At 74.6% G+C, this 57,671-nt stretch carries 43 protein-coding genes (2 of these 43 cut by a window edge); 23 read left to right on the top strand and 20 right to left on the bottom strand.

What is annotated here, in order from left to right:
- A protein-coding gene (locus tag RNC47_RS04635) for an SDR family oxidoreductase (RefSeq protein ID WP_394814716.1) crosses the window boundary here: on the bottom strand, window positions 1-3,471 show its 5' portion. Its footprint begins 3,435 nt before the window's first position; 3,471 of the gene's 6,906 nt are visible here — the first part of the coding sequence; it begins with the start codon at window positions 3,469-3,471; the stop codon falls past the left edge of the window.
- 545 nt (window positions 3,472-4,016) lie between these two features.
- Here RNC47_RS04635 and dgoD point away from each other — a divergent pair.
- Window positions 4,017-5,162, top strand: coding sequence for a galactonate dehydratase (gene dgoD, locus RNC47_RS04630; protein WP_311595733.1), 1,146 nt, complete (start codon window positions 4,017-4,019; stop codon window positions 5,160-5,162).
- Window positions 5,163-5,444: 282 nt separating this feature from the next.
- On the opposite strand, the gene RNC47_RS04625 is transcribed toward dgoD, so the two are convergent.
- The 3 genes from RNC47_RS04625 to RNC47_RS04615 all read right to left on the bottom strand — a co-directional run bounded on the left by RNC47_RS04625 (window position 5,445) and on the right by RNC47_RS04615 (window position 9,496).
- The gene (locus RNC47_RS04625; protein ID WP_311595731.1) at window positions 5,445-6,221 is read right to left on the bottom strand and encodes an SAM-dependent methyltransferase; all 777 of its coding nucleotides are present in this window, start codon (window positions 6,219-6,221) and stop codon (window positions 5,445-5,447) included.
- A 154-nt stretch (window positions 6,222-6,375) separates the two neighbouring features.
- Entirely contained in the window at window positions 6,376-8,520 is a 2,145-nt protein-coding gene (locus tag RNC47_RS04620) for a catalase (RefSeq protein WP_311595729.1), read from the bottom strand.
- Window positions 8,521-8,596: 76 nt separating this feature from the next.
- Complete coding sequence (locus RNC47_RS04615) at window positions 8,597-9,496, bottom strand: polysaccharide pyruvyl transferase family protein (protein WP_311595727.1); 900 nt, start codon at window positions 9,494-9,496, stop codon at window positions 8,597-8,599.
- A gap of 113 nt (window positions 9,497-9,609) precedes the next feature.
- On the opposite strand from RNC47_RS04615, the gene RNC47_RS04610 reads away from it, so the two are divergent.
- From RNC47_RS04610 to RNC47_RS04600, 3 genes are all read left to right on the top strand, one after another.
- Complete coding sequence (locus RNC47_RS04610) at window positions 9,610-9,996, top strand: DUF2267 domain-containing protein (RefSeq protein ID WP_311595725.1); 387 nt, start codon at window positions 9,610-9,612, stop codon at window positions 9,994-9,996.
- A gap of 46 nt (window positions 9,997-10,042) precedes the next feature.
- On the top strand, window positions 10,043-11,218 hold the full coding sequence (locus RNC47_RS04605; protein ID WP_311595724.1) for a zinc-dependent alcohol dehydrogenase: 1,176 nt from the start codon (window positions 10,043-10,045) through the stop codon (window positions 11,216-11,218).
- A 319-nt stretch (window positions 11,219-11,537) separates the two neighbouring features.
- The gene (locus RNC47_RS04600; RefSeq protein WP_394814715.1) at window positions 11,538-12,818 is read left to right on the top strand and encodes an MFS transporter; all 1,281 of its coding nucleotides are present in this window, start codon (window positions 11,538-11,540) and stop codon (window positions 12,816-12,818) included.
- Between the two features lie 75 nt (window positions 12,819-12,893).
- Here RNC47_RS04600 and RNC47_RS04595 read toward each other — a convergent pair whose 3' ends face one another.
- Window positions 12,894-13,085: a DUF2795 domain-containing protein gene (locus RNC47_RS04595; RefSeq protein ID WP_311595721.1), complete on the bottom strand. Its 192-nt coding sequence runs from the start codon at window positions 13,083-13,085 to the stop codon at window positions 12,894-12,896.
- A gap of 95 nt (window positions 13,086-13,180) precedes the next feature.
- Window positions 13,181-14,548: a glycosyltransferase gene (locus tag RNC47_RS04590; protein WP_311595719.1), complete on the bottom strand. Its 1,368-nt coding sequence runs from the start codon at window positions 14,546-14,548 to the stop codon at window positions 13,181-13,183.
- A gap of 83 nt (window positions 14,549-14,631) precedes the next feature.
- Here RNC47_RS04590 and RNC47_RS04585 point away from each other — a divergent pair, with 83 nt between their 5' ends.
- The 4 genes from RNC47_RS04585 to RNC47_RS04570 all read left to right on the top strand — a co-directional run bounded on the left by RNC47_RS04585 (window position 14,632) and on the right by RNC47_RS04570 (window position 24,985).
- Window positions 14,632-16,206, top strand: coding sequence for an FAD-dependent monooxygenase (locus RNC47_RS04585; protein WP_311595718.1), 1,575 nt, complete (start codon window positions 14,632-14,634; stop codon window positions 16,204-16,206).
- Between the two features lie 99 nt (window positions 16,207-16,305).
- Window positions 16,306-19,158 carry a hypothetical protein gene (locus RNC47_RS04580; protein ID WP_311595717.1) on the top strand — a complete coding sequence of 951 codons (2,853 nt, stop codon included), beginning with the start codon at window positions 16,306-16,308 and terminating at the stop codon, window positions 19,156-19,158.
- 10 nt (window positions 19,159-19,168) lie between these two features.
- Window positions 19,169-23,575 (top strand): hypothetical protein, encoded by a 4,407-nt coding sequence (locus tag RNC47_RS04575; protein WP_311595716.1) that lies wholly within the window; start codon window positions 19,169-19,171, stop codon window positions 23,573-23,575.
- 144 nt (window positions 23,576-23,719) lie between these two features.
- Complete coding sequence (locus RNC47_RS04570) at window positions 23,720-24,985, top strand: exo-alpha-sialidase (RefSeq protein WP_311595715.1); 1,266 nt, start codon at window positions 23,720-23,722, stop codon at window positions 24,983-24,985.
- A 30-nt stretch (window positions 24,986-25,015) separates the two neighbouring features.
- On the opposite strand, the gene RNC47_RS04565 is transcribed toward RNC47_RS04570, so the two are convergent.
- The gene (locus RNC47_RS04565) at window positions 25,016-25,480 is read right to left on the bottom strand and encodes an SPW repeat domain-containing protein (protein WP_311595714.1); all 465 of its coding nucleotides are present in this window, start codon (window positions 25,478-25,480) and stop codon (window positions 25,016-25,018) included.
- Between the two features lie 127 nt (window positions 25,481-25,607).
- On the opposite strand from RNC47_RS04565, the gene RNC47_RS04560 reads away from it, so the two are divergent.
- A complete protein-coding gene (locus RNC47_RS04560) occupies window positions 25,608-27,608 on the top strand; it encodes a glycosyltransferase family 4 protein (protein ID WP_311595713.1) in 2,001 nt (666 codons plus the stop codon).
- A 29-nt stretch (window positions 27,609-27,637) separates the two neighbouring features.
- Here the strand turns inward: RNC47_RS04560 and RNC47_RS04555 are convergent, their stop codons facing one another.
- Window positions 27,638-28,165 carry a MarR family winged helix-turn-helix transcriptional regulator gene (locus tag RNC47_RS04555; protein WP_311595712.1) on the bottom strand — a complete coding sequence of 176 codons (528 nt, stop codon included), beginning with the start codon at window positions 28,163-28,165 and terminating at the stop codon, window positions 27,638-27,640.
- A 70-nt stretch (window positions 28,166-28,235) separates the two neighbouring features.
- Window positions 28,236-29,432 carry a silent information regulator protein Sir2 gene (locus tag RNC47_RS04550; RefSeq protein ID WP_394814703.1) on the bottom strand — a complete coding sequence of 399 codons (1,197 nt, stop codon included), beginning with the start codon at window positions 29,430-29,432 and terminating at the stop codon, window positions 28,236-28,238.
- 148 nt (window positions 29,433-29,580) lie between these two features.
- Between RNC47_RS04550 and RNC47_RS04545 the strand changes: the two genes are divergently transcribed.
- Window positions 29,581-30,564, top strand: coding sequence for an aldo/keto reductase (locus tag RNC47_RS04545; RefSeq protein ID WP_311595711.1), 984 nt, complete (start codon window positions 29,581-29,583; stop codon window positions 30,562-30,564).
- 683 nt (window positions 30,565-31,247) lie between these two features.
- Here the strand turns inward: RNC47_RS04545 and RNC47_RS04540 are convergent.
- A complete protein-coding gene (locus RNC47_RS04540) occupies window positions 31,248-32,534 on the bottom strand; it encodes a cellulase-like family protein (RefSeq protein ID WP_311595710.1) in 1,287 nt (428 codons plus the stop codon).
- Between the two features lie 177 nt (window positions 32,535-32,711).
- Between RNC47_RS04540 and RNC47_RS04535 the strand changes: the two genes are divergently transcribed.
- The 10 genes from RNC47_RS04535 to rbsK all read left to right on the top strand — a co-directional run bounded on the left by RNC47_RS04535 (window position 32,712) and on the right by rbsK (window position 43,698).
- The gene (locus tag RNC47_RS04535) at window positions 32,712-33,416 is read left to right on the top strand and encodes a FadR/GntR family transcriptional regulator (RefSeq protein ID WP_311595709.1); all 705 of its coding nucleotides are present in this window, start codon (window positions 32,712-32,714) and stop codon (window positions 33,414-33,416) included.
- Between the two features lie 163 nt (window positions 33,417-33,579).
- The gene (locus RNC47_RS04530; protein WP_311595708.1) at window positions 33,580-34,614 is read left to right on the top strand and encodes a LacI family DNA-binding transcriptional regulator; all 1,035 of its coding nucleotides are present in this window, start codon (window positions 33,580-33,582) and stop codon (window positions 34,612-34,614) included.
- 2 nt (window positions 34,615-34,616) lie between these two features.
- Window positions 34,617-35,579, top strand: a complete 963-nt coding sequence (locus tag RNC47_RS04525; RefSeq protein ID WP_311595707.1) for a carbohydrate ABC transporter permease — start codon at window positions 34,617-34,619, stop codon at window positions 35,577-35,579.
- Window positions 35,572-36,453, top strand: a complete 882-nt coding sequence (locus RNC47_RS04520) for a carbohydrate ABC transporter permease (RefSeq protein ID WP_311595706.1) — start codon at window positions 35,572-35,574, stop codon at window positions 36,451-36,453. The genes RNC47_RS04525 and RNC47_RS04520 overlap by 8 nt, the downstream gene beginning before the upstream one ends.
- Window positions 36,453-37,769, top strand: coding sequence for an ABC transporter substrate-binding protein (locus tag RNC47_RS04515; RefSeq protein ID WP_311595705.1), 1,317 nt, complete (start codon window positions 36,453-36,455; stop codon window positions 37,767-37,769). The genes RNC47_RS04520 and RNC47_RS04515 overlap by 1 nt, the downstream gene beginning before the upstream one ends.
- Window positions 37,770-37,828: 59 nt before the next feature.
- On the top strand, window positions 37,829-38,947 hold the full coding sequence (locus tag RNC47_RS04510) for an ADP-ribosylglycohydrolase family protein (protein ID WP_394814702.1): 1,119 nt from the start codon (window positions 37,829-37,831) through the stop codon (window positions 38,945-38,947).
- A complete protein-coding gene (locus RNC47_RS04505; protein WP_311595704.1) occupies window positions 38,944-40,212 on the top strand; it encodes an ADP-ribosylglycohydrolase family protein in 1,269 nt (422 codons plus the stop codon). The genes RNC47_RS04510 and RNC47_RS04505 overlap by 4 nt, the downstream gene beginning before the upstream one ends.
- Window positions 40,209-41,408 carry an ADP-ribosylglycohydrolase family protein gene (locus RNC47_RS04500; RefSeq protein ID WP_311595703.1) on the top strand — a complete coding sequence of 400 codons (1,200 nt, stop codon included), beginning with the start codon at window positions 40,209-40,211 and terminating at the stop codon, window positions 41,406-41,408. Before RNC47_RS04505 ends, RNC47_RS04500 begins: the two co-directional genes overlap by 4 nt.
- The gene (locus tag RNC47_RS04495; protein WP_311595702.1) at window positions 41,405-42,787 is read left to right on the top strand and encodes an ADP-ribosylglycohydrolase family protein; all 1,383 of its coding nucleotides are present in this window, start codon (window positions 41,405-41,407) and stop codon (window positions 42,785-42,787) included. Before RNC47_RS04500 ends, RNC47_RS04495 begins: the two co-directional genes overlap by 4 nt.
- Entirely contained in the window at window positions 42,784-43,698 is a 915-nt protein-coding gene (gene rbsK, locus RNC47_RS04490) for a ribokinase (protein WP_311595701.1), read from the top strand. The genes RNC47_RS04495 and rbsK overlap by 4 nt, the downstream gene beginning before the upstream one ends.
- A 16-nt stretch (window positions 43,699-43,714) precedes the next feature.
- Here the strand turns inward: rbsK and RNC47_RS04485 are convergent, their stop codons facing one another.
- From RNC47_RS04485 to RNC47_RS04465, 5 genes are read right to left on the bottom strand one after another with little or no spacing between them, the layout of a single operon-like run.
- Window positions 43,715-45,025, bottom strand: coding sequence for an ABC transporter substrate-binding protein (locus RNC47_RS04485; protein ID WP_311595700.1), 1,311 nt, complete (start codon window positions 45,023-45,025; stop codon window positions 43,715-43,717).
- Window positions 45,022-46,005, bottom strand: a complete 984-nt coding sequence (locus RNC47_RS04480) for a hypothetical protein (protein ID WP_311595699.1) — start codon at window positions 46,003-46,005, stop codon at window positions 45,022-45,024. Before RNC47_RS04480 ends, RNC47_RS04485 begins: the two co-directional genes overlap by 4 nt.
- On the bottom strand, window positions 46,002-47,468 hold the full coding sequence (locus RNC47_RS04475) for a vWA domain-containing protein (protein WP_311595698.1): 1,467 nt from the start codon (window positions 47,466-47,468) through the stop codon (window positions 46,002-46,004). Before RNC47_RS04475 ends, RNC47_RS04480 begins: the two co-directional genes overlap by 4 nt.
- Before the next feature lie 46 nt (window positions 47,469-47,514).
- Entirely contained in the window at window positions 47,515-49,731 is a 2,217-nt protein-coding gene (locus RNC47_RS04470; RefSeq protein WP_311595697.1) for a serine/threonine-protein kinase, read from the bottom strand.
- Entirely contained in the window at window positions 49,728-51,428 is a 1,701-nt protein-coding gene (locus RNC47_RS04465; protein WP_311595696.1) for a S1 family peptidase, read from the bottom strand. The genes RNC47_RS04470 and RNC47_RS04465 overlap by 4 nt, the downstream gene beginning before the upstream one ends.
- Window positions 51,429-51,502: 74 nt before the next feature.
- Here RNC47_RS04465 and RNC47_RS04460 point away from each other — a divergent pair, with 74 nt between their 5' ends.
- Window positions 51,503-51,832 (top strand): trypco2 family protein, encoded by a 330-nt coding sequence (locus RNC47_RS04460; protein WP_311595695.1) that lies wholly within the window; start codon window positions 51,503-51,505, stop codon window positions 51,830-51,832.
- A gap of 6 nt (window positions 51,833-51,838) precedes the next feature.
- Here the strand turns inward: RNC47_RS04460 and RNC47_RS04455 are convergent, their stop codons facing one another.
- The 5 genes from RNC47_RS04455 to RNC47_RS04435 all read right to left on the bottom strand — a co-directional run bounded on the left by RNC47_RS04455 (window position 51,839) and on the right by RNC47_RS04435 (window position 56,994).
- Window positions 51,839-52,795 (bottom strand): UbiA family prenyltransferase, encoded by a 957-nt coding sequence (locus RNC47_RS04455; RefSeq protein ID WP_311595694.1) that lies wholly within the window; start codon window positions 52,793-52,795, stop codon window positions 51,839-51,841.
- Window positions 52,796-52,805: 10 nt separating this feature from the next.
- Window positions 52,806-53,396, bottom strand: coding sequence for a hypothetical protein (locus RNC47_RS04450; RefSeq protein WP_311595693.1), 591 nt, complete (start codon window positions 53,394-53,396; stop codon window positions 52,806-52,808).
- A complete protein-coding gene (locus RNC47_RS04445; RefSeq protein WP_311595692.1) occupies window positions 53,393-54,487 on the bottom strand; it encodes a polyprenyl synthetase family protein in 1,095 nt (364 codons plus the stop codon). The genes RNC47_RS04450 and RNC47_RS04445 overlap by 4 nt, the downstream gene beginning before the upstream one ends.
- Window positions 54,488-54,578: 91 nt before the next feature.
- On the bottom strand, window positions 54,579-55,601 hold the full coding sequence (locus RNC47_RS04440; RefSeq protein WP_311595691.1) for an SGNH/GDSL hydrolase family protein: 1,023 nt from the start codon (window positions 55,599-55,601) through the stop codon (window positions 54,579-54,581).
- Between the two features lie 172 nt (window positions 55,602-55,773).
- The gene (locus RNC47_RS04435; protein ID WP_311595690.1) at window positions 55,774-56,994 is read right to left on the bottom strand and encodes an MFS transporter; all 1,221 of its coding nucleotides are present in this window, start codon (window positions 56,992-56,994) and stop codon (window positions 55,774-55,776) included.
- 116 nt (window positions 56,995-57,110) lie between these two features.
- Between RNC47_RS04435 and RNC47_RS04430 the strand changes: the two genes are divergently transcribed.
- Entirely contained in the window at window positions 57,111-57,491 is a 381-nt protein-coding gene (locus RNC47_RS04430) for an ArsR/SmtB family transcription factor (protein WP_311595689.1), read from the top strand.
- 81 nt (window positions 57,492-57,572) lie between these two features.
- Window positions 57,573-57,671 carry the 5' portion of an aldo/keto reductase gene (locus tag RNC47_RS04425; RefSeq protein WP_311595688.1) on the top strand. The gene runs 918 nt beyond the window's last position, so 99 of the gene's 1,017 nt are visible here — the first part of the coding sequence; the start codon lies at window positions 57,573-57,575; its stop codon lies beyond the right edge, outside the window.

Below are 57,671 nucleotides of genomic sequence, written 5' to 3'. Positions count from 1 at the left end.
CAGGCTGAGCAGCGACGCGGCGGCGGCGCGGGCGGCCGCGGCGTCGCGGCCGCGGAAGAGCAGCAGCTCGGCCGGCCACTCGTCGAGGGCGTGCGCGGCGGGCGGCTGCTGGTACGCGCGTAGCACGACGTGGAAGTTGGTGCCGCCGAAGCCGAAGGCGCTGACCCCGGCGATCCGCCGGTCGGGGGCGGCGGCCCAGGGCAGTGCCTCGGTGTGGAAGGCGAACGGGCTGCTCGCCGCGGACCATGCCTCGTTGGGCCGGGTGAGGTGCAGGGTCGGTGGCCGCACACCGTGGTACAGGGCGAGGGTGGCCTTGATCAGGCCGGCGAGCCCCGCGGCGCACTTGGTGTGCCCGATCTGGGACTTGACCGAGCCGATGACGCAACTCCCGGGCGCGGCCCCCGCCTCCTCGAACACCTCGGTGAGGGTGGTGAGTTCGGTGCGGTCGCCGACCACGGTGCCGGTGCCGTGGGCCTCGATCAGGCCGACGTCGGCCGGCGAGACGCGGGCGTTGGCGTAGGCGCGGCTGAGCGCGGCGCGCTGGCCCTCGGGGCGGGGCGCGGTGAGGCCGAGGGCTCGGCCGTCGCTGGCGCTGCCGACGCCGTCGATGACGGCGTAGATCCGGTCGCCGTCGCGCTCGGCGTCGGCGAGCCGTTTGAGCACCACGCAGGCCACCCCCTCGCCCAGCGCGATGCCGTCCGCGGACTGGTCGAAGGTGGCGGAGCGGCCGCTGGGCGAGAGCGCGTGCACGGAGGAGAAGAGGAGGTAGTCGTTGATGCCGTTGTGCAGGTCGGCGCCGCCGCAGAGCACCAGGTCGCTGGTGCCGGCGAGCAGTTCCTTGCAGGCGGCGTCGACGGCGGTGAGCGAGGAGGCGCAGGCGGCGTCCACCGTGTAGTTGGCCCCGCCGAGGTCGAGCCGGTTGGCGATCCGGCCGGCGATGACGTTGGCGAGCATCCCGGGGAAGGAGTCCTCGGTGAGCCGGGGCAGCTGCTCGTCGAGCGCGGCCGGGACGGTGCCGAGGTAGCCGGGCAGCACGCTGCGCAGGGCGCTGGCGTTGGAGAGGTCGCTGCCCGCCTCGGTGCCGAAGATCACCGAGGTACGGCGGTGGTCGGTGTCGGGACCGGCGTAGCCGGCGTCGGCCAGGGCGCGGCTGGCGGCCTCCAGGGCCAGCAGTTGGACGGGCTCGATGGCGGCGAGCGAGGCGGGCGGGATGCCGTAGCGCAGCGGGTCGAAGGGGACGGGGGGCAGGAAGCCGCCCCACCTGGACGGGGTGCGTTCGCCGTCCCCGTCCGGGTCGTAGTAGAGCTCGGGGTCCCAGCGGTCGGGTGGCACCTCGGTGACGCAGTCCCGGCCGGCCAGGACGTTGGCCCAGAAGGTCGACAGGTCCTGGGCGCCGGGGAACATCCCGGCCATGCCGACGACGGCCACCCGCAGCGGCTCGGGCGCGGGCTCCGGCGCGTCCCGCTCCGCCCGCCCCGGCGCGGGCAGCCCGAGGCGGTCGCGCAGCTGGGCGGCGCGGGCGCGCAGCCAGCGTTCCGCGCCCTCGGAGACCGACGCGTGGAGCTCGGCGAGGGTGGTGACCCGGTCCCGCAGCGCGACGGCCTCGCCGGCCATGAACATGCCCTCGGCGGCCTGGCGGCGTTCGTCGACGGCGCGCAGCTCGGCGCCGACCCGCTCGACGCCCTTGCTGGCGAGCCGGAGCCGGCCCACGTTGAACCGCTCGAGCCGCTCCCAGATCTCGCGCTCGGGGACACCCTCGGCCCGCAGCTCGGCGCGCAGCCGTTCGAAGTCGGCGCCGAAGGCGCTGCGGGCGCAGCGGGTGGCGTGTCCCGGCGCGGTCTCCAGCAGCTCGGTGTCCTCGGCGGCGACGACGTGGCGCTGGAACAGCGGCTTGATGGCGCCGGCGGCCACGGCCTCCTCGGTGAACAGGTAGGCGGTGCCCATGAGCACGCCGGTGGCGACGCCGGCGCGGGTGAGCGGGGCGGCGAGGGCGGCGGTCATGGCGGCCGACCGCGCGTCGTGCACGCCGCCGGCGAAGAGCACGGAGAGCCGGGCGCCGTCGGGCTCGCCGGCGAGGTGGTCGAGCAGCACCTCCAGCTGCGCCTCCCAGAGCGGGAAGCTGTTGCGCGGCCCGACGTGGCCGCCGCACTCGGCGCCCTCGAACACGAACCGGCGGGCGCCGGCGGCGAGGAACTGCCGCAGCAGCCCGGGCGACGGCACGTGCAGGAAGGTGGCGATGCCCTCGGCCTCCAGGGCGGCGGCCTGGGCCGGGCGACCGCCGGCGACGATGGCGTGGGTGGGGCGAACCCGCCGCACGACGTCGAGTTGGGCGGTCCTCACGGCCTCGTCGGCGAAGCCGAGGATGCCGACGCCCCAGGGCGCGTCGCCGAGGGCGGCGCTGGTGCGCTCCAGCATGTCGCGGGTCCGCTCGGCGTCGGAGAGGGCCAGGGCGAGGAACGGCAGGCCGCCGTGGGCGGCGACCTCGGCGGCGAACTCGGGCTGGTCGCTGACCCGGGTCATGGGCCCCTGCACGACCGGGAGGCGGGTGCCGAGGACGCGGGTGGCGGGGGCGTCCGCGCCGAGCGCGGTGGCCGGCCGCTCGTCGCGCACCGCGTCGGCGACGGCCCGGCGCACGCCGCGCACGGCCTCGGTGACGGTGGACCAGCGGCGGGCGAAGGCGGCGGCCAGCGGCGCGTCCTGACCGACCGGCAGCAGTCCGGTGCGCGGGTCGGCGCCCACTCGGGCGAGGAACTCGGCCGGGTCGTCCGGCAGTTCCGGCGCCCCGGGGCCGCGCCGCCGGAGCACCCGGACGCCGTGCCGGCGGACGGTCTCGGTGCCGTCGAGGGTGGCCAGGGTCTCGGCGACGTCCAGCGGCAGGGCGGCCTCGTCGAAGAGGGCGAGCTGGGTGTCGAGCACGACGCCGGCCGCGCCGCCGACGACCGCGGCGGCGGCCGTGTGCGGTCCGATCCCGCCGGCGGCCCAGACGGGCAGGGCGTCGCCGAGGCCGGCCAGCACCCGTTGGAGCAGCACGAAGGTGCTGGAGCCGCCGGACCGGCCGCCGCACTCCGAGCCCCGGACGATCAGCCCGGCGGCGCCGGCGGCGGCCGCGGCGCGGGCCTCGTCGAGGTGGGTGACCTCGACGAGCACCCGACGCCCGGGGAACTCGGCCGGGGCGCGCCCGGGGTCGGCGAGCAGCACGGTGGCGGCGGCCGCCGGCAGCGCGGCCGGGGCGAGGGGGCAGCCGGGCCGCACCCGGACGCCGAAGGGCGCGCTCGACCAGCCGGCGGTGCGGTCCAGCGCCTCGACGGCGCCGCGCGCGTCGCCGTCGGGCAGTTCGAGGACGCCGAGCGCCCCGGCTCGCGCGGCGGCGACGGTGAGCCGCGGCGAGGGGCGGTGCAGGGGGTTGACCACGACGACGAGACACGACTGCGGGGGCTGGGGCGGGGATGGGTGCGGGGGTTGGGGGGACATGCCGGGCTCCGGCATCCGCATGGACTCTCCCGACTCACGATCATGAGACAAGCAGACGTCCGCATTACACGCAGCCCGTTTCGCCCAGTCAACCGCCCGCCCAGGGGGGAACGTGACGGTGTGTGAGCGAACGATCAGGGCGCGGAGGGCCCCGCCGGCGGGCCGTCGGAGCGCGAGCTGGCGCTTCTCATCGCCTTCACTCTGAGCCAACACCGATGACACAGCGCTGCCACGGCCAGGAAATCTACGCGGATCACCGATCCGTCGCCGCTGTGGGCCATGTCACAACCTTGCACGCGGCACTCCCACGGCGCTGAACGCATCCAGCGGCGCACACATCCGGCGCGCGCGCCGCCTCCAGGGGCGCACCCGAAATCCGAACGCCCCATCGAGGGGCTTGGCAACCCTCAATAATTAACATTTAATATCATCGAGCTCAGGTCATGTGCCCGGGACGGCACCCGAGGAAGACACCGGAGGACGACGTGCCCGCTCCCGGCTGGAGCGTGCTGAAGAACAGTTCCCAGGAGTACCGGAGTAACGCCTTGAAGATCACCCGCGTCGAGACCTTCGCCGTCCCGCCCCGCTGGCTGCTGTGCCGCGTCGAGACCGACGACGGCGTCGTCGGCTGGGGCGAGCCGGTCGTCGAGGGGCGTGCCGCCACGGTGCGCACCGCCGTCCACGAACTCGCCGAACTCCTCGTCGGCAAGGACCCGTCCCGCATCGAGGACCACTGGCAGCTGATGACCAAGGGCTCGTTCTACCGCGGCGGCCCGGTGCTCTCCAGCGCGGTCGCCGGCCTCGACCAGGCCCTGTGGGACATCGCGGGCAAGACGCTCGGCGTGCCGGTGCACGTGCTGCTCGGCGGCCCCGTCCGGGACCGGGTGCGGGCCTACAGCTGGGTCGGCGGGGACGACCCGGCCGAGGTGGCGGACTCGGTGACGGCCCAGGTCGAGGCGGGCTTCACCGCCGTCAAGATGAACGCCAGCGGGCGGATGAACCGCCTCGCCACCGTCACCGACCTGAACCGGATCGTGGGGCGCGCCGAGGCCGCGCGGGAGGCGCTCGGCCCCGACCGGGACTTCGCCATCGACTTCCACGGCCGCTTCAGCGCGGCCAACGCCCGCAAGGTGCTGCCGCGCCTCGCCCACACCAACCCGCTCTTCGCCGAGGAGCCGGTGCTGCCCGAGTACACCCACCTGCTGGGCGACCTGGTGGCCGCCTCGCCGGTGCCGATCGCCACCGGCGAGCGGCTCTACTCACGCACCGACGCGCTGCCGGCCGTCCAGGCCGGGGTGGCGGTCCTCCAGCCCGACCTCTCGCACGCCGGCGGCATCTCGGAGGTCCGCCGCATCGCCGCGCTCGCCGAGACCTTCGACGTCCAGATCGCCCCGCACTGCCCGCTCGGCCCGGTCTCGCTGGCGGCCAGCCTGCAGATCGCCTTCGCCACGCCGAACTTCCTGATCCAGGAGCAGAGCATCGGCATCCACTACAACACCGGCGCCGAGGTGCTGGACTACGTGGTGGACCGGGAGGTGTTCCGCTTCCACGAGGGCCACTTCAACCGCCCCACCGCGCCCGGCCTCGGCATCGAGGTCGACGAGGCCGCCGTCCGCGCCGCGAACGACACCCAGCCGTCCTGGCACAGCCCGATCTGGCGCCACCAGGACGGCTCCCACGCGGAGTGGTGAGACCACGCCCTGGCGGGCTGATGGCCCTCGAAGGGACAGGTTGCCCCCAGGCCGCGGAGTGACTCGACGAGCGGCGGACGGCTCCCCGGCCGGCGCGGCGCCCTACGCGGCGCGGCTCGAACGCCGCCGTCATCGCACGCGGCGTGGGGCCAACGCGGCCAGCCCACCGGAATCCGGCGGATCGCCCCGGCCGACGCGGCCAGGGCCGGCGGTACCCGCCAGCCGGCCTCGGCTTCGCCTCGTCCGCCGCGCCCCACGCAACCCGCACAGCCCCCGGCAGGGTCAGCGCTTGATGGCGAGGCCGCACACGGCGTCCACCGGCTGTTCGTCCTCGAAGACGGGGTGCTCGGGGCGCCAGCGTTCGATGGTGACGACACCCGGTTCGAGAAGGGTCAGGCCGTCGAAGAAGGCGGTGACCTCCTCGGGGCCGCGCAGCGTGTAGTCGCCGGCCAGGCGGGCGTTGTAGTTGGTGGTGGCCTCGTTGAGCGTGGCGTTGGTGTTGGTGCCGTCGCTGATGGCCAGGTAGCTGCCCGCGGGCAGCGGGGCCAGCAGGCGCCGCACGATGTCCGCGGGCGCGTCCTCGTCGGGGATGTGTCCGAGGATGCCGAGCATGGTGACGGCGATGGGTCGGGAGAAGTCCAGAACCTCGGCGGCCCGCTCCAGGATCGCCTCCGGGGAGCGCACGTCCGCGTCGATGTACGCGGTCTGGCCCGCCGGGGTGCTGGTGAGCAGCGCGCGGGCGTGGGCGAGCACCAGCGGGTCGTTGTCGACGTACACGATCCTGGACTCGGGGGCCACGCGCTGCGCCACCTCGTGGGTGTTGTCCACCGTCGGCAGCCCGGTGCCCAGGTCGAGGAACTGCCGTATGCCCGCCTCCCCGGCGAGGAAGCGGACGGCTCTGGAGAGGAACATCCGCTGGTACTGCGCGGTGCGCACGATGCCCGGGTACACGCGGGTGATCTGCTCGCCCGCGTCCTTGTCCGTCGCGTACCAGTCCTTGCCGCCCAGCCAGAAGTTCCACACCCGGGCCGAGTGCGCCTTCGAGGTGTCGATCTCCATCCGCTTCCTCCGCTCGCCGTGCCGTGGTGTCGGCTGAAGCCTAGGCCCCCGACCGCCCTTGGCGGAGCCGGCCGGGCAGTCGGGGGTGACCGCCCGGCCGGCGGAGCCGTATCGCGGAGCCGAATCGCGGAGCCGTGTCGCGGAGTGGGGGACGTCAGGCCGGCGTCGCGTCCTGGTCGCGGGTCCAGACGCGGTGTTCGGCGATGATGTCGGCCAACGTGGCGGTGACGGCGTCGAGGTCGGCGCCGTCCGCCGCGGTGACCACGCCGTGGTCGTCGACGACGCCGTCGCCGTCGGCGGACAGCCGCAGTCCCGGGAGGTTCAGGGCGCCCAGCAGGCTGATCCCGCTGCCGACCGCCGCGATGCCCTTGCCGTGCTTGAAGGCCTCGGCCACGTAGTGCAGGGCGAGGCCGTCGCCGGCCAGGGCGCGCGCGCTGTCGGGGCCGCCCGGCACGCAGACCGCGTCGTACATCGTGGAGGCCATGGTGGACATCGCCCGGTCCACCGTGACGGTGCCGCCGTCCGTGGTGCGCAGCTCGCCGGCGTGCGGGGCGAGCACCTCGGGCACCGCGCCGCCGCGCGCCATCGCCTCGCGCAGGGCGAGCACGTCGCCGGCGGCCACCCCGTCGGCGGCCAGGATGGCGATCCGGCGGGTGGCGATGGACGCCTCCTCGCCGGCGGCCTCGGCCACGCCGGCCACGGGGTTGGCCAGCGACAGCGCGGGGGACGAGCGGCCGTGGTTGGGGATGGCGGCCTGCTCGGGTGCCGGCAGGCCGAGGCCCTCGGCGACCTGGCGCGCCAGGTCGTTGTCGACGTGGTTGAGCTGCTCGACGGTGCGTTCCCTGATCTCCCGCCTGGTCACCTTCCCGAGTTCGAACCGGTAGGCGGCGACGATGTGTTCCTTCTCCCAGTCGGCCATCGAGTTCCAGAAGAGGGTGGCCTGGCTGTAGTGGTCGGAGAAGCTGGGGCTGCGCCGGCGGATCTTGGCGCCGTCGACGCGCTCCTGGTAGTGCACGTAGGCGCCGGCGTCCGGGGAGGCGAGCACGGGGCAGCCGCCGCTGATCGAGTTGGGCGCGTAGCTGGTGTGGTCGGGGTGGATGCGGTGCTGGCCGTAGCCGTCGCGCTGGTTGTTGCGGACGGTGGCGACCGGGCGGTTGACCGGCAGCTGCTCGAAGTTGGGCCCGCCGAGCCGGATCAACTGGGTGTCCAGGTAGGAGAAGTTGCGGCCCTGGAGCAGCGGGTCGTTGGTGAAGTCGATGCCGGGCACCACGTGCGCGGTGTGGAAGGCGACCTGCTCGGTCTCGGCGAAGAAGTTGTCCGGGTTGCGGTCGAGCACCATGCGACCGATGGGCCGGACCGGGACGAGCTCCTCAGGGATGATCTTGGTGGCGTCGAGCAGGTCGAAGTCGAAGGCGAACTCGTCGTCCTCCGAGACCAGTTGGACGCCGAGCTCGTACTCGGGGAAGTCGCCGCGCTCGATGGCGTCCCACAGGTCGCGGCGGTTGTAGTCCGGGTCCTGGCCGGCGAGCTTCTGGCACTCGTCCCAGACCAGACAGTGGGTGCCGAGCAGGGGCTTCCAGTGGAACTTGACGAAGGTGCCGCGTCCCTCGGCGTTGACGAAGCGGAAGGTGTGCACGCCGAAGCCCTGCATCATGCGGTAGCTGCGCGGCAGCGCCCGGTCGGACATCAGCCACATCAGCATGTGGGTGGACTCGGGTTGGAGCGAGACGAAGTCCCAGAAGGTGTCGTGCGCCGACTGGGCCTGCGGGATCTCGTTGTGCGGCTCGGGCTTCACCGCGTGCACGAAGTCGGGGAACTTGATGGCGTCCTGGATGAAGAACACCGGGAAGTTGTTGCCGACCAGGTCGTAGTTGCCCTCGCGGGTGTAGAACTTGGTGGCGAAGCCCCGCACGTCGCGCACCGTGTCGGCGGAGCCGCGGGAGCCGGCCACGGTGGAGAAGCGGACGAAGACCGGGGTGCTGCGGTTCGGGTCCTGGAGGAAGTCGGCCCTGGTGTACTCGGCCAGCGACGCGTAGGGCCGGAAGTGACCGTAGGCGCCGGCTCCCCTGGCGTGCACCACCCGCTCGGGGATGCGCTCGTGGTCGAAGTGGGTGATCTTCTCCCGGAAGTGGAAGTCCTCCAGCAGGGTCGGGCCGCGCTCGCCCACGCGGAGCGAGTTGTCGGTGTCGTCCACCCGGGTGCCGAAGTTGGTGGTCAGCGGGCCGTCCTCACCGCGGTCGCGCAGCGGCTCCAGTTGTTCCTGCTTCTCCGGCACGGCGTCGTCGGCGCGGTCTGGCATCTGCCCTCCTGGACGGTCGTCTGCGGCGTGTGACGGCCGTCCGGTACCCACGACCATCCGGATCTACCCTGCTATCTCAGGATGAGTGCCACAAATCGGCCAGGGCGTTCGCGGGATCGCGGGCGGTGGCGAGCAGCACGCGGCGGCGCAGCGCCTCGCGCCGGCCGGGGCCGAGCGCCCAGGCCAGCCAGTGGTCGAGCGCGGTCCTGTCGAGGCGTTCCGCCGACAGCAGCGCCGGCCAGTCGCACGCCCTGGCCTGCGCCGTGACCTTGGCGCCGCCGGCCACCGGGTCGACGGCGATGGGCGGGACGCCGACCCGCAGGCCGAGCACCAGGCCGTGCAGCCGGTCGGTGACGACGGCGTCGAGGCGTTCCAGGGCGGAGAGCAGCTGTCCCGGGCTGCGGCAGAGCCGCCCGTCCGCCGCGTCGAGCCGGGTCTCGAGCACCACGGGCGCGACCCGGCTGTCGGCCAGCCAGGAGGTCACGGTCCGCGCGACCTCCGCGTGGCGGCGGCGACCGCGGTACTCGTGCTGGCCCTCGGTGAGGAGCAGCCCCACCACCGGTTCGCGCCGCACCCTGGGCGCCCGCAGCGCCAGGTCGAGCGCGGGCGCGAGGCCGGCGCCGTCCCGGGCGAGCACGGCGTGGAAGCCGGCGGCGGCCGGGTCGGCGGGGTCGAGGACCGAGGTGCCGACGGCGACCCGTCGGCAGTGCGCGAAGCGGCGGTGCAGCTCGGCGATGTCGGGGCCGTGCAGCGGGCCGCAGACGAAGACCAGCCGGTCGTAGGCGGCCGGGTCGACGTCGTCGAGGGTGGGCCCGCCCGGTTCGAAGCGCGGGCTCCAGGCCACGTCGTGGGGGACGCCGCGGGCGAGGAGCAGCGCGCGCACCCGTTCGAGGGCCAGCACGTCACCGGCCGTGATCTCTCCGTCCAGGAAGCTGAACCAGCCCGTCAGCAGCGTCCGCCCGTCGTCGCCCGTCACCGCCGCCGGGTCCCCACGCCCGGCGGGCGCCAAACGCCCGCGGCCATGCCGTGTCAGGTGCCGGTCGCGTGGTACTCGGGCGCAAAGGCAGACCGCGCGGAAGGAGGCACGCCGTGTCCTATGGAGAGTTCGTCGCGACCGTGAGGGACCGCGGCGAGTACCCGAACGACGAGGCGGAACGGGTGGTGGAGGCCGTCCTCAGCACCCTGGGCGAGCGCCTTCCCCCGCACTCCTCGTCGCACCTGGGCGACCAGCTGCCGGCCGAGCTGGCGCTGATCCTGGACAACGCGGCCGACGGCTCGGGGCGGAGCTGGGGCGTCGAGGAGTTCGTGGCCCACGTCGCGGAGAACGCGGACGAGGACGAGGAGACCGCGGAGACCGACACCCGGGTGGTCTTCTCGGCCATCTCCGACCAGGTCAGCGGCGGCGAGATGAACAAGCTGCTGAGCCAGCTGCCGTCCGGCTACGCCGAGCTGTTCGGCTACTCGGAGCTGACGTGACGCCCGGGGCCCAGGACCGGACGGCCGACGACGGGAGGTGTGCCCGATGAAGGCCGCCGTGTGGCACGGCAAGCGCGACGTCCGGGTGGAGGAGGTCCCCGACCCGGTGATCAGGGAGCCCACGGACGCGGTGATCAGGGTCACCTCGTCCGGTCTGTGCGGCTCCGACCTCCATCTGTACGAGGTGCTCGCGCCGTTCATGACCCCGGGTGACGTGCTGGGCCACGAGCCGATGGGCGTGGTCGAGGAGACCGGCCCCGAGGTGGCGTCGCCGCGGCCAGGCGACCGGGTGGTGGTGCCGTTCCAGATCTCCTGCGGCGCGTGTCTGATGTGCCGGCAGGGGCTCCAGACGCAGTGCGAGACCACCCAGGTCGCCAGCCAGGGCTCGGGCGCCGCGATCTTCGGCTACACGCGCCTCTACGGCTCGGTGCCGGGGGCGCAGGCCGAGTACCTGCGGGTGCCGCAGGCGCACTACGGGCCGATCCCGGTGCCGCCCGAGGTGCCGGACGACCGGTATCTCTACCTGTCCGACGTGCTGCCCACCGCCTGGCAGGCCGTGGAGTACGCGGACGTGCCGCCCGGGGGCAGCCTGGTCGTGCTCGGCCTCGGCCCGATCGGCGACATGTGCTGCCGGATCGCGGCCCACCGGGGCGTCGGGCACGTGATCGGGATCGACCTGGTGACCGAGCGGCTGGCCCGGGCCAGGTCACGCGGGGTGGAGGCCCTCGACCTGACCGCGCACGACGACATCGTCGGCGCCGTCCGCGACCGCACCGGCGGGCGCGGTCCCGACGCCGTGATCGACGCGGTGGGCATGGAGGCGCACGGCTCCACGCCGAGCAGGATGGTGCAGAACCTGACCACCCTGCTGCCCGACCGGCTCGCCGAGAAGGTGGCCGGCACGGCGGGCGTGGACCGGCTGGCCGCGTTCCACCTGGCCGTCGACATGGTGCGCCGGGGCGGCACCGTCTCGTTGAGCGGCGTCTACGGCGGGATGGCCGATCCGCTGCCGATGATGCGGCTGTTCGACAAGCAGATCCAGCTGCGGATGGGGCAGGCCAACGTGCGGCGCTGGGCGCCGGAGATCCTGCCGCTGCTGGGTGACGACGACCCGCTGGGCGTGGACGACTTCGCCACCCATCGGCTGCCGCTCGACCGGGCTCCCGAGGCGTATGAGATGTTCCAGCGGAAGGACGCGACGAAGGTCGTGTTCCGGACCTGAGCCCGAGGGCCGCGTCAGGCGGGGCCCGCCCGGTGTGAGGAACCACACGGGGCGGGCCTTTCCCTTGCGGCACAAGGGATGCGTGGCCCTCGCGGGGGCCTGGGACGATCTTGGTCTTCCCGGCCGGATACCGGTCTGTCATGGTGGTCAGCGCTGATCGGCGGGACGCCGTCGCCCCGCCCGCGTTCTCTCACCCCGCCTGCTGCCAGGCCCTGGTATCCGCATGTCTCTTCTCGCCCCCGCGCGCCTGAGGCGCCGTGCCGCCGCCGACCGCGCGCGGTCGGACCGCAACCCGTGGCGTTCGCTCCGCTACCCCAGCATGCGCTGGTGGTCGGTGGCCAACCTGGTGTCCAACGCGGGCACCTGGATGCAGCTGACCGTCCAGAACCTGCTGGTGCTCCAGGTCACCGGATCGGCCGCGATGACCGGTCTCTCGCTGGCCGTGCAGGCCGGCCCCGGACTGCTGCTCGGCCTGTTCGGCGGCGCCGTCGTCGACGCCTGGCCCCGCAAGCTGACCGCGGCCGTCAGCCAGGCCGCGCTGGGCGCGGTGGCCGTCGTGACCGCGGGACTGGTCGCCTTCGACCTGCTGAACGTGCCGACGCTGCTGCTGCTCGCGGCGGTCACCGGCGTGATCGCCACGGTGGACGGGCCGGCGTGCGCCCTGCTCGGCAACGACCTGGTGTACACGCGCGACGTGCCCTCGGCGATCGCCCTGGGCTCGGCGGTGCACAGCGTGGGCCGGCTGGCCGGCACCGCGCTCGCCGGCGTCGCCGTGGTGCTCTTCGGCACCTCGGCGGCCTTCCTGGCCAACGGCCTGTCCTTCGCGTTCGTCGCCGCCGTGATCCCGTTCCTGCGGCTGGTCGACCGGGCGCGTGATCCGGACGCCGCTCCCCCACCGCCCGCGCCCGAGCCCGCCGAGTCCAGGACCGCCGGCGCCCGGGGCGCGGCCCTGGCCGGCACGAGCCCCCGGGAGGGCCTGAGCTTCTTCCTGCGGCGGCCGCGTCTCGTGGCGCTGGCCGCCATCACCGGCCTGTCCGCCGTCTTCGGCCGGAACTACACGCTGACGCTCGCGGTGCTGGTCACCGGGCCGCTGGCGGCCGGCGCCGGTTCGTTCGGCACCGTCTCCACGGCGCTCGCGGTCGGCGGCATCGTGGGGGCCCTGGTGGCCGGTGTCCTGCAGCGCCCCTCGGTGCGCCTGGTCGCGGCGATGGCCGGGATCGGCGCCCTGCTCCAGGTCGCCGCGGGCCTCGCGCCCTCGCTGGCGCTGCTGGTCCTGCTGGTGATCCCGATGGCCATGGTGGAGTCCGTCTCGGACACGGCCGGCACCACGGTCCTGCAGACCGACCCGCCGGCCCACATGCGGGGCCGGGTGCTCGGCGTGTGGCGGAGCCTGAGCACCGGCTGGGGCCTGGTGGGGCCGCCCGCGATGGGCCTGCTGATGGAGCTGGCCGGCGCCAGGGCGGCGCTGGTGCTCGGCGGTGTGCTGATCGCCGGCGCGTCGGCGGCCGGGCTGCTGGTCCACGGCCGCCGGGCCAGGACCCCGGTGGCGGTTCCGGCCGTGGCGCCGGCGCCCGGCCAGGTCATGGCATCCGCGGCCTGATCCGGGACGCGGTTCATGCCGTGTGGTCCGCCCCCGCGCCGCGGCGACGGGGCGGACCACACGGCACGGGGCCGGTCAGGACCTGAAGATCGCCTTCTCGACGTCGTTGGGTCCGTTGAACTGTTTGCTGGGCAGCTCCTCCAGCTGGTGGACGAGGCCGCTGTTCGCGTGGTTCTGCTTGGCCCGGTCGACCAGGGCGTTCTTGTCCGCCGGGTAGGCGGCGCCCTTGAGGGCCTGCTGGACCTCGATGGGGTTGGTCTTGGCCATGGTGGCATCCCTCGTTCGTGTCTCTCGTGTCTCTTCGGGATCCCGGTCCGCGTACCCGCCGGCGCGGACCACCCAACACCCCGGGACCGGGAGAATCAGGATTTGTCCGGCGAATCCTCCACGGCCTCGGCGATCGCCAGGTGCGGGTCGTGGCGACGGGCCGCGTCGCGCAGCCGCCGGGCGGCCCGCCGGTGGCGGCCGTCGGTCAGCACCCGCTGCACCGCGTGGCGCAGGGCGCGGGCGCCGGGGCGCGCGGTGCGCAGGTCGAGGCCGGCGCCGCTCCACGCGACCCGGGCGGCGACCTCGGGCTTGTCCTCGGTCGCGCCGGCCACCACCAGCGGCACGCCGTGCGCCAGCGCGGCGTGCGTGCCGCCGTAGCCGCCGTTGGTGACCAGCGCGGCGGCGTGCGGCAGCAGCCGGTCGAAGGGGACGTAGGCGGCGACGACGGCGTTCTCCGGAAGCCCGCCGAGGGCGCGGCGGACCTCGGCCGGTCCGTCGGGGCGGCCGGTGGCCGCTATCACCAGCGGGCGGCGGCCGGCGAGGCCACGCAGCGTGGGGACGACGAGGTCGGTGAGGTCGGCGTTGGCCAGGGTGCCCTGGGTGACCACGACCACCGGCCGGCCCTCGGCGAGCCTGGGCCACCAGTCGGGCGGGGCGAAGCCGGCGACGGTCGCCGGGGGCAGCGGGCCGGCGAACCGGAAGGAGGCCGGCAGATCACGGCGCGGGTACTCGAACTCGGGGACGGTGAGCTGGAGGTAGACGTCGGGCGCGGTGACGGTGAGGTCGTAGAGGAAGCCGGGCAGCGGGGCGCCGAGGCCGGCGAAGACGCGCTCGGCGTGGGCCTGCGCGGCGGCGAGCCGGCTCCTGACCAGCGCGCCCTGCGCCCGGTGGGTCCGGTGGGCGCGCGGGCCACGGGCCGGCGGGCGCCCGCTGCCGTAGGGCGGCGCGTCGGCGCTGAGCGCCATGGGCGGCAGCACGCCGAGCGCGACCAGCCGCGGCCGTGGCCCCGGCCGGGCGGCGCCGAGCACCAGTGGCAGCGCGCCGAGGAAGAGCATGTCGGCGACGACGGCGTCCGCCCGGTGGCGGGCCAGCAGCGCGCGCAGCCCGCGCCACTGGCCGGGGGCCGCGTCGGTGAACACCCGCCGGAGGTAGAAGGCGTCCATGGCGAGCCCGGGGCGCAGTTCGGCGAAGCCGGGGAAGCCGGCGGCCATCGCGCGGTCGTCGTAGTCGGCCTCGGCGGGCAGCGGCACGAAGCGGGCGCCGAGCGCGGTGGCCCGGCCGGCGAACCGGGCGCCGGTGAGCACGGTCACGTGGTGGCCGCGTGCGACGAGGTCGGCGGCGACGGTGAGCAGCGGGGTGACGTGGCCGTGCAGCGGGGTGGCGGCGACCACCACCCGGCGGGGCGCGCGACCGGTCCCGGGCGGAGGCGGCGGTGGGGAGCCGGTGACCGGCACGGTGGTCATGCGGCACAAGATAGCCACCCGTCCGGGGGCACGCCGACGAGCCGGCGCGGGCCGCGGGCCGCCGGGTGCGCGACAGTGCTGCCATGACCGGGACGGACGCCGAGACCGCGGTGTTGATCGTCGGCGGTGGGCCGGTCGGGCTCACCGCCCGGGCCCTCCTCGAACGCTGGGGCGTGTCGACGCTGCTGGTCGAGAGGCACCGCGCGCTCTCGCCGCTGCCACGGTCGCGGCTGGTCAACGTGCGTTCCATGGAGATCTTCCGCCAGCTCGGGCTCGCCGCCGACGTCACGTCCAGGGCGTTCGCGCCGCGGTACGGCCGGATCCGCTTCCGCGACACCCTGCGGGACGGCGACTTCGCCACGGCGGCGATGATCGGGGTGAACGAGCCGGTGCCCGAGAGCCCCGAGATCGGCGCGGTCACCTCGCAGGACCGGTTGGAACCCGTGCTGCTCGCCGCCGCGCGGGCGCCGGTCCGTTTCGGGGTCGAACTCCTCGGCCTCACCGAGCGGCCCGACGGCATCGTGGCCGAACTCGCCGACCGCGAGCGAGGCGAGACGACCCGCGTACGCACCCGCCACCTGCTCGCCGCCGACGGCGCGAACTCCACCGTCCGGGAGCTGCTCGGCATCGGCACCACGGGCCCGGGTGCGATGCGGGGCTTCACCACCGTCGTCTTCGACGCCGACCTCGACGCCTGGTGCGCGCGGCAGCCGGCCGGGGTCTACTTCACGGCGCACGGGCTGTTCGCCCCGCTCTACCCGGAGGGCGGCTGGGCCTGGTTCGCGCCCACCCCCGAGGACCCCGACCACGCCGACTGGCCGGGCCTGGTGGCCCGCGCCCTCGGACCGGGACCCGAGACGCGGGTGGACGTGCTGCGGGTCGGGCACTGGGTGATGAACGGGTTCGTCGCCGAACGGTTCCGGCACGGCGGGGCCCTGCTGGCCGGTGACGCCGCCCACGCGATCCCCATCGTCGGCGGCCTCGGCATGAACGCCGGCATCGCCGACGCGCACAACCTCTGCTGGAAGCTCGCCGGCGTCCTCCAGGGCTGGGCCGGCCCGCGCCTGCTGGAGACGTACGAGACCGAACGCCACCCGGTCGCCCGCCGCACGCTCGACCAGGCGGTGGCGAACACCCGGCTGATGCTCCAGGTGCAGCACCGCCGCCGCGACCAGCACGCGGCGGGCGACCCCACCGCCCCATTCGAACTCCCCTGGTCCGAGCGGTACTTCGCCCAGCTCGGCCTCGTACTCGGGGTCGCCTACCGCTCCCCGGCCGTCCTGCCCGACGACGCGACCACGCTCGAACCGCCCGACCCGGGCACGAACTACGTGCCCACGCCGGAACCGGGACGCCGCATGCCGCATCTCCCCCTTCCCGACGGCCGCTCCACGCTCGACGCCCTCGGCGAGTGGTTCACCCTGTTCAGCCCGGAGCCCGACCGCTGGGCGCCACCGACCGCCGCGCCGTGGCCGCTACGCGTCGAGCCGCTGCGGCCCGAGCCGGCGGAACACCTCGGCCTGGGCTCCCACGGGGCGCTCCTGGTCCGCCCCGACGGCCACATCGCCGCCCGCTGGGACGACCGCCCGGCGAACGACGCGGCCCTCGCCGACGCCCTCGCCGCGATCACCCGCCGAGTCGCTGCGCCGAAACGGTGACCGCCTACCGCGTGACATGGCGAGCGCGCCGGGCCGTGCCGCCTCGGAGCCGCCGCAAGGATGCGGGAGAGCCCGCCCGCCCCCACCCCCGGAGGACCCGTGTCCGACGCCCGGCGCCTGCTGCTGCACCGCCCCCAGGACATGTTGTTCGTCCCCGTCGACCTCGTGAACCTCACGCAGCGGCGCGGCCGGTTGGTCGTCGAGGACCAGGCGCGGCCCGGACTCGTCGTCTTCCACCTGCCGCCCCAGCACGTCGCCGAGGTCTCGGCCGACACCGTGGCGGACGCCGCCCCGGGACGGGCCGCCTGGTCCTCGGGGTCGACGACACTGGCGTTCACCGTGCCACCCGGGCGGCCGGGCGTCGGCTTCGATGTCGGCGACCTGCTCGACTGGGCCGCCCTCGGCCTGCGCTGCCTGCCGCCGGGCGGAAAGCCGGACGACGACGACCCCCGGGCCCTCGACGGTCAGCCGGTCACCGCCATCGAGTTCCCCACCCGGCTCCTGCTCACCCCGGAGGGGCCCGTCGCCTGGACGTCGCACGCCGCCCCGGTGGACCTCGACGGCCGCACCGAGCTGTGGCACACCTTCCTCAAGGCCGAGGACGGCGGCGACCTCTCGCTGCGCGCCTTCGCGGTGCCCCCCGGCCGCCCCGACCACGGCGAGCCGTTGCTCCCCCTCAAGCCGCAGGACCTGCAGGACATCGTCACCCTGACCACCGCCACGGACATCGCGGACTATGTCCCCGTGCCGCTGATCGCCCACCGGTTCCTGCTCACCCCGCTGGGCGCCACCGTCGAGCTGGGCGGGGTGTGGGACGACCCCGCCCTGGACAGGGCCGTGGAGCAGGGCCGGCCACTGGGCAACCTGCGTGGTTACCAGCACACCAGCGGACTGGGGCGGGACCAGCTCGTCCGCCTCGTCAAGGTGGGCCGACTGTGCACCGGCCACCGCGCGACCGTCGTGGACACCTACGAGCGGCGGTTCGAGACCAGCCCGGACGGCACGTCCACCGTGGCCTACCTGCGGAAGCGGACGTACGTCACGGTCCGGGAACCCGAGGTGCGGTACGACGCGGCGGCGGTCGGCTACGAGAACGACGGGCGGGACATGCCGTTCACCTCGTTGCGGATCACGGACACCAGGACGCCCGAGGTGGCCGGCGTCGACTCCTCCAGGCCCTTCGTGGTGCCGGTCGACAACGCGATGAGCCCCTACCGCTTCACCCTGATCGGCACCGATCGGGAGGGGCGTCGCGTCACCCTGCGGGCGCCGCTCGTCTTCTACCCCGACAACGTGACAGGACAGGACGCGATCAACGACTACCAGGGCCGAGACGCCGCCCTCCGGACGGCGGACCTGGCGGGCCAGGTCGTCGCCCTCGCCCAGCCGCCGGGCGAGGCGGCCGGTGCCACCGCCCTGCCCGTCACCTCGCTCGTCCTCACACTGGCCAAGGCCCCCAAGCACCCGCTGAAGGCCCTGCCCGTCATGGCCGGCGCCAAGGTCCGCGTCCCGGCCCTCGAACACGTGACCAACACCGGCGGGGAGACCATGGTCGCCCTGGCCACGCCCTACGTCCAGCAGGGCCCGGGCGCCCGGCCCGGCGGCTCCTTCCTGTCCGTGGTCGACGAACACCTCAAACCCGCCGACCTCCCCCTGGCCTTCGGCCCGCAGAACGTCGGCGGCCTCGCCCGCCCCGACGTCAGGATCAACGAGATCACCAGCCTCGCCGGCCCGCTGCCCGGCGCGATGACCGGTGTCCAGGACGCCGTCCCCGCGGACCTCAAGAAGGCCTTCGGCGACGCGAGACTGTTGGGCACCGTGAGTCTCGGCGACCTGCTCGGCCCGGTCCCGCCGTTCGACCCGGCGAAGGTCCGCGACCTGGCCGACGACCAGGTCGAGAACCTGCTCGCCAGCGCCGGGCTGCCCGTGCCCGTGCTCCGCTCCTTCGAGGACCCGGCCACGCTCAAGCGCGTCGTCCGCTACCTGTGGACCCCGAAGCTGCAGAACGTCGGCGACCTCGGCTTCATCGACGTCTCGAAGGCCACGTTGGCCCTCGAGGCCAGGACCGAGGTGTCCCCGGACGGCCTCGCCGCCTCACAGGTCACCGGCCTGCTGAAGAACCTCAAGCTGGACTTCGCCGGCATGATCGGCGTCTCCGCCGAGAAGCTCTCCTTCGTCAGCAGGCCGGGTTCCAAGCCCGACGTCTCGGCCTCCGGAATCGAGATGTCGTTCCAGGGTGCCCTGGAGTTCGTCAACGACCTGCGCGAGGTGCTGCCCAAGGACGGCTTCGGCTCCGGCGCGTTCGTCGACGTCTCGCCGCGCGGCATCCGCGCCGGCTACTCCCTCGCCCTCCCCCCGCTCGCGATCGGGGTGTTCAGCCTCACCAACATGGTGCTGGCCGCCGAGCTGTCCGTCCCCTTCGACGACGAGCCCTTCCGGTTCCGCTTCGCGCTCTCCGAACGCCACAAGCCGTTCAACGTGAGCATCGCGCCGTTCAGCGGCGGCGGCTTCCTCGCCATCACCGTGCGTGGGGACAAGCCCGAACTCATCGAGGGCGCCCTGGAGTTCGGCGGCAGCGCCGCGATCAACCTGGGCATCGCGGAGGGCGGCGTCTCCCTCATGGCCGGCATCTACTTCGCCCTCGGCCCCGACAAGGTGCTGATCAGCGGCTACGTTCGCTGCTCCGGACACCTGTCGGTGCTCGGCATCGTCACCGTGTCCGTCGAGTTCTACCTGGCACTCAGCTACGAGAAGATCTCCGAGGGCGGCAAGAAGTTCCCCGAGGTCTACGGCGAGGGCACGCTCACGGTCAGCGTGCGGATCGCCTTCTTCAGCAAGTCGGTGTCGCTGCACCTGGAGCGCCGCTTCCGCGGCGACGAGGGCGATCCCCCCTTCAGCCAGTTCGTCGGCCCCGACGACTGGAACCAGTACTGCCTGGCCTTCGCCGCCTGAGGGAGCGAGCATGCCCAACGCCAACCCCGTCCAGGACATCCAGTGGATCGCCCTCCCCGCCGGGCTCGGCGAGCAGGACGGCCGCCCCAGGCTGTCGGTGTTCGTCGCGCCCCGGCTCCGCCCCGAGAGGGCCGCCACCCTGCGTGAGTTCCCCGACTTCCTGACGTGGGCCGACCGGATGACCCGGGCCACCTTCCAACTGGTCGTGACCGACACCGAAGGCAACCCGCTGGGAGGACCGTTCGACACGACGCCCGACTTCGGCGACACCCCGCCCGACCAGGCGTTGTGGGGGCGGTTCTTCTCCGAGGCGACGCCCGTGGAGCCCCACACCCCCGACGACCACACCAGTCAGGTCTACGTCAGCTACCCGGCCCGCGAGGTGGCGCGTGACAACCGTGTCGAGTTCGCCCGGGTCGCCGGCGCCGCCCCCCGGGGCCTGCCCACCGCCTCCCAGATGGCCGGGGTGAGCCGGACGTCGGACGAGGGGGGCCCGGGCGAACTCCGCGTCCTGACGACCGGCGGCGGGGCCGACGACTCCGAGATGATGACCGCCGACGCGCTCCACGCCTCGGACGAACGCATCGACACGGCACTCGCCGACGCCCGCGCGAAGGCCGCCCAGGCGCGCGACCGGCACACCTCGGCCCTCGCCGGCGGTGAGGTCGACCTCCAGCCGCGGTTCATCACGCTGAGCGGGCTCAACCGCAGGGACCAGCACCGCGCCTTCCACCGGCCGGCGCGCCCGGCCAGCTCGACGCCGATCCCGCCCCGGCCCGTCGAGCAGCCGGAGAAGGTCGACTTCCACCGGATGCTCTCCGCGCTCGGCGACCATCCCTTCCTGCTGCGCCGACTCGGCCTGGTGCTCGACCTCCTCCTGCCGGCCGACGCCATCACGCCCGACGGGCCGGGGGAACGCTGCCTGCGCGTGCTGCCCACCTTCGCCTCCGACGGCCCCGCGGAGGCCACCAGGAACATCCGGCCGGGCACGGCGTTCGTGTTCCGCCAGGATCCCGGGCTGTTCGCCGCCGCCGGCCGGGACATCCCTGAAGGGCCCCTCACCCGGGGCCTGCTGGCCCTGCCCGACGAGGAGTTCTCCCTCGAACAGAGCGACATCGACAGCACCGCCCTCAAGACGATCACCGCCAAGGTGGCCACCACCGCCGTCATGGCCACCGGCCAGGACGCCACGGGGCCGGCCGCCCCCGCCCTGCGCACCAAGGGCCTCGTCCTCGTCCACCGGGACCGGGCCGCCTCGCTGCACGACCAACTGGCGCGGTCGGTGACGAACGAGGCGAGGCTCAACGCCGCCGCCGACCCCTTCGTGCTCCTGCACGCCGAGGATCTGGTCCGGGGACACCGACTCGACGTGCTCGACGACACACGCGGGAAGTGGTGCTCGCTGCACCAGCGGGACGTCACCTACCGCGGCCGGGACCACGACGACGTGATCGCCACGCACACCGACGAGGGATTCTTCCAGGACTCACTCGTCTCCCACCCCGAGCAGCCCGACGTGGTCGCCCTCCACGAGCACCTGGTCACCTGGGACGGCTGGTCGCGCTCCGCCCCGCGCCCCGGCAGGGTGCTCCCGGCCGCCGCCGGCGGACGAACCGGAGCGGAGGGGACGGGCGAGGTGACGGCGGTCGACGACAAGCCGGCGACCGACCTGCCGCTGCGGATCGAGGCGGCGGTGCACCCGGGCTCGCTCCCCCGGCTGCGCTTCGGCCACGGCTACCAGGTACGGGTGCGCACCGTGGATCTCGCGGGCAACGGGCTGACACTCGACCAGGCCGACACGCTGGTCAAGGCGTCAGGGCCGGGTGAGGGCGAGGGCCAGCTGGTGCAGCCGAAGGCCGGTCCCGTGGTCTTCCAGCGGTTCGACCCGGTGCCGCCACCCACCGTCGTCCCGCGCTTCCGCTTCAACGAGGCCGAGTCGGAGCACCGGATGGTGATCCGCAGCGTCGTCGACCAGTCCCCCGAGGAGTTCGCCACCCGGTTCAACGACGCGCACCGGCACCACGAGCCGTACCGGGGCGTGGACGAGCGGCACCTGGTCGCCCCCCGGGCTTCGCTGGAGTGCGTCGAGCGACACGGCATGCTCGACCAGGACATGTCCTCCCAGGACCCGGCCGTGCGCCGCAGGGCCTACGAGCTGGCGATCCGGGAGAGCGGCAGGCTGGACGACGAGAGGCTGCCGGGGGTGGAGATCGTCACGCCCGACGCCGGTCAGCGGAGCCGGCGGTACGCCGTGCACACCGGCGAACAGGCCGTCACCCCGCACCTGCCGGATCCGACCGCAACCGGAGTGCTGGTGTTCGACCTGCCCGGCGCGGCGGGCGGCCTCCCGATCGGGTGGGACGGCCCCACCTGGCACGAGCCGAGGTCGCTGCGGCTGCGCCTCGTGGAGGGCGAGGGAGAGCACCGGTTCGACCCGGACGAACGGGTGCTGACCGTTCCGCTGCCCAAGGCGGCCACCCGTACCCTCCGCGTCTGCTCCCGGCTCGACATGGCGGCGGTCCAGCCCATCCTGGGCGCCGTCGAGCTGTGCCGTCGCGGTCTCGAGGAGGACGAGCCCGACGCCCAGGACGGTCGGGACCGACAGGCCGAGATGACGGCGATCCGCGAGGCCGTCGCCGCCAACCAGCACTGGATGGTGACGCCCTGGCAGGAGATCACCCTCGTCCACGCCGTACAACAGCCCCTGGCGCCGCCCCGGCTCGACTTCGGCGACGGTACCGAACGCCAGGAGTACGAGACGGCCGCCTACCTGTCGGGCACCGTCGACCTGCACGCCGACAGCACCGAACGGATCGACCTGCTGGCGGAGTGGACCGAGCAGATCGACGACGGCAAGGAGGAGAACCTCCCGGGGCCTCAGAGCAGGAGCAGTGCGGTCTGGCACATCCCGCTCGCCCTGGCGAGGGAGTTCGCGCTCACGGACGCGCCTCCCGGTGGCTTCCCCTGCCGGTTGGACGGCGACCGCCTGACGTTCGACGCCCGCGCCGCCGAGGCCTTCACCCGGGACGGACGCCCCAACACCCCGCCGGTCCCCGCCAGGCACGAGTTCGGCGACACCAAGCACCGGGTGATCGCCTACCGTGCGGTGGCGGCCTCGGCCTTCGCGGACTGCTTCCCGGCCACGCTCACCGATGAGGACCCGGAGGCGTTCCTGACGCGCGGTGAGAAGGTGGAGCACGTGGTGCGCAGCAGCGCCCGGCCGGCGGCGCCGAACCTGCTGTACTGCATGCCGACCATCCGTTTCGAGGACGTTGAGGCCGAGGCCGGCACCACGGTCCGCCGCCGGCGGGGTGGCGGTCTGCGGATCTATCTCGCCCGCCCCTGGTTCTCCTCGGGCGACGGGGAGTTGCTGGGCGTTCTGCTGCACGAGGGGACGGGCGACCCGCCGGAGAACGTGCTGCCGTTCGTGACCCTGCTGGGGCGCGACCCCATCCACGATTCGACCGCCGTCTCCCATCCCTCGGCCGCCACCTTCCCCGGCGCCGCCCGCACCGACCCGGGCGTGTCGCTGCACGGCCCCGGTGTCCCCGAGGGCCTGAAGGTGACGGTCGTCGGCTACGCGCCGAAGTTCGACCCGGACAGCAACCGCTGGTACTGCGATCTGGACATCGACGCCGGCAACGCCTATCTGCCGTTCGCCCGGCTGGCGTTGGCCAGGTACCAGCCGAACGCGCTGGAACGCCACCACCTGTCGCCCGTCGTACGCACCGAGTTGGTCCGCGTGCTGCCGCAACGGCTGCTCACCGTCGTACACCCCCGGTCCGACGACGGACAGCGGCCCGGCCGGTTCCGCGAGTTCATGGGGCGCTTCGGCCGGCACGACCACGACGACCACGACCACGACCGTCACGAGGGCCATGAGCACCGTCCCGGCCCGGTGTCGGTGCGGGTCGAGGGTCCCTCGTACAAGCCGGGGCCCAACGGCGCTCCGCGCGTGGTGGCCGTCCTGGAGCGGCGGGATCCGGACGTGCCGGACGACGCGCTCGGCTGGGCGGAGATCCCGGAGTCCCGGGTGGAGCTGACGCGTGAGGACACGGCGACGGGCACCGTCTTCTCCGGCGAGGTGCCGCCGGCGGGTGACGGTGGGCCGATCCGGCTGATGGTGTGCGAGACGGAAGGGCTGCGACCGGACAGCGAAGCCGAGTCGTCGGACCCGGCCGAGCGGCGGGTGATCTACACGGACGTCGTCCCGCTCGGTTTCCGCCCCGGCGGCCCACCGGAGCCGGACGACCACCGGCACGACGACGGACCCCACGGACCGCACGAGGGTCCGCCCGGCGGGCCACACGAGGGTCCGCACCGCTCCCCCATGCACCCGTTCGGCGGCCGAGGCGGAGGCGGAGGGCGCGGAGGGCGCGGGGGGCGCGGCGGAGGCCGAGGGCGAGGCGGCCGCTGACCTGACATCAGATGGTCGCGATCGCAACGCTGGACGTCCCACGTCCCTTGTCTTACCTTACCGAGAGGCACCGATCAGGTGCATGCCACCACTCAGCTCGTTCCCCCACAACAACAACGCCCCACAAGGGAGTTGGGAGTCGAAGTGGCCTCTTCGGGCTTCAACCGCCGCACCGCGATCGCGGCCGGCCTCGGCACCGCCCTCGCCGCCACCCTGGCCCGCCCCGCGCACGCCGCCGCGTCGGGCGCCGCACCCGCCGCCGTGGACGACCCGGCCGCCGGCGCCGCGCCGTACCACCGGGCGTTCCCCCTGTTCCGCAGCGCCAACATGTCGTCCCCCGACCGGCTCTCCTCCGGGGTCGGCTTCCACTCGTTCCGGATCCCCGCCGTCGTCACCACGAGCACCGGTCGCATCCTCGCCTTCGCCGAGGGCCGACGGCACAACAACAAGGACTACGGCGACATCAACCTCGTCTACAAGCGCACCAGGACCACCACCGACCACGGCGCGGACCCGGCCGGCTGGGAGCCGCTGCGCGAGGTCGTCGGGTCCGGCAACGGCACCTGGGGCAACCCGACCCCGGTGGTGGACGGCAACACCGTCTACCTCTTCATGTCGTGGAACGCGGGCGACCGAAGCTACTTCGGGAACGAACCGCTGCCCGACGGCTCCCGCACCCGGGCCGTGGACTCCACCGACGCCGGCCGCCGGCACCTCTACCTGAGCGCCAGCACCGACGACGGCGCCACCTGGTCGACGCCCCAGCGGCTGACCTCGCAACTCACGCCGGCCGGCTGGGCCTGGGACGCCGTGGGCCCCGGCAACGGCATCCGGATGCGCTCGGGAGAGCTGGTGATCCCGGCGCAGGGCCGGAACATCGTCGGCCGGGGCACCGCGGGCAACCGGACGTGGAGCTACCAGACGCTGCCGCAGCTCTACAACGAGGGCACCGTCGCGCAGACCCCGGACGGCAACCTGTACCGCAACGACCGCCCGCTCAACGGCGACTACCGGATGGTCGCGCGCGGCACGCTGAACGGCTTCGGCTCGTTCGCCGCCGACACCGGGCTGCCTGACCCGATGTGCCAGGGCTCGGTGCTCGCCTACAACATCGACGCGCCCGCCCGCACCATCTTCCTCAACTCGGCCTCGACCAGCAGCCGTCGGGCGTTGCGCGTCCGCATCAGCTACGACGCGGACGCGCGTACCTACACGGCGAGCCGCGCCCTGGCCGACGCCCCGGTCTCCGGGGTCGGCTACGAGGGCGGCTACACCAGCCTGACCAAGACCGCCGACTACCGCGTCGGTGCCCTCGTGGAGACCGACTTCTTCAACGACGAGTCGGGGCCCGACTCGTACCGCGCCCTGCTGTGGCGCCGCTTCAACCTGTCCTGGATCCTCAACGCCTGACGCGCACCGCGCCGCCGGGCCCGGCCGCCCTCACGCGTGCCGCGCCCGGCGCCCCGGTCCCCTGGCGGCCCGCAGCAGTCCGAGGCCGACCAGCGCGAGCACCGCGAGCACGATCCCGACGGTGATGTCGAAGGTGCTCGGCCCGTTCACCCGGGTGTCGCCGCGGCCGAGGACGAAGGGCGCCGCGATCATCCACCCGCCGGCCAGCAGGATCACCAGGTCCGAGCACACGCCCGCGCCCCTGGAGAGCCGGCGCCCCGCGACGAACACCACGATCAGGCCCATCACCAGCTCGTTGCTGCTGGCGTCCCTGGCGTTGTCCGCCATCTGACCCGCCACCCAGGGCCCGAAGAACAGCGCCGCCCCGGCGATCAGCATCAGCACGCTGACGATGTCGTCGTGCTGCCCCTTCCGCAGGGCGCGCCGCCGGGCGGCGGCCCGGCGAGCGGCCGGCGTGGCCCCGTCTTCCCGCATCTCGGGGGTCTCCCGTGCCATGGCGCCTCTCCTTCCGCCACCGAGGGATCAAGAAGTCCGCCTCGGGTACCCAACCTTTCGCGGTCCATACCAGTCACCCTTGTGCGCCATCTTCTGTTCCACACGTGATCAGCTTTGGGGGGTTGACATGAGGATTACCTTTCTGCTCAACAACGCCTACGGGATCGGCGGCACGATCCGGTCCGTGGCGAACCTGTCGGGGGGACTCGCGGCCCGCGGCCACCGGGTGCGGGTGACGAGCCTGTACCGGCACCGGGACACCACCAGCTTCGCGTTCGACCCGCGGGTGCCGATCGAGACCCTGATCGACCAGCGGCCCGGTTCGCGCGACCTCGCGCTGCCCGAGGCGTCGGCGCCGAGCGAGCTGCTGCCGCACTGGCGGGACGGCGTCTCGCTGCTGAGCGACCGCCGCATGGCCGACCACCTGGCGTCCCTGGACGCCGACGTGGTGATCTCCACCCGGCCGACGCTCAGCCACTACCTGGGCTCGTTCGGCGCCGGACGCCCGTATCTGCGGGTCGGCCAGGAGCACTCCACGCTGGGGACCCGCAAGCGGGCCGCGCGGGACCTGCAGTTGGCGGCCGTGCCGCTGCTCGACGCCTTCGCGCCCGTCTCGGCCGCGGACGCCGACGCCTACCGCGCGGCGCTGCCGGCCGTCGCCGAGCGGATCGTCCGGATCCCCAACTCCTCGATCCCGCCGGCCGTCGCGCCGTCCACCGGCGACAGCCGGGTGATCGTGGCCGCCGGCCGGCTGGTGGACCAGAAGCGCTACGACCGCCTCCTCGACGCCTTCGCGCGGCTGACCGACGAGTTCCCCGACTGGCGGCTGCGGATCTACGGCCGGGGGCCGCTGCGCGGCGAGCTGCGGGCCCGCATCGAGAAGCTCGGCCTGTGGGACAGGGCGCGGCTGATGGGCGCGGTCTCCCCGATCGAGACGGAATGGGCCAAGGGCTCGATCGCCGCCGTGACGTCCTGGTGGGAGTCGTTCGGCCTGACCATCGTGGAGGCCATGGCCTGCGGGGTGCCGGTGGTGTCCACCGACTGCCCGACCGGCCCGGCCGAGATCATCACGCCGGGTCGGGACGGGCTGCTGGTCCCCGAGGACGGCGGCCCCGAGGCGATCGCCCGCGGCCTGCGCACCCTGATGGCGGACGACGCGCTGCGCCGCCGGATGGGCGAGGCGGCGCTGGAGACCGCCGGGCGCTACACGCCGGACGTCGTCGCCCAGCGCTACGAGGAGCTGTTCGCCCGGCTGCGTCCCGAGGCGGCCAGGGCCGGCCTCGGGGGCAGGCTGCGCGGCCTGCTCGGCCGCCGCGGGCCCAGGCCGCGGGCCGGGGCCCTCTCGACGACGCCGGAGCCCGGCCGGGGGCCGGCCGCGCACGCCGTCGCCCGCCGGGACGGCGGCCTGGTCGTCCACGTCGCCCCGGCGGCCCGCGGCGATCTGGTGCTCAGGCTGCGGGGCGCGGCGCGGCGTACCGAGGTGCGGGTGCCGCTCGACCGCGAGGGCCGGGCCGTGGTGGCGCGGGACGCGCACGACCTGGCCGAGGGCCGCTGGGACGCCTTCCTCGCCGCCACCGGCCTCGGCAGGCCCCGGCGGATCGCGGCGCGGCTGGTCGAGCAGGCGGCCCTGGTCACGGCCCGCCCGACCGTCGGGGCCGGGGGCGTCAGCGCCTGGATCCCCTACACCACCAAGGACGGCAACCTCACGCTGCGGGTGTGGCGGCGCCCGGCGCACGCCGAGGTGGAGTCCGTCGAGGTGACCGAGGAGGCGACCACCGTCACGGTCACCCCGCTGCCGGCCACGACCGAGGTGCGCGGCGCCGTGGCCAGGCCCGGGGAGGGCGAGCCGCTGGCGCTGCCGGTGGAGCGGGGCGGCGACGGCCGGCCGCGGGTGGTCCTGCGCCACGAGCTGGCCTCCCGGCTGGCCGCCGCCGACAGCTGGCTTCTCCAGCTCACCGTTCCCGAAGGCCCGCCCGTCCCGCTGGCCCGGCTGGCGGGCGACACGGCCGACCGCAGGAGGACGGGCGCGCACCCGACGGTCAGCCGCGACGGCGTCGATCTGCGCCTCGCCTTCACCTTCGACAACGAGCTGACCCTCGTCACGACGCCGAGCGGCACGAACGCCTGAATCCGGCCCACGGTCATGCCGCGGCCGCGTCAGGAGGCGCTCCGGTGCCAGGCGCCGTCGTCGCTGCTCGCGACGACGTCGGCGAACCGCGGCAGCGTCCACAGGTCGGGCTCGTCGGCCACCGCGAGCAGCGCCCGCAGCCCGTCGACGAGCCCGCGCCGGTGCTCCGCCGGCAACCGGTCGGCCAGCGTCGCCATCTCCCGGCGGCGCTGGTCGAGCACCCGCGCCACCAGGTCGCGCCCGGCGGCGGTCGGGGTGAGCACGACCTCGCGCCGGTTGTCCTCGTTGACCCGCCGGTCCACCAGGCCGGCCGTCTCAAGCCGCGCCACGGTGCGCAGCGCCGTGGACGGGTTCACTCCCAAGGCCCGGGCCAGCACGGCGAGTTTGGCCGGGGCGCAGGCGTCGAGCACCACCAGCGACCGCAGTTGGGCGAGTGACAGGGTCTCGTCCACCCTGGCGAGCGCCCGCGCGGACACCCCCACCATCAGCCGGGCGGCGGCCATCAACGAGGAGACCAGCTCCTCGACCCGCTCGGCGTCACCTTCGTCGCTTTCCATCGGGCCATGGTAGGGAGCCGGCACCCGTGGTGACGGGTGCCGGCTCCGTGGCGGACCTGGCCGTTCGCGGTTACGGCGTGACGACCCGGCCGCCGAAGGTCACGTTGAGGCGGCCGTCGGAGGCGAAGGACCAGCCGAGGGCGCCGGAGTACGTGGCGCAACGGGAGCCGTTGCTGCCGGAGTACCACTGGTTGGAGCTGTCGGAGTTGCCGACGATCCGGTCGTTCGAGCCGCCGTTGCACGAGGTGTTGTTGCGGAACACCGAGGTGCCGGCGTCGAAGTTGAAGTTGCGCTCCTCGCTGCCGATGCTCACGTTGTTCGAGATGGTCATCGTGCCCGGGTTCCGGTTGTAGGTGAACCCGTGCTGACCGTTGTCGACGGCGATGTTGCGCCGGATGACGTGGTTGATCGGGACGTCCTCGCCGCCGAGCTTGTAGCCGTTGCGGTCGCCGTTGGACAGCTGGGTGCCGTCGCTGAGGGTGCCGTTCTCGTAGGAGAGGGAGTCCTCGACGGTCACCGGGCCGATCGCCTCCTCGTCGGCGTAGGTGTAGAGGTCCCAGCCGTCGTCCGCGTTGTTGTGGGCGACGGCGTAGCGGAAGACGTTGCCGTTGCCGACGGTGAGCTTGGCGGCGAAGCCGTCCGCGTCCTCGCCGTCGGAGTCGGCGTTGTCGTGCGACTCGGCGCTCAGCACGAGGTTGTTCGACGGCCACTGGGCGCGCGGGGTGCTGGAGGAGATCCGCGCGATCTGCAGCCCGGTGTCGCGGTTGTACCGCGTCACGGTCCGCTCCAGGACGTTGTTGTTGCCGCCGACGAAGATGCCGTTGTCACCGGCGCGCTCCACGGTGATGCCGTAGACGTGCCAGTAGTTGCCGTTGACGGCGAGCCCACGGTTGGATGAACTCTCGCTCTGCGCGGAGAAGTTCAGCACCGGCCGCTCGCCGTTGTAGGCGGTCAGCCGGGTGCGGGCGCTCGACGTGCCGTTGTTGCCCGCCGGGATGGTGACGGTCTGCGAGTAGTTGTAGGTACCACCGCGCAGATAGATCGTCCCGCCGGGGTCGACGCGGCTGATCGCGGAGGTGAGCGTCGTCGGGGCGGATATCGTGCCGGCGGCGCCGTCGGTGCCGTTCGGCGCCACGTACAGCGTGGCGACGGCGGCCTCGACCGGGGCCGCCTGCGCGGTGCCGATGGTGGTCAGTCCCGCTCCGGCGACGAGCAGACCTGCGCACCAGGCAGTCGCCACCGTTCTCGCTTTCCTTCGTGCGGGCATGTCGTGCCTTCCTTCCCAGACGGCTCTGCATGGGGGGTGGGGGGCCGCGCGGCTCGGGCGGAGTTCAGGCTAGATCGTCCGGTGTGGACGATCAGGGGCACGATGTGGACTATCGCGCGCATCCTGTAAACCAGTGGAGAGGGAGAACATGGAGCAGCGGATCTTCGACCGGACCGGCCAGCGGGTGTCCGCGGTCGGCCTCGGCACCTGGCAACTCGGGGCCGACTGGGGCGAGGTGAAGGAGGACGAGGCGCTCGCGGTGCTCGAGGCGTCCGTCGAGGCCGGGGTGACCTTCTTCGACACCGCGGACGTCTACGGCGACGGGCGCAGTGAGCGGCTGATCGGCCGGTTCCTGCGGGAGTGCCCCGACGCCGGGGTGCTGGTCGCCACCAAGATGGGCCGCCGCACGGCCCAGGACCCGGCGCTGTTCACCCTGGACAACTTCCGCTCCTGGACGGATCGTTCACGCCGGAACCTGGGCGTCGACCGGCTCGACCTGGTGCAGTTGCACTGTCCCCCGACGCCGGTGTTCTCCTCGGACGCCGTCTTCGACGCGCTGGACACCCTCGTCGCCGAGGGGCGGATCGCGGCGTACGGGGTGAGCGTCGAGACGTGCGCGGAGGCGCTGACCGCCATCGCCAGGACCGGCACGGCGAGCGTGCAGATCATCCTCAACCCGTTCCGGCTCAAGCCGCTGGAGGAGGTGCTGCCGGCCGCCGCCGACGCGGGCGTCGGCGTCATCGCGCGGGTCCCGCTGGCCAGCGGCCTGCTGTCCGGCAGGTACACCGAGCGCACCGTCTTCCCGCCGGACGACCACCGCACCTACAACCGGCACGGCGAGGCGTTCGACCAGGGCGAGACCTTCTCCGGCGTCGACTACGCGACGGGCGTGGCGGCGGCCGTGGAGTTCGCCGCACTGGCCCCCGGGGGAGCCAGCCCGGCCCAGACGGCGCTGCGCTGGATCCTCCAACAGCCGGGGGTCTCCACGGTGATCCCGGGCGCCCGCGACCGCGAGCAGGCCACCACCAACGCCGCCGCGGCGGCGCTCCCGCCGCTACCGGACCACACCCTGGACGCCATCCGCGACCTCTACGACCGCCGCATCCGCCCCCTCGTCCACCACCGCTGGTAAGCGCGCCCGGCCGGGCCCAGCCGGGCGGGGCCACCAAACCCGGCGCGCCGGCTGGCCGGCGCCGGGCCGGTCAGCCCCGCCCGGCCCGCCGGGTTCCGGAACGCCGACGGCGCTCGGGCCTTCAGCGCCAAGACACTCGGCAAACCGCGACCAGGCAAGCTTCGCCGGGCCCCGGCGAAGCCGGGCGAACCAGGCCGCAACGGTGGAACCGGCCGAGCCCTCGGCCAGCCCGCCCCAGCCCCACGACGGAACGGGCCGGGGACGGCTGGCACCAGGCCGCCCGCCCGGCCCGGGCGGGCGGGTCAACGCCTGCCAAGCCAGGCCCGCCCGGCGGGTTCGCCGCGGCCCGGCGCAGCCGGGGGGCCGGCGCCGGGCCCGACGACAGCAGGCCGGGCCCTCGGCAAGTCCGCCGCCCCGCGACGACGGAACAAGCCGGGGTGGCGGACAGCTCCAAGCGCCTCCGCCCGCCAACCGGGCTGCTCGGCGGTGCCGGGCGCCACGAAGCGGCCGCCCGGCGGAACACCTGCGCGAGCCCTTGGCCGCCGGCCAGGCAGGGGCCGAGCGGCTGCGCCCCGGCCACCGCCCCACCCAGAGCCGGCGCCCCCTTCGAGGGCCCTCAGCCCGCCAGGGCGATAGCGCCCCGACCACCGCCCCACCCGGGACCGGCGCCCCTTCGAGGGCCCTCAGCCCGCCAGGGCGGTCCCGCCCGCCAGGGCGACAGCGCAATCGCGTTGGAGCGCGATGTCCGACCACATGCTGTGGTGCGGCGCCGCGTTGGAGCAGACGACGGCGCCGCGGGCGCCGACGCGGGCGCTTTCCGCGATGGCGCGGCGGCAGAACGCCGCGCCGACCGGGCCCTCCTCGAAGGTGCCGAGCCGGGGGGTGTAGCCGATCCAGCCCTCGCCGAAGACCAGCGGCACGCCGGCCGCCGCCGCCCAGTCGGCGGCCGCGTCGATCCAGGTGACGAGCCGCTGTTCCATGGCGAGGCGGTGGATCGCGTAGCGGTCGTAGAGCCAGGCGTCCCACTTCCGCGGGTCGCACCAGTCGTGGACGTACAGCTCGCGGTGCTGGACGATGGTGGCGTCGAGCCGCCACCGGTCCTCGGCCGGCGGCAGCCAGTCGGCGAGGTCGGGCGCGTCGGGCCGCAGCAGGTCGTGGCGGACGGCGTCCTGGGGGAAGGGCCGGTCGGGGGCGCGCAGCGCGTAGGTGTCGATGAGCTCGTCGAGGACGCCGTAGACGTACGGGTGGAAGGCCGCCACGTCCGCGCCTGCCGGGATGCCGCGCAGTGACCCCACGGGCACGGTCGCGTAGTTGACGGTGACCGGCCGGTCCGGGTGGCGTTCCCTGAAGCGGGCGATGCCGCGTTCGAGGCGCGGTCGGAGGGCGACGACCCGGTCCGCGTCGGCGGGCAGCCCGTCGGCGAGGCGGCCGGCCTGCACCTCGTTGTGCAGTTCGGTGAAGGCGACCCGGTCGTCGAGCCCGCCGTGGGCGGCGAGGAAGTCGATGAGGTCGGCCTGCGCGTCGGCCAGCGCCTCGGCGCGCCGCTCGGGGTCGATGGCCATCAGCGCGTCGAACCACCGGCGGTCGCCGGCGAAGGAGGGGCTCTGCTGGTACTCCCAGCTGGAGAGGATGACGAAGCAGTCGTGCCGGCGGGCGGCCTCGAACAGCGCGAGCAGGTGGGCGCGGCCGTCGATCTCGGTGCTGGCGCGGACGTCGTACCAGCGGACCCGCTGCCCGAACTCGCCGCCGAGCGGGTCGATGCGCAGTCGGCCGGTGTCGAGTCCCGAGCGGAAGAGCAGGTACGGCATGGCGCAGATCCGCACGGTGTTGTAGCCGCGCTCCACGGCCTCGGCGAAGGCCCGGTCGAGGTCCTCGAAGGGTTCGCCGGGGCCGGTGCGGGTGTACCAGGTGAAGTCCCAGAGGGAGATGACCAGCTTCTCGGGCAGCTGGTCGGGGAGCGGGGTGGGCACGGTGGTCGTGGCCTCTCTGTGTCGGCCCTTCCGGGCGGTCGGCGGCTGACGGCTCCGGGCGGCTCGGAAAGTGGGTTCATCGTCCGATCGGCTCATCGGCCTGTCAAGAACTATTCATAAATAATAGCCAGGCTAGACTGGGCGGGTCAGGTCCCCGTCCACTCCTGGGAGCTCGTCATGGCGGCCTACTCAGCCCGCGGCGTGCACGGACAGGTGGTGCACCACCTGGGCGCGCGCATCGTCGGCGGCGAGTTCGCCGAGGGCGACACGCTGGACGTGCGGGCCCTGGGCGAGCAGCTGGACGTCAGCCTCACCGTGATGCGCGAGTCGCTGAAGGTGCTGGCCGGCAAGGGGCTGATCGACGCCCGGCAGAAGCGCGGCACCTTCGTCCGCGCCCGCTCGGCCTGGAACCTGCTCGACCCGGACGTGATGCGCTGGCGGGTGGTGAGCGGCGACTCGGGGCAGCTGCTGCGGGACCTGGCCGACGTGCGTTCCATAGTCGAGCCGGCCGCGGCCCGCCGGGCCGCGCTGCGCCGGACCGAGGCCGACCTGGCCGCGCTCGACGCGGCGCTGGCCGCGATGGCCGGCGCGCGCGGCGACTCGGCGGCGGCGACCGAGGCCGACACCGCGTTCCACCGGGCCCTGCTGGCCGCCACCGGGAACGAACTCCTCAGCCGGCTCGACCTGTTGCTAGAGCCCGGGCTGCGGGAGCGGGACCGCCTGGTGCACGCCCACCCGGCGGCCGGCGATCCGGTGCCGAGCCACCGGGCGGTGCTGGACGCGGTCCGCGACCGGGACGCGGCGCGCGCCGAGCTGGCGATGCTCGACCTGCTGGCCAAGTCGGCCGAGGACCAGGGCCTGTTGGCGGCCGGCGACAGCTGACCTTCGGCCAACGGCCGCTCGCCCCAAGGGTGTCGGGCCGGTATCGATCCGCGGTCACCCCTTGACGGGCCGGGAAACACGGCAGCAACATCTGTAAACGATTACAGCCGCTGGAAACGATTACAGCGATCGGGAACTCCCCCAACAAAAGGGACGGATTGGGATGTCGAACGGTGGACAACCGACCATCGTGTCGATCGCGCGGCGCGCCGGCGTCTCGACCGCCTCGGTCTCCCGCGTGCTCAACGGCCAGGGGGCCCGCCGGGACACCACCGAGCGGGTGCGCCGCGCCGCCGCGGAGCTCGGCTACGTGCCCAACGCCGTGGCCCGCTCCCTCAAGGACGGCAGGACCAGGCAGCTCACCTTCGCCGTGCCCGACATCGGCAACCCCGTCTACGTGGCGATGGTCCGGGCGATCCAGGCCGTCACCAAGGCCGCCGGCTACCGCCTGCTGCTGCACTCGACCGACGCGGTGGCCGAGGACGAACTGGCCGTGCTGCGCAGCCTCGGCGACCGCACCAGCGACGGGCTCATCCTCTGCCCGATCCGCATCACCGACGCGCACCTGGCGGCGCTGGCCTCCGCCGCCGGCCCCGTGGTGGTGATCGGCTCGCTGCCGGAGCCCGGCCCGGTGGACAGCGTGCGGGCCGACTCGGTCGCCGGCGCCGCGCTGGCCGTGCGCCACCTGTACGAGACGGGGCGGCGGCGGATCGCGTACATCGGCGGCCCCTCGGACACGGTCCCGGGACACAACCGCGACCTCGGCTACCGCGCCGCGCTCGCCGAGTGCGGCCTCCCCCACGACCCCGACCTCGTCGTCCACACCGACTTCGGCATCGAGCAGGGCCGGGCCGCGGCCGAGCGGCTGCTCCCCGCCCGCCCGGACGCCGTCTTCTGCGCCAACGACCAGCTGGCGCTCGGCGCCGCGCACGCCCTGCTCGCGCACGGCCTGCGGATACCGCACGACCTGGCCGTGGCCGGCATGGACGACAGCACGCTCGCCCAGGCCGGCTGGCCGCCGCTGACCAGCGTCGACCTCGGCTCCGCCGAACGCGGCCGGCGCGCCGCCCGGATGCTGCTCGACCGACTCGAAGTCCCGGCCGGGAACCCGCTCGTGCCCGCGCCCAGGACCACCACCACCCCGCCCCGCCTCGTCGTGCGCGCCTCCACCGCGCCGGCGACCGACCCCAGAAGGTGACCATGAGTCTCACCGCCGCTCGGGCCGACGCCGCCCCGGGCAGCCGCGGCACCCCGCCGCCCCGCACACCGGGCCGTCGCCGACGGGCGCTCGGCCTCGACCGCGGGGCCTGGTTCCTGCTGCTCCCCGTGCTGCTCCCGATACTCGTCCTGAGCGTCGGGCCGCTGCTGTACGGCATCTCGCTCGCGTTCACCGACGCGCAGGCCGGCCGCACCTCCCCCACCCAGTTCGTGGGCAGCCTCAACTTCCAGGACCTGTGGCACGACGACCTGTTCTGGGAGTCGTTCCGCATCGGCGTGGTGTGGGCCGTCTGCGTCACCACCCTGCAGTTCCTGCTGGCGCTCGGCCTCGCCCTGCTGCTCGACCAGGACCTGCGGTTCCGCTGGCTCGCCAGGACGCTGGCCATCGTCCCCTGGGCCATGCCCGAGGTGGTCGTCGGCATCATGTGGCGGCTGGTCTACCACCAGGACGCCGGCATCCTCAACGGGGCGCTGACCGACCTGGGCCTGATCACGGAGAACGTCGACTGGCTCACCGACCTGTCGCTCGCGCTGCCCGCCGTCATCGTGGTCGGCGTGTGGGCCGGGATGCCGCAGACCACGGTCGTGCTCCTCGCCGGCCTGCAGAACGTCCCGCACGAACTGCGGGAGGCCGCGCAGCTGGACGGCGCCGGCGTCTGGCGCCGCTTCACGACGGTGACCTGGCCGGCGCTGCGCCCCGTGGTGCTGGCCATCACCGCGCTGAACTTCATCTGGAACTTCAACTCCTTCGGCCTGGTCTACGTGCTCACCGGCGGCGGCCCCGCCGGCGAGACCAGGCTGCCGAGCCTCTTCGTCTACGAGGAGGCGTTCACCTACGGCCAGTACGGCTACGCCGCCGCGATGGGCCTGGTCCTGGTCGGGGTCGTCGCCGTCTTCCTGACGGTGTTCCTGCGGAACCGGCTGAAGGGGGAGAACGATGAGTGACGCCACGAACCCGGGGCTCGCGAAGGTCGCGCCGCCGCGGCGCCGAGCCGCTCGCGTCGGCCGCGCGGGGCAGTACCTCGCGCTGGCCGCGTATCTCGTCTTCCTCGCCTTCCCGCTGCTGTGGCTGGTGTCCACCTCGTTCAAGTCGCCGCAAGAGCTGGGGGCGATCGACCCGACGTGGTTCCCGAGGGAGCCGAGCCTGGACAACTACCGGGACGCGTTCGACGCGCAGCCGCTGCTGCGGTCGGCGCTCAACAGCCTGCTGGTGGCGGTCAGCGCGGCCCTGATAGCCGTGGCGATATCCGTGCCGGCGGCGTACGTGATGGTCCGCTTCCGCTCCCGGATCAGCCAGGCCGGCACGGTCTGGATCCTGGTCAGCCAGATGTTCCCCTTCGTGCTGGTCATCATCCCGCTGTTCCTGGTGCTGCGGAACCTGCACCTCATCAACTCGCTGCCGGGCCTCGTCCTGGTCTACGTGGTCTGGAACCTGCCGTTCGCGCTCTGGATGCTCCAGGGCTACGTGCGGGCGGTGCCGCGCGAACTCGAGGAGGCCGCCGCGATGGACGGCGCCGGCCGGCTGCGCACCCTGGCGAGCGTCGTGCTGCCGATGCTCACCCCGGGCCTGGTGGCCACCCTGATGTTCTCCTTCGTCACCGCCTGGAACGAGTTCTTCTTCGCCCTGGTCCTCCTCAAGTCCCCGGAGAAGCAGACGATGTCCGTGATCCTCACCCACTTCATCGGCGCCGAGGGCGTGGCGGACCTCGGCCCGCTCGCCGCCGCCTCGGTGCTCGCCACCCTGCCGACGCTGCTGTTCTTCGCGCTGCTCCAGCGGCGCCTGGTCGGCGGCATGCTCGCGGGGGCGGTGAAGGGCTGATGCGCCGACGACTCCCCAGGGCGGCGGCCGCCGCCCTCGCGCTGGTCACCCTCGCCGGCTGCGCCGGCGCCGACGACGGTGGCGCCGACGACGGCACGATCACCCTCGAGTTCCTCAGCCTGGCCTGGCAGGAGGAGTCGATCGCCGCCAACGAGGCGCTCGTCGAGGAGTGGAACGCCGCCCACCCCGACGTCCGGGTGCGCTACGTGCAGGGCAGCTGGGACAACATCCACGACCACCTGCTCACCTCGTTCGAGGGCGGCGAGGCCCCCGACATCATCCACAACGACGCCTCCGACCTCACCGACTTCGCCTACGGCGGCTTCCTCGCCGACCTGAGCGGGCTGCTCCCGGACGACCTGCGCGCCGACATCCCGGCCGAGTCCTGGGACTCCACCACCTTCGACGGCGGCGTCTACGGCGTGCCGTTCCTCCAGGAGCCGCGGGTGCTGATCGCCAACAGCCGGCTGCTCGAGGCGTCCGGGGTGCGGGTGCCCACCACCGAGGAACCGTGGACCTGGGCCGAGTTCGAGGAGGCCTGCCGGGCGCTGACCACCGACGAGGACGGCGACGGCACCCCGGAGACCTACGGCGTCGCCTGGTCCATGCGCGAACCGGTGGCCCAGTCCGTCAACCTCTCGCTGAGCACCGGCGGCCAGGTCTTCCACCGCGAGGACGGCAGGAACGAGGTGCGTTTCGACGCGGCCGACTCCGCCGTCGCCGAGCTGATAAACCGCCAGGTGCACCGGGACGGCACGGCGCCGAGCGGCAGCCTCGGCATGTCGGGCTCCGAGACGCTGCCCGGCTTCTTCGCCGACCGCTACGCCATGGTGCCGCTCAACTTCTCCTTCCGGCAGCAGGTGAGCCAGCAGGCGCCCGACGGCTTCGAGTGGACCGTGCTGCCCATGCCGACCGGCGGCGGGGAGCGGGGGCTCGCCCAGGGCGTGGTGCCGCAGACCCTCTCGGTGGCCGAGGACAGCGAACACCAGCAGGCCGCCGTCGACTTCATCGCCTTCCTCACCCGGCCAGAACACGCCGTCGACCTGGCGCGCGGCGACTGGATGCTGCCCACCAGCCGCACCGCGCTGACCGATCCCGCGCTCAACACGACGGACGACGGGTGGCACGTCGGCGCCGAACTGGCCGACCGGCTGCGCCCCTCGCCGGTGCTCGGGGTGCGTGGCTACCCCGAGTGGAAGGACAAGGTCGCCACCCCCGCCCTCCAGGAGTACTACGCCGGCGCCCTGGACCTCGCCGGGCTGCGGGAGGAGCTCGCGGAGGACGGCAACCGGATCCTCAACCGCTACCAGCGCTGACGCGCCCGCCCGCGCCCGGCACCACCCCACACCCGACGGAAGAGAGCTCTGACCACACCATGAGCGCCACCCCCATGACCGCCCCGGAACCGGACCCGGCCGCGCGACCGGCCCCGCGCCGGCTGCGGGCCGTGCCAGAGCAGCCGCCGCCGGCCGCCGTCGTGCCGCGGGACCGCGCCCGGGGCGCCATGCTGGGCCTCGCCGTCGGCGACGCGCTCGGCGCGCCGGCGGAGAACCTCAAGCCCTCCCAGATCAGGGAGCGTTGGGGGCGCATCGTGGGGTTCGTCTCCGACGACCCGGCGGGCACGGACGACACCGAGTACGCGATCTTCTCCGGGCTGCTGCTCGCCGAGCACGGCTCGGAGCTGACCGTCGAGCACGTCGAGTCGGCGTGGCACGAGTGGATCGCCGACCTGGACGAGGGCCCGTTCCGGGGCGCCGGGTTCAGCGAGCGCGGCACGCTGGAGAACCTGCGCCGGGGTCTCGCCGCGCCCATCTCGGCGCAGCACCGGCACGCCTGGAGCGACGGTCTGGCGATGCGGGCGGCGCCGTTCGGGGTGTTCGCGGCCGGCCGGCCGGCCGAGGCGGCCCGGCTGGTGGCGATCGACGGCACGGTCTCGCACGACGGCGAGGGCATCTACGGCGGGCAGGCGGTGGCGGCCGGGGTGGCGGCGGCCATGGTGAGCCACAGCCCGGACGTGGTGGTGCTCGCGGCGCTCTCGGTGGTGCCCGACGACTCGTGGACGGCGCGTTCGCTGCAGCGCGCGGTGACGGCGGCCCGGCGGGCGCGGCGCGACCCGACGGCCAGCCAGCTGTCCGTCGAGCGGGCCGTCAGGTCGGCCACCGTGATCGGCGGCTACCCGTGGACCGACCTGGCTCCGGAGGCGGTCGGCCTGGCCTTCGGCGCGTTCGACGCGGCCCGCGGCGACTTCGCGCGGGCGGTCGAGACGGCCGTCAACATGGGCCGGGACGCGGACACCACGGCCGCGGTGGCCGGGGCGCTGTGCGGGGCGCTGCGCGGCGAGGCGGCCATCCCCGCCGACTGGGCGGCGGCCATCGGCCCGGTGCGCGGCAGTTGCCTGCCGTCGATGGCCGGCCGCCACGTGCTCGACGTCGCCGACCGCCTGGCGCCGACGCGGACCGGACCGCCGAACGGCCTCGCCGAGGCGGCGCGATGACCGAGCCCCGCGCGGTGGAGTCCGTGGGCCGCCGGATCGAGGGCCTGCTGCTGGGGATCGCCGCCGGCGACGCCGCCGGCTGGCCCTCCGGCCGACACCGGGCCGCCCGGCTCCCCGAGTGGACCAGGCGGCTCACCAGGGAGCTCGACACCTTCGCCGAGCAGAACGCGACCACCACGCTGCCGGTGCCCATAGCGCTCAACCAGCCGCCGGAGCCGCTGCGGCTCGGCCCCTCGGACGACGCCGAGTGGGCGGCGTTCACGGCGCTCTCCCTGCTCTCCGCGGCCAGCGGCGGCGGAGCGCCGGAGGAGATCGGCGGCCGGGTGCGCTCGGCGCTGGCGCTGGCCTGGACGGCGTTGGCCGACGAGGTCGCGGCGGCGGCCGAGCAGGCCGACGAGATCGAGTCGGCGCGCATCCCGCTGCGGGCCAGGATCTCGGTGCGGGCCGGCCTGGGGAACCTGGCGGCCGGGCTCCGGCCGCCGGCCACCGGCCACGACAACCCGCACTACTTCGACGACGCGGCCTGCGTCCGGGCCGCCGTGCTGGCCGTGGCCCACCCGGGCGATCCGGAGGCGGCCGCCACCCTGGCCGAGTTCGACGCCCGCTACACGCAGGACGGCGACGGGGTGCACGGTGCCCGGGCGATGGCGGCGGCGACGGCCGTGGCGCTGGCCGGCGCCCCGGTGGACTCCTGCGTGGACGCGGCGCTGCGGCAGTTGCCCGAGGGCACCGAGATCCGCCGCAACGCGCTGCACGCCGTCGGCCTCGCCAGGTCCGCGGTGGCCGCCGCGCCGGGCCCGGCCGGCACCGCGTTCGCGCTGGTGCCGGTCCTGGAGCACGAGATCGTCGACCACGTCTACAGCTACGGCATCGCCGCGGCCGAGACGGTGCCCGTCGCCCTCGCGGTGGCCATCGCGGCCGGCGGCGCGGTCAGCGAGGCGGTGCCGACGGCGGCCTGCCTGTCCCGGGTGGCGGACTCGGCGCCGGCCCTGGCGGGCGCGCTGACCGGGGCCGTCTCGGGCGCCGGGGCGTTGCCCGCCAGTTGGCGCGCGGCCTGCCGGACGCTGCCCGGCTGCGCCCTGCCGAGGCTCGCCGGCACCGATCTGGTGGAGCTGGCCGCGCGGCTCGCCGCGACGCCGTTCGCCGGGCGGCCGGCGTCCCCTTGCCCCGTTTCCTCGCTCCCCCGGGAACCCGACCTCACCCCCGCTCCCGGCCGCGCCGCGGCCGTGGAGAGCTCTGCCCGCCAGAAGGGATCGACCACATGACCTCTGCCACCCCTTCGTCCAGCCCTTCCGCACTCTCCGACCGACCCCACCTCTCCCTGGAGAGCCGCACCGTGGGCGCCCTGGTGGGCGCCGCGGTCGGCGACGCGCTCGGCGGCCCGGTCGAGGGCTGGACGCCCGAGGCCATCGTCGAGCGGCACGGCGGCCGGGTGCGGGGCATCGTCGAGCCGTTCCACCGGGACCAGTGGCGCACCGCCCGCCCCATCGCCCCGTACCACAAGGGCGACGGGCACGTCACCGACGACACGCTGATGACGCACGCCCTGGTGCGGGTCTACGAGAAGGTGCGCGACCACCTGGACGCGTACGCGGTCGCCGACCACCTGGTGCCCGACCTCATCACCACCCCGCGCTGGATCCCGGAACTCGACGCCGAGGCGCTGCCGTTGCAGCGGATCTTCCTGGCCGAGAAGTGGATCGTGGCCCGGATCCACTACGGCCACGTGGACCCGCGCGAGGCCGGGGTGGGCAACATCGTCAACTGCGGCGCCGCGATGTACATGGCGCCGGTGGGCGTGGTCAACGCCGGCAACCCGGCCAGTGCCTACGCGGAGGCGCTCGACGTGGCCGGCGCGCACCAGTCGTCCTACGGGCGGGAGGCGGCCGGGGTGTTCGCCGCGGCGGTGGCGGCCGCGTTCAAGCCGGGCGCCACGCCGGAGTCGGTGGTGGGTGAGGCGCTGTCGCTGGCGAAGGACGGCACCCGCGCGGCGATCGAGGCGGTGTGCGAGGTGGCGTCGGGCTTCGACGACTTCGAGGCGGCGCTCGGCCCGCTGCGGGCGGCCGTGTCGCCGTTCGACACGGTGGGCGCCGACTACCGCAAGCCCTCGCTCGGCGCCCGCAGGCCGTCCAGGCTGCACGCCATCGAGGAGCTGCCGATCGCGCTCGGCATGCTGCTGGTGGGCCGGGGCGACTTCCGGCACACGGTGCTCGGCGCGGTCAACTACGGCCGGGACTGCGACTCCATCGCCACCATGGCGGGCGCCGTCGTGGGCGCGCTGCACGGCGAGGACGCGGTGCCGGAGGAGTGGAGCGGCGAGGTGGCCAGGGCCAGCCGGCTCGACCTGCGGGCGCCGGCCGAGGCGCTGTCCGCCGTGGCACGCGAGGTGTTCGCGCGGGACGTGACGCGGCGGCGGGCCCACGAGGAGCTGTTCGCCGCCATCTCGGGGGTGCGGCCATGAGCGGGGAGCTGCGGTTGACATGGGTGCGGCCGGAGGACCTGCTCGGGCACGAGCTGCGGCAGGCCGCCCAGGACGGGCGGGACGCCTCGGCGGTCGAGCGGCGCTGGCTGGCCGCCGGCGGCCGGCCGGCGCCCGAGCGCGCCGGGGCCTCGGCGGGGCCCCAGGATCCGGCGCTGCGCCGGCTCGCGGAGCGGCTGCTCGACGAACTGGCCTGGCTGCCGACGCCGTCGGCCGACCGGGAGCCGGCGGGGCTGGCGGCCATCAGGGCCGCCTGCCCCGACTGGCCGGCCCCCGGGGCCCGGCCGCCGCTCGACCGGGTGGCGCTGGAGACCCGGCTGCACGCCGGCTGGCTGGGCCGGGCGGTCGGCTGTGTGCTGGGCAAGCCGGTGGAGAAGCTGCCGCTGGCCGCGATCCGGGCCATCGGCCGGGCGACCGGCAACTGGCCGCTCGACACCTGGTTCACGGCGCGCGGGCTGCCCGCCGAGCTGGCCGCCGCCCACCCGTGGAACCGCCGCTCGGCGGCCAACTCGCTGGCCGAGAACATCGACGGCGCCCCGGAGGACGACGACCTCAACTACCCGCTGCTCGGGCTGCTGTTGCTGCACCGGCACGGCCACGGCTTCGACACGGCCGACGTGGCGGGGCTCTGGCTCGACGAACTGCCCGCCGGCCGCACCTTCACCGCCGAGCGGGTCGCCTACCGCAACCTGCTGGCCGGGTGGGAGCCGCCGGCCACCGCCACCCACCACAACCCGTTCCGGGAGTGGATCGGCGCCCTGATCAGGGCCGACGTCTACGGGTACACGCATCCTGGCGACCCGGCCGGGGCCGCCGAACTCGCCTACCGGGACGCGGTGCTGAGCCACTCGGCGAACGGCGTCTACGGCGCGATGTTCGCGGCGGCCGCGATCGCCGCGGCGGCCGGCGGCGGCGTGGACGTGCACGGCTGTCTGCGCGCCGGGCTCGCCGTGGTGCCGGCGGAGTCCCGGCTGGCCGAGGCCGTCCGGTTCGGCGTGGCGACGGCCCGTGAGCTGCCGGCGGCCGCCGACTTCGACGCCGTGGTGGACCGGCTGCACGCCCGCTACGGCGACCACCACTGGGTGCATGTGCTGCCCAACGCGGCGCTGCTCGCCGCCGCGCTCACCCACGCGGACGGCGACTTCACGGCGTCCGTGTGCCGGGCGGTGTCCGGCGGTTGGGACACCGACAGCAACGGTGCGACGGCCGGCTCGCTGGCCGGGCTGCTGGCCGGCGCGCCGGAGGCGCTGCCCGCCCGGTGGACGGCGCCGCTGAAGAACCGGCTCGCCACCTCGATCGCCGGTTTCGACGGCATAGGGTTCGACGAGCTGGCGGCGCTCACCCTGGAGGTCGTCGCATGAGCCACCCCACCGAGGTCCCGGCCCCCGCGATCGCCGTGCTGGGTTCGACCAACATGGACCTGGTCGCCTACGTGCCGGTCGCGCCCCGGCGCGGCGAGACCGTCTCGGGGCGCGAGTTCCGCACCGTGCCGGGCGGCAAGGGCACCAACCAGGCCATCGCGGCGGCCCGTTCCGGCGGCCGGGTGACCATGATCGGCGCGGTCGGCGACGACGACTTCGGCCCCCGGCTGCGCGCCGCGCTCGCCGACTCGGGGGTGGACACGGCCGGCCTGCGGACCGTGCCGGGACCGAGCGGCACCGCGCACATCGTGGTGGACGACGAGGGCGGCAACTCCATCGTGGTGGTGCCGGGCGCCAACGGCACGGTGACCGGTCTCGCACCCGGCGACGAGGCGCGGGTGGCGGCCGCCGACGCGCTGCTGCTCCAGTTGGAACTGCCCATGGCGGGCGTGCTGGCCGGGGCCAGGGCGGCCAGGGCGCACGGGGTGCGGACGGTGCTCACCCCGGCGCCGGCCCGTGAGCTGCCGGACGAACTGCTCGAACTGACCGACCTGTTGGTGCCCAACGAGCACGAGGCGGCGGCGCTGACCGGGCACCGGGACCCGCACCGGGCGGCCGCCGCGCTGCTGGAGCGGGTGCCGGAGGTGGTCGTCACCCTCGGCGAGGCCGGCAGCCTGTTCCTGGCCCGCGGCGCGGAGCCGGTGCGCGTGCCGGCTACCCGGGTGCGCGCGGTGGACACCACGGCCGCCGGCGACACCTTCGTCGGCGCCCTGGCCGTGGCGCGCGGCGAGGGCCGGCCGATGGCGGCGGCGCTGGCGTGGGCCTCGGCGGCGGCCGGCCTGTCGGTGACCCGCCCGGGCGCCTCCTCGTCGATGCCGTGCCGGAAGGAGATCGACGTCGCCGCCGGCTGAGGCCGGGGCGGCCGGGTCAGCCGCAGACCGAGGACGGCCAGGCCGCGCCGTCCTCGGTCACGGTCGCGCTGACCCGCTCCAGGTCGGCGAGGAGTTCGTCGGGCGGCTCGGTCGGCTCGGCGAGCAGGCGCAGCACGGCGTGCTGGAAGGCGTCCCGCACGGGCGGCGGCATGGCGTCCGAGGCGTCGAGGCAGTGCGGCCCGGGGCCCCGCAGGATTCGGGCGATCTCGGCGCCGGCCGCGTCGCCCGCGTAGACGTCCTCGCCCACCCGCGCGTTGGCGAACATGGGGCTCGGCATGTCGTCGGGCATCGCGCCGGCCCACAGCCGCTGGGCCTCGGCTGATGCCAGGTAGCCGACGAGCCGTCGCGCCTGCGGCGTGTCGCGGAACATGCCGGCGAAGTCCCCGGCCACCTCCCAGCCGCGCTGCTCCCCTGCGGTGCCGGGCAGCACGCTGGACGAGGGCAGGAACGCCCCCGGCGGCACGCCGCCGCCGGGGGCCGCCGCGCCGTACTCGGCGCGGATGAACGACGACTGGTGGTCGAGCGCGCAGCCCGGCGGGTCGGCGAACAGCTCACGGGACGCCGGGCCGTGGTCGCGGGTCAGGGACTCGGTGGCGCGGTCGGAGCCCCGGCCGGTGAGGACCTCGGCGACGCCGCGCCAGGCGGCGGCCATCTCGGGGGTCGTCCAGCTGCCGGGGGCTCCGGTGGCCCATGCCTCGTAGGCGTCGGGTCCCGCCGTCTGGAGCAGCAGGTCCTCCACCCAGTCGGTGCCGGGCCAGCCGGAGGTGGCGTCCGAGCCCATCCCGACGCACCAGGAGTCGCCGTCGCCGGCGAGCGCCGCGACGTCCGCGGGCTCCGGGTGGCGTGCCGGGTCGTACCAGACGACGCTCTTGAGGTCGATCTTGACCGGCACCCAGTAGGTCTCGGTGCCGCCGGCGACGGGCGCGAGCCAGGGCGCGTCGTAGGCGGACCGCTGCTCGCCGAGCGCCTCGTCGAGCGGGAACGCCTCGCCGCGGCCGGCGTACTCGGCCAGCTCGCCCGGGCTGGAGAGGATCGCCACGTCGGGCGGCGAGCCCGACCGCACCTGGGACATCAGCACCTCGCGCTGGGCGGTGGTGCCCTGGTACTCGACGTCGATGCCGGTGTCCTCGGTGAACTCGGCCAGCACGGCCTCGAACGCCCTGGCCTCCCAGCCGGTCCAGGAGGCGAACACGGTGACGGTGCCGGCCGAGGAGGCGGACCTGCCCACCCGGTCGACCACGCCGTGGGCGGCCACGAGCAGGGCCAGGACGAGGGCCGCGGCGGCGGCGACGCGCGGGCCCCTCATCGCGCCCTGAACCGGTACTCGGCGAGGCGCGGCGCCAAGCCGCACACGATCAGGGTGGCGAGCACGGGCGCGAGCGCCGGCACCCAGCCGACGATCCCGACCCGCCAGCCGGTGTCCCGCATCTCCGTCTCGACCTCCTCCGCCGTGCTACGGATGGATCGGGCGACGTCCTCTCCCTCGCCCGTCGCCGCGCCGCCGGCGACCGCCTGCCAGATGGCCACGGTCTCGGCGAGGTCGCGGCGGGACTCGTCCTTGGCGCGCTGGGTCTGGACGGTGGCGAGGACGAGCAGCGCGCAGGCCGCGAGCAACGCGAGGACGGCGCCGAGCAGCCATGGGTTGTGTCGACGCCGGAACCGGCGGCGCAGGAAACGCTGGGTCTCCACCAGGAAGCCGAGGAGCAGGGCGGAGCTCAGCAGCGCCGCACCCCAGGCGAGCAGCTCCGGCCAGTCGAAGACGGTCTGCGCGGCCAACTCGGCGCGCTGTTCGGTCTGGAGCCGGTCGAGGCGCGCGAGGATGCCGCTGTCCTCCCGGTTGAGCATGGTGTCGGCGTAGTGCAGGTAGGCACCGCGCAGTTCGGCGTCCTCGTCCGCCGCGGCGGCCCGCTCGATCCACCCCGAGTAGGCGACGATGAGGCCGCTGACGGTCTGCAGGACCCGTAGCCCGGCGTCGCCCGCCACGTCGCCCTCGGCGGCGCCGGCCAGACTCTGGTTGGCGACGGCCAGTTGGATCCGGTAGCCGCCGCCGGCGCCGACGAGCGTGTCCTGACCGGACTCCAGGGCGTCCCTGGCCGCCGCGTTGGCCAGGCGCAGCGCGTCCTGCGCGGTGGTGATGTCGAGGACGGCGGGGGCGGTGCCGTGCCTGACGGCCCCGGCGTCGCGGTGCACGCCGGCGTAGGCGGTGAACAGCGCGAGCACGGTGGCGAGGGTGAGCGCGATCAACAGGGTGAGCCGGCGCAGCAGCGCCCGGCGGGTGTCGCTCATGCCGGCTCCCTGCCGGCGGCGGGGGGCGGCAGCGGGTGGCCGCAGTCGACGCAGAACTCGGCGTGCGGCGCCGAGAGCGCGTCGCAGTCGGGCCGGGAGCAGCGGCGCGGCTCGCCGGGCGGTCCCTCGGGGACGGCGCCGGGGACGAGCGTGGTGTGGCTGCGGGTCATCAGGAGCTGCCCGAGGAGGCGCTGGTCGAAGGAGCCCCGGAGGGTGACCCGGCCCGTGGCGGCGTCGCCGATCTCGACGATCTCGGCGAGCAGTCGCAGCTTGTCGGCGTCGGCCAGCCGGTGGGCGATGCGGACGGCGGTGCCCAGCCTGGCCTGGGCGGTGGGCAGGTCGCCGGCCTGGTGGGCGTCGAAGGCGTCGGCGACGGCCCGGCCGTAGTCGCCCCAGAGCCCGTAGTGTTCACTGACGGCGCTGCGTCTGGTGGGTTGGGCGTCGCCGGGCAGCCAGCGGACGACGATCGCCTTCGGTTCGGAGCCGGCGGCGGGCGCCGTGGCGAGCGCCACCTCGGCGTAGCCGATCTGCAGGTCCTCGAAGTGCGGCCGCCCGGTGGGATCGGCGTCCAGGCAGACGTGGTAGAAGCGTTCCTCCCCGTCCTGCCACGCCAGGGTGGGGTACTCGACGGTGCTGCCGCTCGCGGGGCGGCCGCCGTCGGTGAGGTCGTGTTCCACCGGGTGCACCTGCTTGAGGAAGCGGATGGTGACGCCGGGCATGGGGGTCAGGCGGATGGTGACCCCGGACAGGGTGCGGGTCATGGAGGCCCGCACCATCTCCTCGAACTCGGCCCGTAGTTCGGCGTCGGTGAGCACCGCCCTGGCGGTTCCGTGCAGCCGGTTGGCGATCTCCGCCAGCTCCCTGGCGTTCCAGCCGTCGCCTATGCCTCGCGCGTCGCAGACGAACAGGCCCCGGCAGGCGTCGAGTTCGGGGGCCAGCAGCTCGGCGTGGTGCTCGTTCCAGCCGTCGGTGAGCAGCAGGGCGTGCCGGTGTCCCGGGGAGCCGCCCCGCGTCCGCTCCCCGTCGGTGATCAGGCGGCGGGTGAGCCTGAGCCAGGCGCCGATGGCGGTGCCGCCGTTGGGGTACAGGTAGCGGATCTGGTCGGCGGCCTGGGCCTTGGAGTCGTGGTCGGCGATCTCCAGCCGGCCGTCGAACGGGTACACCATGCGGGCCTGGTGGGTGCCGGCGACGACGGCGAACCTGGTGCCGTCGCGCAGCGCCTGGACCGCGGCGATTCCGGCCTCGCGGGCGGAGGCGATCTTGCTGCTCGGGGTCGCCATGGAGCCGGAGCAGTCGATCACGATCACCTCGCTGGCCGGCGGGCCGCCGTGCGCGGCGGGGTCGACGCCGCTGACCCGGACGCTGAGGAAGCCGTGCACGCCCGACTTCGCGGCGCTGACGGCGAGTTCCTCGTCCTGGTGGACGGTGAGCGTGACGGCGGGTTCGCCGTTCCGGTCGGTCATCGTCGTTCCCCCTGTCCCTGTGGTGCCTCCTGCCGGTGTCGTGCGCTCAGAACCGGGTCCACGGTCGGACCCGGTTGGCGCGGTCGATCAGCGCCGCGTGCTCCTCGCGGGTCCTGGCCCCCTCGGCGATCTCCCGGAGGGAAGCCTCCAGCAGTTTCCGTAGCCGGCGTTCGCCGGGTGGGTCGCCGAAGAGGGGCCCCGGGGCGAGCTCGTCGGGCGCCAGGGCGCCCACACCGAGCGCGCGCAGCGCCGACGCCCTGATCTCGGCGGCCAACCGCGCGCGTTCCTGGCCCTCGGTTCTGCCGCCGTCCAGCGTCAGCTGGCCGGCGAGTTCCTGGGCGTGTCGGAACTCCTCCGCGGTCGGGGGGCGTTCGCCACGCCAACCGGCCCGCACGCGGACAGCGGCGAGCCGGGCCGCACGATGGTGCGGCGCGTGGGGCGGGACCTGGTCGAGGACGGCGAGGGCGCCGGCCCGGTCGTCGGCGGCGAGCCGGGCCCTGGCGAGGCCGAAGGTGGCGGCGCCGTCGGACGGGTCGCGCAGCCAGACCGCCTCGTAGCGGCGCGCCGCGACCTCGGGCTCGCCGGCGCGCTCGGCGCAGTAGCCGAGGGCGAGCTTGGGCGCCGGCTCGCCTGGCAGCGCGTCACAGACGGCCTCGAACCAGTCCCTGGCTCGTGGTCTGGCCCCGGGCGAGATGCCGAGCAGCCGCTGGATGGCGCCGTCGTCCTGGACGTCGCCCCTGGCCAGCAGGAGCAGCCCGCGGTGCCAGGCTATCCGCCAGTCGTGTCGGGCGATGGCGGGCCCGAGCAGTCGGCAGGCCCGCAGCAGCCCCTCCTCCGCCGCGTCCAGGTCGCCGAGGGCGAGGGAGGTGGCGCAGGTGAGCAGCTCACGCGCGGCGGCGGGGGCGTCGGGGTGCGGAATGGGCACGGGCAGCCGGAGGGCGACGTGTTCCGGAGCCGGTGGCGCGAGGTCGGGTTCCGACGCCTCGTGGTCCGGCGGTGGCACGGCGCCGAGGCCGGCGTCCAGCGGGTCGGCGCCCGGGGAGAACACGGTGGACCGGGCGATGTGCGGCACGCCGGTGCTGAGGGAGTGGATCTCGCGCCAGACGCCCCGCAGTTGGGTGGACATCTCGGCGGCGGTGGCGAACCTGGCGCCCGTTTCGACGGCGGTGGCGCGGTCCAGCAGCCGGCGGAACGAGTCCTGCGCGACCGGCGGCCCCGGCACGGCGGCCTCCACCAGCTCGCTCAGGGTGACGGCCACGGTGTACAGGTCGGAGAGCTTGGTGACCCGGGGGCGGCGCTCCCCGTGCTCCTCGGCCGGCTCGGAGTCGTGGTACAGCTCCTCGTCCGGCAGGTAGGGGCGGGTGCGCACGATGTTCGAGACGTGGTCGTCGATGCGGCGGACGCCGCCCAGGTCGATGATCTTGATCCGGTCGCCGTGGTGTATGACGTTGTCCGGCTTCATGTCGCAGTAGAGCAGGCCGCGGCTGTGCAGGTAGTCGAGGGCGTCGAGGATGCGGCAGCCGTAGGCGGCGACGTGTTCCAGGCGCAGCGGGCCGCCGAGCACCCGCTCCTGGCCCCGGCGGGTCACGAGTTCCCTGAGGGAGCGTCCGCCGACGAACTCCATCACCAGGTAGCCGGTGTCCCGCCAGGTGACGACGTTGATGATGCGGACGATGTCGGGGTGGTCCAGGGCGGTGAGGTAACGGCGTTCGGCCTCGGCGACGCTGAGCGCGGTGGGGTCGTTGGCGTTGATCAGGCCCTTGAGGGCGACGGGACGGTCGTCGAGCTGGGTGTCCCTGGCGAGGTAGATCCAGCCGAGACCGCCGTGCGCGACGGGGCCCTCGACGCGGTACTGGCCGCCCAGCAGGTCGCCGCGGTGGAGCCGGGGTTCGAAGGAGTAGGGGTGCCCGCGCGGGCAGTAGCCGCTCGGCCTGGCCGGCTGGCCGCCGAAGCCGACGCCGATCGTCTCGTCGCAGCCGTCCTTGCCGCAGCGCCGGCCGTCCTTGGGCGGGCGGGGGTTGTCGTCGACCAGCTCGGACGGGTCGAGCACGGAGACGTCCGGCAGGGACATCTCGCCGCCGCCCGCGGTGGACAGCACGGCGGACGCCCGGGACGGCACGTCGGCTGTCCGGTCCGACGTGGGGGGTGACGGGCTCGGCGGTGTGGCCCCGGCCGTCGACGCCGCGGGGCGCCGGCCGCAGGTGTCGCAGTAGCCGGTGGCGGTCACGGTGCCGTCGCAGGGCGGCCGGTCGCAGGCGGTCATGGCGTCGACACCCCCGCCGCCGGCTCGTCCGGGCGTCGGGTGACGGCGAGGATGTAGTCCGCGACGGCCCGCTCCGCGGCCGGCACGTCACAGGGCGCCCGCCACAGCAGCTCGTGGGCGACCGCGTAGGCGTGGGCGAGGGCCAGGTCCTCCCCGTCGCGCACGGCGCGCGCCCTGGCCTGGGCCGCGCCGAGCCGGCCGCGTAACTCGGCCCGCCGGACGACGAGGGCGTCGAGCCTGGTCACGGCCTCCTCGATGCGGGCCGCGGCCTTCCGGGCCTCCCCCTCGTAGCTGTCCAACTCCCCGTGCAGCCGGTCGAGTCCGGCGGCCGTGCGACCGGGGGCCGAGCACTCCCGGCGCAGCCGTGCGACGAGGCGGCGCAGCGCGTGCGCGGTGGCCAGGGCGTCGGTCGCGCGGCGGAGGTCGGCGCAGACCTGCCGGTACCGCTCGTGGAGCCTGGCCTCGAGCGGCGCGGTCTCGTCAAGGCACCGGGCGAGCGGGCCGAGGCGGTGGCGCAGCCGGAGGGCGGCGACGGCGGTGCGGCGGGTCTCGGAGTCGGCGGCGTGGAAGACGAGCAGCAGCCGGCTGCCCTGCTCCGCGAGGAGTTCGAGGAGTTCGGTGAGGCCGGCCGGTTCGGGGGCGCGGTCGACGCCGTCCACGACGATGGTCAGCGGCAGCACGGTGACGGCCAGGCGCTCCGGGCCGCCGTCGAGGCCCATCCGCCGGCAGACCCGTTCGGCGAGCTCGGCCGGGGTCTGGCTGCTGGCGTCGACGGCCAGGTCGAGCGAGCCGACGGGCGGGAGGGTGCCGGGCTCGGGTCGTGGGCCGGCGGTGGCACGCCCCGTGGTGGACAGTTCGCGGTCGGCCCGGGTGAGCGCGCGGCGCAGCGTCAGGCTCCTGGCCCGGTCGGCCGGTTCGACGAGGACGGCCTCGGCGGGCGGGACCTCGGGCCCGCCGCGCAGCCAGTCGGCGAGCCAGGTGGCGAACGCGGGCTCTTCCAGGGGGTCCTCGCTCGTGGAGACGAGCGCCCGGTCCACGACGGAGTCCCCGTCGGTCCACCGCTCGACCTCCGGCAGGTGGTGGATGACCGTCTCGGTGGGGATCATGAACGACAGCCGCAGGCCCTGTCCGACGTAGGCGCTGACCACGATCCCGATGACCTGGCCGGTCAGCTGGTCGGTGACGCCGGCGCCGCTGAAGCCGGGGCGCACCCACTCGGCCGGCTCCTCGGGGAAGATCTGCACCCGCCCGTCGCCGCCGGTGCCGCCGGCGAGCCGGCCGCGCAGGTAGATGCCCTGGTCGAGTTCCTCGGGGAAGCCGTACATGCGCACGCGCCGGTCCCAGCTGGGCGAGAGCCTGCGCAGCTTGGTGGCGTGGCCCGGCGGCCGCGGCCGCTCCAGGCGTAACAGCGCGAGGTCGCCGGTCGGTCCGAAGCCCTGGTCACCGTGGTCGCCGCGCTCGGGCACCCAGCTCCCCACGTCCACCCGGGCCCGCACGGCCCCGGCCCCCGGCACGCCGACCAGGTCGACCAGGACGGGCCGGTCGGGCGTGCCCACGACGTGCGCGCAGGTGAGCACGGTGTCGGGCGAGACCAGCACCCCGGCGCCCAGCACGCGTCCCCCGGGCCGGCGTAGCCGGACTCTCCAACTCTCCGAATCCCCCGGGGAGTTCGACGACGTTGTCGGATTGTCCCCCATAGGTCGCAGCATACCGGTCAGACCCGCACAAGCCGTAGACTCCGGAGGCGACGAGCGGACGATCGGGGGTGGAGATGAGCGCGTCGGGTGAGGGAGTCGTCGGTCTCGCGGAGGTCATCCGGCAGGTGCGCCGGGAGTTGGCGCAGGCCAGGGCGGACGGCGTGGACGACGGAGTGCGCTTCGCGGTGCGGCAGGTGAGCCTGGAGTTCGCGGTGCAGGTCCATCAGGCCGGGGACGGCCGTGCCGGGTTGCGCATCGGGGTGCTGACGGCCGACGTGGGCGGAGGCGTCAGCCGGGACCGCACGCACCGGATCCAGGTGGAGCTCGGCCCGGAGGACGGCACCGGCGGCATGCTGCGGGTCGGCCGGGAGGCGACCGACCCGGACGACCCGTACGACCGCTGACCGGGCTCAGGCGCCCGGCAGGGGCCAGGTGGTGCTGCCGAGGAGGACGGCGGCCAGCACGGCGGCCGGGTAGAGGCTGGCGCCGGTGAACAGGGCGAGCGCGGCCCGCTGGCTCGGCCGCCGCCGCAGCCGCCTGGCCGGCAGTTGGAGGCCGAGGACGCCGGCCAGCAGGGTGCCGGCGAGGCCGACGGGCCCCGCGGTGGGCCAGGCGGCCACCATCAGCGCGGCGCCGGTCAGCGTGGTGAGGGCGAGGCAGCCCTCGATCAGCGCCACACTGGCGCGCGTCCCGTGCACCACGGGGACGGTGCGCAGGCCGAGCCTGGTGTCCTCCGCCACATCGGCCAGGTCGTTGGGGAGGTTGCGACCGCCGATCTCCCAGGCGGCCAGCCAGCTGACGAGCAGCGCGAGCAGCGGCCAGTCGGGCCGCGTGGTGATCGCGAACCAGCCGGCGGGCGCGCTGACCCCGATCATGGCCCCGGACAGCAGGGCCTTCCACGGGGTGACGGCGGCCAGCGCGCAGTAGCCGGCCTGGAGCAGCGCGGCGAGCAACAGGAGCGCGGCGCAGACCGGGTTGAGGGCGGTGGCGATCGCCAGCGCGAGACCGCCGAGCCCCAGGGTGAGGGCGATGGCGGTGGGGACGCCGAGCCGGCCCTGGGCGACGGGGTGGCGGGCGCCGGCGGCGTCGAGGTCGCGGGTGCCGGGCGTCGCGACGAGGTCGTGGCGGCGCCGGTCGTGGCGCAGGTCGAGCAGGTCGTGGGCGGCGAACATGGCGAGCACGCCGGCGCCGCCGGCCACCAGGGCGAGGGCCAGCCGGCCCGGTGGCGGCCGGTCGTCGGCGAGCAGGGCGGCCAGCAGCAGGGGTGCGACGCTGAGCGCGGCCTGGGTGCCGCGGAAGAGGCCGTAGACGGCCCGCCCGGCGCCCGAGGCCCCGGGGAGGGTCGTGGTGCTCGGCTGAACGGACACGCCCGCCCCCTCACTCGCCGGTGGCGGCCGGCACCACGGCCGGGTTGAACGTCTCGGTGACGGCGGCCAGCGGCTCGTCGTCGTGCCACAGCACATAGGTCTTGAAGCAGCCCGGGCCGACCTCGGGGTCGTGCGGCCAGGCCCGGTGCCCGGCGGCGAGCACGGTGCGGCGGTGCCCGGTGCCCATCGCCCACAGCACCGCGCCGAGCGGCAGCGCCGAGACGCTGAGCCGCTCCGCGAGGCGCGGCAGCAGGTCGAGGCGGATCACCACGTGGTTCACGGACAGCGCCCGGTCCTGGTGCCCGAGGCTGAGCGAGTGCCGGGTCAGCACCTCGGTGCGGGCGCCGGCGCGCAGCAGCTCGGCGGCGCCGGGCGCGGCCTCGGCGGCCGGCAGCCGGCCCTGGTGCACGGGACGCAGCCGGGGGCGGACGGCGGTGAGCGCGGCCAGCAGGGTGGTGGTGAGTCCCTCGCTGCTGAGCAGTATCCGGGTCAGCGGGGAGGCGAAGCGGGCGATGGCCGGGGTCGGGTCGGCGTCGGGGGCGACGTCGAAGGCGCCGGGCGGCGGCCCGGTGCGGTGGTGGGCCCAGGCCCGCCCGCTCATCGCGCGCCGCCCTCGGGTTCCCCGGGCGCGTCGGCGGCGAGCGCGGCCCGGCCGATGACGGTGGTGGCCAGCTCGTCGAAGGCGTCCCGCGCCTCGGGTGGCGGGGCGAGGGAGGCGAAGGCGCGTCGGGCGAGGGTGAGGTGGTGCCGGGCCGCGCGTTCGGTGGCGGCCCTGGCGCCGGCCCGTTCGGCGAGCTCCGCGGCGTGCGCCATGGCGTCCGGGTCGGCCAGCCCGCGCTCCAGCATCGCGGCGAGGCGCGCCCCGTCGTCGGTGCCCGAGCCCACGGCGGTGAGCAGCGGAAGGGTCTTCTGTCCCCTGGCGAGGTCGGTCGAGGTCTGCTTGCCGGTGGCGCGCGGCGGGCCCCAGACGCCGAGCAGGTCGTCGACGAACTGGAAGGCGAGGCCGAGGTGTTCCCCGGCCTGGACGAGGGTGCGCAGGGTGGTCGGTGACGCGCCGCCGAGCTGGGCGCCGATGGCGGTGGCGCAGCCGAGGAGCGAGGCGGTCTTGTCGGCGGCCATCGCCCGGTACTCGGTGATGGCGACGGTCTCCGGTCCCTGCCAGGGGCGGCGGGCCAGCGCGAGGTCCCTGGCCTGGCCGCGGACCAGCCGCATCAGCATGCCGGAGAGCAGTCGGACGGCGTCGGGGCCGTGCCGGCCGCCGCGGCGCAGCAGGGTGGCGACGGCGCAGGCGTGCAGTCCGTCGCCGAGCAGGATGGCGGGCCCGGTGCCGAAGACCTGCCAGACCGCCGGCCGGTTACGGCGGACGGTGTCGCCGTCCATCATGTCGTCGTGGATCAGCGTCGAGTTGTGGATGAGCTCGACGGCGACGGCGCCCGGCTCGGCCGTGGCGGTCGGCACGTCGGCGGCGTCAGCGCCGAGGAAGGCCAGGGTGGGCCGCAGCGCCTTGCCCTCGGCGGCCTCGGGGCAGGGGTCGCCGCGCTCCCCCCACCAGCCCATGTGGTAGCCGAACATCCGCTCAAGGGAGGCGTCCAGGTGCCCCACCGCCTCGCGGAGCGCCGCCTGGGTCAGGCGTCTGGTCGGCGGGGGCACCGCATGGACCGGGTCGTGGGGCAGCGAACCGGAGGTAGTCACATGGTCATCCTGAATGACCGGCCCGGTGCCTGGGGGAAGCGACGCACCGGGCCGGCCGTTCTCCACGGGTGAATCTGAGCGGACCGGCGGACTAGAGACGCGCGGCGATGACGGGCGCCAGCCGGCTGGTGATGGTCCGGTGCCCCTGGTCGTTGGGGTGCACGGAGTCGGAGAGGTCGGCCGAGCCGAGCCAGCCGGCCGTGTCGACGAAGGACACCCGGGCGTCGCCGCCCGCAGTGACGGTCGACACCGCGGCCCTGGTCTCCGTCAGGTACCGCCCGCGGAAGGTGCCGAGCGCGAAGATCCAGGCGTTCGGGTACCTCTGCCGGACGGTGCGCAGCAGGTTGGTGTACGACGCCTGGAACTGGGCGCCGCTCACGCCGTGCCCCACGTCGTTGGTGCCGAGGTTGATCACCACGGCGTCGGCCCGGTAGCGGGAGAAGTCCCAGTCGGGCGTGGGCGCGTTGGGGTTGAGCTTGGTGAACTGCTGCTCGAGGCCCACGCAGTCGGCGGCCACCAGGCAGGCGCCGCCCTGCGCGATCGCGGTGTGGTCGGCGCCGAGCTGCTCGCCGATCAGCCACGGGTAGGCGGTGAGGTGGTTGCGGCTGGTGGTGGTGCCCACGGTGATCGAGTCGCCCACGAACTCGATCAGCCGCTCCCGGCGCGGCGTGGCGAACGTCCGGGCCCCGGCGTCGAGGGTGAGCCCGCGGAACACCGCGTCGCCCCGGTAGGAGCCGGCCACCACGCGGTAGCTGACCACCAGCGTGTGGTTGCCGGCCGCCAGCGGCTGGGGCGTCAGGTTGACCACTCCGCTGACGTTGGTGAACGCGACCGTCGGGCCGCCGTCGATGCTGGCGTACAGGTCGATGGTGTCGCGCTGCTGGAGCCGCACGGTGGTTCCGGTGAAGCCGACGGTGAGATAGGCGCCCGCCCAGTAGGGCGTGTAGGCCGTCGGGTCGCTGGTGTCCCAGCGACCCGTGAAACGGATGGTGGGGTCGGTCGGCGCCACCGTGGCTGCCGCCTCCGCTGGCCGGGCCACGGCGGCCGGCGCCAGGGCCCCGGTCGCCACCATCGCCATCAGCACGGCGGCGACCAACCATCTCGCGAATCGCATCACGCACACCCTTCCGGTGAACCGCCCCCGCGGCCAACGCGTGTGCCAGCAAAGCGGGTTGGCCCTGACGGGCCAATGCTTTCGGCACGTTTTCGAGACCTTTCCACCGGCGGCGCGGACGCCGCCGTGACAGTCGGTCGCCTGCGCCGCGAAGCGGCGCTTCGCGGCGCGGTCAGCGCGCCGCGCTGGCCGACGGTGCCTTCGGCGTCTCCGACGCCGTCCGCGCCACGCCGAGGGCGAGGACCGCACCCGTCGCCGCCGCGAGCAGCACCACCGTGGCGAAGGCCGTCGTCGCGGCCGTGAGGCCGACCGCGTCGGCCAGGTAGCCGGCGGCCACGGGAAGCAGCCCGGCCGGGACGTAACCGCCCGTGTTCAGCGCGGCGTTGGCCTCGGCGCGGCGCGCCGCCGGTACCGCCTCGCCGAGCAGCGTGAGGCCGCCGAGCTGGCCGAGCCCCTGCGCGGTGCCGGCCAGCGCCGCGGTGCCCAGGAGCAACGGGACCGACGCCTGGTGGACGGCGACGACAAGGCCGGTCATGGCGGCCACGCCGGCGACCGCCCCCGCCAGCAGGACGCTCCGCACCGCCACCCGCCGCACCGCGAACTGGACGCCCGTCGCGGCACCGAACATGACGAACGCCATCAGGCCGGCGACCATCCGGTTGTCGGTGCCGAGCAGGCGCGACAGGAGCGAAGGGCCGAGCGAGAGGACGTATGACGTCGCGGTGATGCCAGGCGCGAAGACGGCGATGCCGAGCAGCAGCGCACGCCGGTTGGCGCGGGGGACGGACGGGAGCCTGATCCACGGCCCGGTCGACGCCGGCTGCGCGGGCCCGCGCAGCGGCAGGCGGAGCACGACCAGCACGGCCAGCCCGAGCAGCGCGATCTCCAACAGGAAGACGGTCACCGTCGGCGCCGGCAGGGTCTGCGACAGCACGCCCGCCAGCATCGGTCCGAGCCCGGCGCCCAGCACCATGGCCGTGGAGGCGAGCAGCGCGCCGAGCCGCCGCCGTTCCGGGCCCGCGACGTCCGTCACCGCGGCCATTCCCGCCGAGACGACGACGCCGACGGCGACGCCCGTGAGCAGCCGGGCCACGGCCAGCGCGGCCACCGAGGTGGCGGTGGCGAAGACGACGCCGGCCACCACGCCGAGCGCCAGCGCCGGCAGCAGCACGGGCCGGCGGCCGATCCGGTCCGAGGTCACGCCCGCCACCGGCAGGGCACCGAGCAGACCCACGATGTAGCAGGCGAAGATCACCGTCAGCGTCCCGGACGAGAAGCCGATCCGCTCCTGCCAGAGCACATAGAGCGGGGTGGCGGTGTTGGACAGCGCGAAGACGGCCGTCACCGGCCAGGCGGCGAACCACACCGCACGGTGGGAATGGGCGGCTGCCATGGACTCTCCCTCGAAGAACACAGTACGACTGGAGTCGTACTATTGGTGCGAGGAAAGTCGAACATAACCCGTTGTACGATGCAACCCGTACAACGAGAGTCGTCGAGGAGGCCGCCATGCCGGAAGCAGCAGCCACCCGCCCGTTCCCCGCCCCCCGCCCCGTGCCGGCCGGCGCCCCGGAGCCGCTGCCCGAGCCAGCCCGCGCCGAACTGCGCCTGGAGGCCGTGCTCGGCGCCCTCAGCGATCCGCTGCGGCTGCGCGTCGTCCGCGCCCTGCTGATGGAGTCCGAGGCCTTCGACCACCCCTGCGGCTGGTTCGGCATCGACCGCCCCAAGTCCTCGCTCACCCACCACTTCCGCGCGCTGCGCGAGGCCGGGCTGATCCGGCAGCGGCAGTACGGGCTGGAGCGGCGCAGTCACGTCCGGGTGGACGACCTGGAGGCGCGTTTCCCCGGCCTGCTGGCGCTCGTCGCCGCCTGGCGACCGCCGGCGCCCTGATCCGCCGTTGACTTGGCGTGCGCTCCAACTCGTAGCGTCGGCGCGTTGTCACACACGTGGAGCCGTGGGGAGCGAACCCGTATGAAGACCGTGCAACTTGGCCGCACCGGCGAGCAGGTCAGTCAGCTCGCGCTCGGCTGCATGAACATGGGCACGCTGACGGACGAGGCCACCTCGTTC

Origin of the sequence: Streptomyces millisiae (assembly GCF_031845425.1) — a bacterium.
In the GTDB taxonomy this organism is placed as follows: domain Bacteria; phylum Actinomycetota; class Actinomycetes; order Streptomycetales; family Streptomycetaceae; genus Streptomyces; species Streptomyces millisiae.
Note: the sequence above shows the minus strand (reverse complement) of the source record. Positions and strands in the feature narration are given on the sequence as shown.

Excerpts from the sequence above, each read along its gene's own strand:
- RNC47_RS04515 (WP_311595705.1), top strand. The coding sequence starts at position 36,453 with ATGCGCCGACGACTCCCCAGGGCGGCGGCCGCCGCCCTCGCGCTGGTC.
- RNC47_RS04545 (WP_311595711.1), top strand. The coding sequence starts at position 29,581 with ATGGAGCAGCGGATCTTCGACCGGACCGGCCAGCGGGTGTCCGCGGTC.
- RNC47_RS04560 (WP_311595713.1), top strand. The coding sequence starts at position 25,608 with ATGAGGATTACCTTTCTGCTCAACAACGCCTACGGGATCGGCGGCACG.
- RNC47_RS04465 (WP_311595696.1), bottom strand. The coding sequence starts at position 51,428 with ATGGGGGACAATCCGACAACGTCGTCGAACTCCCCGGGGGATTCGGAG.
- RNC47_RS04555 (WP_311595712.1), bottom strand. The coding sequence starts at position 28,165 with ATGGAAAGCGACGAAGGTGACGCCGAGCGGGTCGAGGAGCTGGTCTCC.
- RNC47_RS04625 (WP_311595731.1), bottom strand. The coding sequence starts at position 6,221 with ATGGAGATCGACACCTCGAAGGCGCACTCGGCCCGGGTGTGGAACTTC.
- RNC47_RS04430 (WP_311595689.1), top strand. The coding sequence starts at position 57,111 with ATGCCGGAAGCAGCAGCCACCCGCCCGTTCCCCGCCCCCCGCCCCGTG.
- RNC47_RS04550 (WP_394814703.1), bottom strand. The coding sequence starts at position 29,432 with ATGCCCGCACGAAGGAAAGCGAGAACGGTGGCGACTGCCTGGTGCGCA.
- RNC47_RS04575 (WP_311595716.1), top strand. The coding sequence starts at position 19,169 with ATGCCCAACGCCAACCCCGTCCAGGACATCCAGTGGATCGCCCTCCCC.
- RNC47_RS04585 (WP_311595718.1), top strand. The coding sequence starts at position 14,632 with ATGACCGGGACGGACGCCGAGACCGCGGTGTTGATCGTCGGCGGTGGG.
- RNC47_RS04510 (WP_394814702.1), top strand. The coding sequence starts at position 37,829 with ATGAGCGCCACCCCCATGACCGCCCCGGAACCGGACCCGGCCGCGCGA.
- RNC47_RS04620 (WP_311595729.1), bottom strand. The coding sequence starts at position 8,520 with ATGCCAGACCGCGCCGACGACGCCGTGCCGGAGAAGCAGGAACAACTG.
- RNC47_RS04475 (WP_311595698.1), bottom strand. The coding sequence starts at position 47,468 with ATGACCGACCGGAACGGCGAACCCGCCGTCACGCTCACCGTCCACCAG.
- RNC47_RS04565 (WP_311595714.1), bottom strand. The coding sequence starts at position 25,480 with ATGGCACGGGAGACCCCCGAGATGCGGGAAGACGGGGCCACGCCGGCC.
- RNC47_RS04525 (WP_311595707.1), top strand. The coding sequence starts at position 34,617 with ATGAGTCTCACCGCCGCTCGGGCCGACGCCGCCCCGGGCAGCCGCGGC.
- RNC47_RS04485 (WP_311595700.1), bottom strand. The coding sequence starts at position 45,025 with ATGAGGGGCCCGCGCGTCGCCGCCGCCGCGGCCCTCGTCCTGGCCCTG.
- RNC47_RS04595 (WP_311595721.1), bottom strand. The coding sequence starts at position 13,085 with ATGGCCAAGACCAACCCCATCGAGGTCCAGCAGGCCCTCAAGGGCGCC.
- RNC47_RS04505 (WP_311595704.1), top strand. The coding sequence starts at position 38,944 with ATGACCGAGCCCCGCGCGGTGGAGTCCGTGGGCCGCCGGATCGAGGGC.
- RNC47_RS04450 (WP_311595693.1), bottom strand. The coding sequence starts at position 53,396 with ATGAGCGGGCGGGCCTGGGCCCACCACCGCACCGGGCCGCCGCCCGGC.
- RNC47_RS04590 (WP_311595719.1), bottom strand. The coding sequence starts at position 14,548 with ATGACCACCGTGCCGGTCACCGGCTCCCCACCGCCGCCTCCGCCCGGG.
- RNC47_RS04500 (WP_311595703.1), top strand. The coding sequence starts at position 40,209 with ATGACCTCTGCCACCCCTTCGTCCAGCCCTTCCGCACTCTCCGACCGA.
- RNC47_RS04460 (WP_311595695.1), top strand. The coding sequence starts at position 51,503 with ATGAGCGCGTCGGGTGAGGGAGTCGTCGGTCTCGCGGAGGTCATCCGG.
- RNC47_RS04480 (WP_311595699.1), bottom strand. The coding sequence starts at position 46,005 with ATGAGCGACACCCGCCGGGCGCTGCTGCGCCGGCTCACCCTGTTGATC.
- RNC47_RS04435 (WP_311595690.1), bottom strand. The coding sequence starts at position 56,994 with ATGGCAGCCGCCCATTCCCACCGTGCGGTGTGGTTCGCCGCCTGGCCG.
- RNC47_RS04535 (WP_311595709.1), top strand. The coding sequence starts at position 32,712 with ATGGCGGCCTACTCAGCCCGCGGCGTGCACGGACAGGTGGTGCACCAC.
- RNC47_RS04600 (WP_394814715.1), top strand. The coding sequence starts at position 11,538 with ATGCGCTGGTGGTCGGTGGCCAACCTGGTGTCCAACGCGGGCACCTGG.
- rbsK (WP_311595701.1), top strand. The coding sequence starts at position 42,784 with ATGAGCCACCCCACCGAGGTCCCGGCCCCCGCGATCGCCGTGCTGGGT.
- RNC47_RS04530 (WP_311595708.1), top strand. The coding sequence starts at position 33,580 with ATGTCGAACGGTGGACAACCGACCATCGTGTCGATCGCGCGGCGCGCC.
- RNC47_RS04495 (WP_311595702.1), top strand. The coding sequence starts at position 41,405 with ATGAGCGGGGAGCTGCGGTTGACATGGGTGCGGCCGGAGGACCTGCTC.
- RNC47_RS04605 (WP_311595724.1), top strand. The coding sequence starts at position 10,043 with ATGAAGGCCGCCGTGTGGCACGGCAAGCGCGACGTCCGGGTGGAGGAG.
- RNC47_RS04440 (WP_311595691.1), bottom strand. The coding sequence starts at position 55,601 with ATGCGATTCGCGAGATGGTTGGTCGCCGCCGTGCTGATGGCGATGGTG.
- RNC47_RS04470 (WP_311595697.1), bottom strand. The coding sequence starts at position 49,731 with ATGACCGCCTGCGACCGGCCGCCCTGCGACGGCACCGTGACCGCCACC.
- RNC47_RS04520 (WP_311595706.1), top strand. The coding sequence starts at position 35,572 with ATGAGTGACGCCACGAACCCGGGGCTCGCGAAGGTCGCGCCGCCGCGG.